The sequence below is a fragment of the Pseudomonas brassicacearum genome, from assembly GCF_003732175.1.
Classification (GTDB): Bacteria; Pseudomonadota; Gammaproteobacteria; order Pseudomonadales; family Pseudomonadaceae; genus Aquipseudomonas; species Aquipseudomonas brassicacearum_G.
Genome location: NZ_MOBI01000004.1, coordinates 168,015 through 225,685, shown reverse-complemented (window position 1 = coordinate 225,685; position 57,671 = coordinate 168,015). Strand labels below are relative to the sequence as shown.

50 protein-coding genes (2 of these 50 cut by a window edge) are annotated in these 57,671 nt (G+C 59.8%); 38 read left to right on the top strand and 12 right to left on the bottom strand.

What is annotated here, in order from left to right; translation table 11 throughout:
- The 36 genes from tssM (BK658_RS03925) to BK658_RS03740 form a co-directional block, all read left to right on the top strand.
- Positions 1-2,258: the 3' portion of a type VI secretion system membrane subunit TssM gene (gene tssM / locus BK658_RS03925; RefSeq protein WP_123581140.1), read on the top strand. 1,243 nt of this gene lie to the left of the window's left edge; only the last 2,258 of its 3,501 coding nucleotides appear in the window; the start codon falls outside the window, past its left edge; its stop codon occupies positions 2,256-2,258.
- On the top strand, positions 2,255-2,905 hold the full coding sequence (gene tagF / locus BK658_RS03920; RefSeq protein ID WP_123581139.1) for a type VI secretion system-associated protein TagF: 651 nt from the start codon (positions 2,255-2,257) through the stop codon (positions 2,903-2,905). The genes tssM (BK658_RS03925) and tagF overlap by 4 nt, the downstream gene beginning before the upstream one ends.
- Positions 2,906-3,637 (top strand): PP2C family protein-serine/threonine phosphatase, encoded by a 732-nt coding sequence (locus tag BK658_RS03915; RefSeq protein WP_185019771.1) that lies wholly within the window; start codon positions 2,906-2,908, stop codon positions 3,635-3,637. It begins immediately after the preceding gene.
- Positions 3,634-6,642 carry a serine/threonine-protein kinase gene (locus tag BK658_RS03910; protein WP_123581137.1) on the top strand — a complete coding sequence of 1,003 codons (3,009 nt, stop codon included), beginning with the start codon at positions 3,634-3,636 and terminating at the stop codon, positions 6,640-6,642. Before BK658_RS03915 ends, BK658_RS03910 begins: the two co-directional genes overlap by 4 nt.
- Positions 6,642-7,358 (top strand): ABC transporter ATP-binding protein, encoded by a 717-nt coding sequence (locus BK658_RS03905; RefSeq protein WP_123581136.1) that lies wholly within the window; start codon positions 6,642-6,644, stop codon positions 7,356-7,358. The genes BK658_RS03910 and BK658_RS03905 overlap by 1 nt, the downstream gene beginning before the upstream one ends.
- Positions 7,358-8,554: an ABC transporter permease gene (locus BK658_RS03900; protein WP_123581135.1), complete on the top strand. Its 1,197-nt coding sequence runs from the start codon at positions 7,358-7,360 to the stop codon at positions 8,552-8,554. The genes BK658_RS03905 and BK658_RS03900 overlap by 1 nt, the downstream gene beginning before the upstream one ends.
- Positions 8,547-10,274, top strand: a complete 1,728-nt coding sequence (locus BK658_RS03895) for a formylglycine-generating enzyme family protein (protein ID WP_123581134.1) — start codon at positions 8,547-8,549, stop codon at positions 10,272-10,274. Before BK658_RS03900 ends, BK658_RS03895 begins: the two co-directional genes overlap by 8 nt.
- An 86-nt stretch (positions 10,275-10,360) precedes the next feature.
- Positions 10,361-11,290: a type VI secretion system-associated lipoprotein TagQ gene (tagQ, locus tag BK658_RS03890; RefSeq protein WP_123581133.1), complete on the top strand. Its 930-nt coding sequence runs from the start codon at positions 10,361-10,363 to the stop codon at positions 11,288-11,290.
- 977 nt (positions 11,291-12,267) lie between these two features.
- On the top strand, positions 12,268-13,824 hold the full coding sequence (tssA, locus tag BK658_RS03880; protein ID WP_123581131.1) for a type VI secretion system protein TssA: 1,557 nt from the start codon (positions 12,268-12,270) through the stop codon (positions 13,822-13,824).
- Between the two features lie 32 nt (positions 13,825-13,856).
- On the top strand, positions 13,857-14,360 hold the full coding sequence (tssB, locus tag BK658_RS03875) for a type VI secretion system contractile sheath small subunit (RefSeq protein WP_123581130.1): 504 nt from the start codon (positions 13,857-13,859) through the stop codon (positions 14,358-14,360).
- 28 nt (positions 14,361-14,388) lie between these two features.
- A complete protein-coding gene (tssC, locus tag BK658_RS03870; protein ID WP_123581129.1) occupies positions 14,389-15,864 on the top strand; it encodes a type VI secretion system contractile sheath large subunit in 1,476 nt (491 codons plus the stop codon).
- A gap of 13 nt (positions 15,865-15,877) precedes the next feature.
- The gene (gene tssE / locus BK658_RS03865; RefSeq protein ID WP_054594682.1) at positions 15,878-16,285 is read left to right on the top strand and encodes a type VI secretion system baseplate subunit TssE; all 408 of its coding nucleotides are present in this window, start codon (positions 15,878-15,880) and stop codon (positions 16,283-16,285) included.
- A 10-nt stretch (positions 16,286-16,295) separates the two neighbouring features.
- Entirely contained in the window at positions 16,296-16,820 is a 525-nt protein-coding gene (locus BK658_RS03860) for a PAAR domain-containing protein (RefSeq protein ID WP_123581128.1), read from the top strand.
- A gap of 69 nt (positions 16,821-16,889) precedes the next feature.
- Positions 16,890-17,822, top strand: a complete 933-nt coding sequence (locus tag BK658_RS03855) for a DUF6402 family protein (RefSeq protein ID WP_123581127.1) — start codon at positions 16,890-16,892, stop codon at positions 17,820-17,822.
- 2 nt (positions 17,823-17,824) lie between these two features.
- Entirely contained in the window at positions 17,825-18,250 is a 426-nt protein-coding gene (locus BK658_RS03850) for a hypothetical protein (RefSeq protein ID WP_123581126.1), read from the top strand.
- A 3-nt stretch (positions 18,251-18,253) separates the two neighbouring features.
- Positions 18,254-18,688 carry a hypothetical protein gene (locus BK658_RS03845; protein WP_148049700.1) on the top strand — a complete coding sequence of 145 codons (435 nt, stop codon included), beginning with the start codon at positions 18,254-18,256 and terminating at the stop codon, positions 18,686-18,688.
- Positions 18,689-18,711: 23 nt separating this feature from the next.
- A complete protein-coding gene (locus tag BK658_RS03840; protein ID WP_185019770.1) occupies positions 18,712-18,912 on the top strand; it encodes a hypothetical protein in 201 nt (66 codons plus the stop codon).
- A complete protein-coding gene (locus tag BK658_RS03835) occupies positions 18,909-19,331 on the top strand; it encodes a hypothetical protein (RefSeq protein WP_123581123.1) in 423 nt (140 codons plus the stop codon). The genes BK658_RS03840 and BK658_RS03835 overlap by 4 nt, the downstream gene beginning before the upstream one ends.
- Positions 19,332-19,414: 83 nt before the next feature.
- Positions 19,415-21,202 (top strand): type VI secretion system baseplate subunit TssF, encoded by a 1,788-nt coding sequence (gene tssF / locus BK658_RS03830; RefSeq protein ID WP_123581122.1) that lies wholly within the window; start codon positions 19,415-19,417, stop codon positions 21,200-21,202.
- Complete coding sequence (gene tssG, locus BK658_RS03825; protein ID WP_123581121.1) at positions 21,166-22,173, top strand: type VI secretion system baseplate subunit TssG; 1,008 nt, start codon at positions 21,166-21,168, stop codon at positions 22,171-22,173. Before tssF ends, tssG begins: the two co-directional genes overlap by 37 nt.
- Before the next feature lie 11 nt (positions 22,174-22,184).
- The gene (gene tssH, locus BK658_RS03820) at positions 22,185-24,839 is read left to right on the top strand and encodes a type VI secretion system ATPase TssH (protein ID WP_123581120.1); all 2,655 of its coding nucleotides are present in this window, start codon (positions 22,185-22,187) and stop codon (positions 24,837-24,839) included.
- A gap of 10 nt (positions 24,840-24,849) precedes the next feature.
- Positions 24,850-26,367, top strand: a complete 1,518-nt coding sequence (locus BK658_RS03815; protein ID WP_123581119.1) for a sigma-54 interaction domain-containing protein — start codon at positions 24,850-24,852, stop codon at positions 26,365-26,367.
- A gap of 339 nt (positions 26,368-26,706) precedes the next feature.
- The gene (locus BK658_RS03805; RefSeq protein ID WP_008030659.1) at positions 26,707-26,847 is read left to right on the top strand and encodes a hypothetical protein; all 141 of its coding nucleotides are present in this window, start codon (positions 26,707-26,709) and stop codon (positions 26,845-26,847) included.
- A gap of 17 nt (positions 26,848-26,864) precedes the next feature.
- A complete protein-coding gene (tagH, locus tag BK658_RS03800; RefSeq protein WP_123581117.1) occupies positions 26,865-28,064 on the top strand; it encodes a type VI secretion system-associated FHA domain protein TagH in 1,200 nt (399 codons plus the stop codon).
- Positions 28,065-28,069: 5 nt separating this feature from the next.
- Entirely contained in the window at positions 28,070-28,570 is a 501-nt protein-coding gene (tssJ, locus tag BK658_RS03795) for a type VI secretion system lipoprotein TssJ (RefSeq protein ID WP_123581116.1), read from the top strand.
- Positions 28,571-28,572: 2 nt separating this feature from the next.
- Positions 28,573-29,904 (top strand): type VI secretion system baseplate subunit TssK, encoded by a 1,332-nt coding sequence (gene tssK / locus BK658_RS03790; protein WP_123581115.1) that lies wholly within the window; start codon positions 28,573-28,575, stop codon positions 29,902-29,904.
- Positions 29,905-29,909: 5 nt separating this feature from the next.
- The gene (gene icmH / locus BK658_RS03785) at positions 29,910-30,785 is read left to right on the top strand and encodes a type IVB secretion system protein IcmH/DotU (RefSeq protein WP_123581114.1); all 876 of its coding nucleotides are present in this window, start codon (positions 29,910-29,912) and stop codon (positions 30,783-30,785) included.
- 14 nt (positions 30,786-30,799) lie between these two features.
- Positions 30,800-34,333 (top strand): type VI secretion system membrane subunit TssM, encoded by a 3,534-nt coding sequence (gene tssM / locus BK658_RS03780; RefSeq protein WP_123581113.1) that lies wholly within the window; start codon positions 30,800-30,802, stop codon positions 34,331-34,333.
- Complete coding sequence (locus BK658_RS03775) at positions 34,333-35,061, top strand: PP2C family protein-serine/threonine phosphatase (RefSeq protein WP_123581112.1); 729 nt, start codon at positions 34,333-34,335, stop codon at positions 35,059-35,061. The genes tssM (BK658_RS03780) and BK658_RS03775 overlap by 1 nt, the downstream gene beginning before the upstream one ends.
- Positions 35,058-36,080, top strand: a complete 1,023-nt coding sequence (locus BK658_RS03770) for a serine/threonine-protein kinase (protein WP_123581111.1) — start codon at positions 35,058-35,060, stop codon at positions 36,078-36,080. The genes BK658_RS03775 and BK658_RS03770 overlap by 4 nt, the downstream gene beginning before the upstream one ends.
- A gap of 21 nt (positions 36,081-36,101) precedes the next feature.
- A complete protein-coding gene (locus BK658_RS03765; protein WP_123581110.1) occupies positions 36,102-38,138 on the top strand; it encodes a type VI secretion system Vgr family protein in 2,037 nt (678 codons plus the stop codon).
- 5 nt (positions 38,139-38,143) lie between these two features.
- Positions 38,144-39,160 (top strand): tetratricopeptide repeat protein, encoded by a 1,017-nt coding sequence (locus tag BK658_RS03760; protein WP_123581162.1) that lies wholly within the window; start codon positions 38,144-38,146, stop codon positions 39,158-39,160.
- Between the two features lie 16 nt (positions 39,161-39,176).
- Positions 39,177-41,885, top strand: coding sequence for a glycoside hydrolase family 24 protein (locus tag BK658_RS03755; RefSeq protein WP_123581109.1), 2,709 nt, complete (start codon positions 39,177-39,179; stop codon positions 41,883-41,885).
- A gap of 6 nt (positions 41,886-41,891) precedes the next feature.
- The gene (locus BK658_RS03750; RefSeq protein ID WP_259740044.1) at positions 41,892-42,455 is read left to right on the top strand and encodes a hypothetical protein; all 564 of its coding nucleotides are present in this window, start codon (positions 41,892-41,894) and stop codon (positions 42,453-42,455) included.
- Between the two features lie 333 nt (positions 42,456-42,788).
- Complete coding sequence (locus BK658_RS30255) at positions 42,789-43,073, top strand: hypothetical protein (RefSeq protein ID WP_259740043.1); 285 nt, start codon at positions 42,789-42,791, stop codon at positions 43,071-43,073.
- Positions 43,074-43,127: 54 nt separating this feature from the next.
- Positions 43,128-43,499: a hypothetical protein gene (locus BK658_RS03740; RefSeq protein WP_123581108.1), complete on the top strand. Its 372-nt coding sequence runs from the start codon at positions 43,128-43,130 to the stop codon at positions 43,497-43,499.
- Between the two features lie 73 nt (positions 43,500-43,572).
- Here the strand turns inward: BK658_RS03740 and BK658_RS03735 are convergent, their stop codons facing one another.
- Positions 43,573-43,962, bottom strand: coding sequence for a DUF6124 family protein (locus BK658_RS03735; RefSeq protein ID WP_123581107.1), 390 nt, complete (start codon positions 43,960-43,962; stop codon positions 43,573-43,575).
- Positions 43,963-44,545: 583 nt separating this feature from the next.
- Here BK658_RS03735 and BK658_RS03730 point away from each other — a divergent pair.
- A complete protein-coding gene (locus BK658_RS03730) occupies positions 44,546-44,929 on the top strand; it encodes an SCP2 sterol-binding domain-containing protein (protein ID WP_123581106.1) in 384 nt (127 codons plus the stop codon).
- 189 nt (positions 44,930-45,118) lie between these two features.
- On the opposite strand, the gene BK658_RS03725 is transcribed toward BK658_RS03730, so the two are convergent.
- The 6 genes from BK658_RS03725 to exbB all read right to left on the bottom strand — a co-directional run bounded on the left by BK658_RS03725 (position 45,119) and on the right by exbB (position 52,117).
- A complete protein-coding gene (locus BK658_RS03725) occupies positions 45,119-46,519 on the bottom strand; it encodes an aminoacyl-tRNA deacylase and HDOD domain-containing protein (RefSeq protein ID WP_123581105.1) in 1,401 nt (466 codons plus the stop codon).
- A gap of 78 nt (positions 46,520-46,597) precedes the next feature.
- Positions 46,598-48,673 (bottom strand): ATP-dependent DNA helicase RecG, encoded by a 2,076-nt coding sequence (recG, locus tag BK658_RS03720; protein ID WP_123581104.1) that lies wholly within the window; start codon positions 48,671-48,673, stop codon positions 46,598-46,600.
- Positions 48,674-48,682: 9 nt separating this feature from the next.
- Positions 48,683-49,606 carry a hydrogen peroxide-inducible genes activator gene (locus BK658_RS03715; RefSeq protein WP_054594658.1) on the bottom strand — a complete coding sequence of 308 codons (924 nt, stop codon included), beginning with the start codon at positions 49,604-49,606 and terminating at the stop codon, positions 48,683-48,685.
- Between the two features lie 340 nt (positions 49,607-49,946).
- Complete coding sequence (locus BK658_RS03705; RefSeq protein ID WP_123581103.1) at positions 49,947-50,696, bottom strand: energy transducer TonB family protein; 750 nt, start codon at positions 50,694-50,696, stop codon at positions 49,947-49,949.
- Positions 50,693-51,121: a TonB system transport protein ExbD gene (gene exbD / locus BK658_RS03700; RefSeq protein WP_054594656.1), complete on the bottom strand. Its 429-nt coding sequence runs from the start codon at positions 51,119-51,121 to the stop codon at positions 50,693-50,695. Before exbD ends, BK658_RS03705 begins: the two co-directional genes overlap by 4 nt.
- 6 nt (positions 51,122-51,127) lie before the next feature.
- Positions 51,128-52,117, bottom strand: coding sequence for a tonB-system energizer ExbB (gene exbB, locus BK658_RS03695; protein WP_123581102.1), 990 nt, complete (start codon positions 52,115-52,117; stop codon positions 51,128-51,130).
- Between the two features lie 189 nt (positions 52,118-52,306).
- Here exbB and BK658_RS03690 point away from each other — a divergent pair, with 189 nt between their 5' ends.
- Positions 52,307-53,164, top strand: coding sequence for an SDR family oxidoreductase (locus BK658_RS03690; protein WP_123581101.1), 858 nt, complete (start codon positions 52,307-52,309; stop codon positions 53,162-53,164).
- A 139-nt stretch (positions 53,165-53,303) separates the two neighbouring features.
- Here BK658_RS03690 and BK658_RS03685 read toward each other — a convergent pair whose 3' ends face one another.
- From BK658_RS03685 to gmk, 5 genes are all read right to left on the bottom strand, one after another.
- Positions 53,304-54,044, bottom strand: coding sequence for a hypothetical protein (locus BK658_RS03685; protein WP_123581100.1), 741 nt, complete (start codon positions 54,042-54,044; stop codon positions 53,304-53,306).
- A gap of 55 nt (positions 54,045-54,099) precedes the next feature.
- Positions 54,100-54,480 (bottom strand): RidA family protein, encoded by a 381-nt coding sequence (locus tag BK658_RS03680; RefSeq protein ID WP_003229509.1) that lies wholly within the window; start codon positions 54,478-54,480, stop codon positions 54,100-54,102.
- 36 nt (positions 54,481-54,516) lie between these two features.
- Positions 54,517-56,622, bottom strand: a complete 2,106-nt coding sequence (spoT, locus tag BK658_RS03675; protein ID WP_019694280.1) for a bifunctional GTP diphosphokinase/guanosine-3',5'-bis pyrophosphate 3'-pyrophosphohydrolase — start codon at positions 56,620-56,622, stop codon at positions 54,517-54,519.
- A gap of 57 nt (positions 56,623-56,679) precedes the next feature.
- Entirely contained in the window at positions 56,680-56,943 is a 264-nt protein-coding gene (rpoZ, locus tag BK658_RS03670) for a DNA-directed RNA polymerase subunit omega (RefSeq protein WP_003177259.1), read from the bottom strand.
- A 168-nt stretch (positions 56,944-57,111) separates the two neighbouring features.
- Positions 57,112-57,671: the 3' portion of a guanylate kinase gene (gmk, locus tag BK658_RS03665; RefSeq protein WP_019694279.1), read on the bottom strand. It continues 61 nt past the right edge of the window; the window shows 560 of its 621 coding nt (coding positions 62-621); its start codon lies off the right edge, out of view; the stop codon is at positions 57,112-57,114.

Genomic DNA, 57,671 nt, shown 5'->3' with positions numbered 1-57,671 from the left:
GACTCTTCACCGCCGTGGCCTTTGCCGAGCGTGGGCTGGTGGGGGTGAACCCGAAAGTCGAACGTCGGCGCAAGTGGATCGCCCAGGGCGTGCTGGCCTCGACCGTGGCCTTGGTGCTGGTGGTCGGGACCTTGTGGTGGGTCAGCTACCGCGCCAATCAGGCGTATATCGCGCAAGTCGATCAGAAAGTTGTGCCCCTGGGCCAAGCCGTGCAGAACCTCAGCCCGGCACAGCGGGACGTGCTCGCGGTGTTGCCCTTGCTCAACGCAGTGAAGCACTTGGCCGATGATGCGCCGAACTGGGCCGAAGGCCTGGGCCTGTATCAGGGCGACATGCTTGAAGCCGAATCGGCCAGCGTCTATCGCAAGCTGTTGATCGCAGTCTTCGCGCCACGCTTGCTCACGCGCATCGAAGAGCAACTGCATGGCGGCGGCAATTCGGACTTCCTTTATGAAGGCTTGAAGGCCTACCTGATGCTCGCCGACAGCGAGCATTACGATGCCGACTTCATCAAAGCGTGGATCGCCCTGGACTGGGACCGCAATCTGCCGCGTGACTTGCCGTCCGAGCAGCGTATGGCCCTGGCGGAGCACTTGCAGGCCCTGTTCGAGCGCCATCCGCCCACTGCACGTCTGGACCCGCGCCTGATCGACGACCTGCGTCGGCAGTTGCAACAACTGCCGGTGGCCCAGCGTGTCTACGACCGGGTCAAGCGGCAGAAACTGCCGGACGGCATCCCGGACTTTCGTCTCAACGAAGCGGCCGGGCGCGATGCTGCGCTGGTGTTCAGCCGCAAGAGCGGCAAGCCGCTGGGCGACCCCTTGAGTGGCTTCTTCACCGCCAAGGGTTATCGCCAAGGGTTTTTGCTCACCAGCCTGAACCAGACCGGCACCCTGGCTGAGGAGCAGTGGGTGCTCGATCACGACCAGGCAGAGCAGCAGAACGTCGCCAGCCTGGCCGCCGACGTGCGTCGCCTGTATTTCCAGGATTATCAGCGCCAGTGGGACGCCTTGCTGGCTGATATCGACTTCGTGCCGATCACCAGCGTGGCCCAGGCCGCCGATGTGCTGCGGGTGATTTCCGGGCCGACCTCGCCGTTGAAAAAATTGCTGGTGGCGGTGGCGAAGGAAACCGACCTGCAACAGGAAGAACGCCTGCTGGCTGCCAAGGGCGCGCCGGTGGAGGGCGGGGTCGACAAGCTCAAGGAGCGCCTGGGCACTTTGCTCGGCCAGGAGCAGGCGACGCAAAACACACCTGAGGCCAGTGACGATCCCATCACCGCGCATTTTGCCGAACTCAACGGCATCGTTAGCAAGAACGAAGGCGAGCCGGCGGCCATCGATGGCCTGTTGGCCGACATGAACGCCCTGTATGTGCAGGTCAGCGCCATGGTCGGCGCCAGCGGCGACGCCTTGCTCGGCGAAGCCAAGAACCAGGCCGCGGCTGCCGCGACACGGGTCAGTCTCAACGCCGAGCGTCAACCAGCGTTGGTGCAGGGCCTGGTCAAGTCGGTGGTCAACTCCACCACCAACAGTATGATGGGTGGGGTACGCAATCAACTGAACGCGGCCTGGACCAGCGAAGTGGTGAACATCTATCGCCAGTCCCTGGCCGGGCGTTATCCGATGTCGCCAGGCAGTGCGCGAGACGCGACTCTCGACGACTTCGGCCAGTTCTTCGGCGTAGGCGGGGTGATGGACAACTACTTCCGCAAGTACCTGCAGCCGTATGTGGATACCTCGACCCAGGCCTGGCGCTGGCAACCGGGCGCCGCGCAGAAGCTCGGTATCGCCCCGGGCGTGCTGCAAACCTTCCAGCGGGCAGCGGCCATCCGGGATGCGTTTTTCCGTTCCGGAGGCACCCAGCCGATGGTGCGCTTCGAACTCAAGCCCGTAGCAATGGACGCTTCCATCACCCAGTTTTTGCTCGACCTCGATGGCCAGCAATTGAGCTACGACCACGGCCCGAGCCGTCCGACCGCTATGCAATGGCCCAACGCTGGCAGCATCGGCGTGGTGCGGATCTCGATCATGCCGCCCTCGGCCAGTGGTCGGTCCGGCATCACCCTGGATGGCCCCTGGGCCTGGTTCCGTCTGTTGGAGCAATCAGACCTGACCGCCGGCAACTCGCCGGATCGCTTCAACCTGCGGCTGCGGGTCGACGGCGCCAGCGCCTCTTACGAGCTGCGGGCCAACAGCGCCTTCAACCCGTTCAAGAGCCGTGTGCTCAGTGGTTTCAGCCTGCCGGAGCGGTTATGAGCACTCCGGGTTTCTATGGAAAGTTGGCCAGTCGCGGGGACTTTGTCAGCCGTGGCTTGCCGCAGAGTTTTATCGGCCCCTGGGATTCATGGCTGGCGGCGGGTTTGCTCGCCAGCCAGAGCCTCGGCGACCGTTGGCTGAATGCCTATCTGGTCAGTCCGCTGTGGCGCTTTATGGTCGCGCCCGGTGTGTGTGGGCCACAGGCCGCCGTGGGGGTGGTGATGCCGAGCGTCGATCGGGTTGGCCGATATTTTCCGCTGACCGTCGCGGTGCTGCTGGAACACGACGCCGATCCGGCATCGGTGGTCGGCGGTTCGGATGTCTGGTTTGAACAGGTCGAGCAATTGATGTTGAGCACCTTGAGCGTGGAGGCGAGCTTCGAAGCCTTCGGTGCAGGGCTGGAGACGCTGGGTAGCCCGGCGTACCTGCGGCGCACCCGGAGCAGCCGTTTTGCCGGTCTGCACCGCTTTGATGTCACCGATCCGCAGGCGCGGATGACCGCCCTCGCCGAGCAGGCCTGCGAAGGGGCCAGTATGTGGTGGGGCCAGGGTTCGGAGCGTATCGCGCCCGGTTTATTGCGGTGCCAGGGCCTGCCGGCCGCCGCTGATTTTGCGCAATTTTTGCTTGGCCAAGAAGGTGTTGTGTAGATGTGTTCAAGCGTTGGAAGGACCCTCAAATCTGCAAGCAAAAGCCATGTCGGTATGGTCCGTCAGGTTAACGAAGACGCTTGCCTGGACCTGCCGCAAAAAGGCCTGTGGGTGGTCGCCGATGGCATGGGCGGGCACGCGGCGGGCGACTACGTCAGTAGCCTGATTATCGACAGTCTGCGTAGCGTGGCCGCGGGTCGCTCGCTGGATGAATACGTCGCAGCATTGAAAATCGACCTGCAGCGGGTCAACGCCGCCGTGCGTGAAGAAACGGCCAATCGCGGCGTGACCATGATGGGCAGCACGGTGGTGGTGCTGGCGGCGCGTGACTTGCGCGGGGTGTGCCTGTGGGCGGGTGACAGCCGCTTGTATCGCCTGCGTGATGGCCGGCTCAAACGCATCTCGCGGGACCACAGTTACGTCCAGGATCTGCAGGACAGCGGCCTGCTCAGCGAAGCCGAAGCCCGGGTGCATCCACGGGCCAATATTATCACCCGCGCCATCGGGGTCGATGCGGGGCTGGAGCTGGCGATGGTCGAGCTGCTGTTGAAGCCCGGCGACAGTTACCTGTTGTGCAGCGACGGGCTGAACAAAACGGTTGAAGATCATGAGATCCGCGAGGTGCTGAGCCACGACGAGCCTGGGGAAATCGCCAGCAGCCTGGTGTCCCTGGGCCTGATGCGCGGCGCTCCGGACAACATCACGGTCATCGTCGTGAAGGTGCCTTCATGAACGTCACTGCGAACATGCTGATCCCGGGTTATGACATCGACAGTGAGATCGGCGAAGGCGCCATGGCCAGAGTTTATCTGGCGACCCAGCGCTCGCTGGAGCGCAAGGTGGCATTGAAGGTCATGGCCACCGCGCTGGCGGCCGACCCGAGTTTTTGCGAGCGTTTCCTGCGCGAAGGCAAAACCCTGGCGCGCCTGTCTCACCCGCATACGGTCACCATCCATGACATCGGCAATGTCGGCGAGCTGTATTACATGGCCATGGAGTACCTGCCCAACGGTACGCTCAAGGAACGCATCGCCGCCGGCCTGACGCCGGAGCAGGGCCTGATCTACATCCGCCAGATCGCCTCGGCCCTGGGTTATGCCCATGGGCTGGGGCTGGTTCATCGCGATGTCAAACCGGCGAACATTCTGTTCCGCGCCGACGGCACGGCGGTGCTCTCGGACTTCGGCATCGCCAAGTCCCTGGACGACCGCACCCAATTCACCCAGGCCGGTTTCGCCGTCGGCACGCCCAGCTACATGAGCCCGGAACAGGCGCGCGGCCAGGACATTGACGGCCGGGCCGACCTTTATGCCCTGGGCGTGGTGCTCTACGAAATCCTCGTCGGCAAACTGCCGTACACCGGCAACGATGCGCTCTCCACGGCCTTGGCACATTTGACCGAACCCTTGCCGGAGCTGCCGGTGCACCACGGTCGTTATCAAGAGGTGCTGCGCAAGCTGCTGGCCAAGGATCCGGCCGAGCGTTTCCCGGATGCAAAGGCGTTGTTGCAGGCGCTGGATAATCTGCCCCGGGAATCGGTTGAAGCAACCACAATCCGGCCGTTGCCGATTCCGGTGTCCATCGACATTCCGACCAGCCCCGCGCAGCCACAACCTCAAGCCAAGCCTGTTGCGCCGACGGTGAAGTCGACGCCGCAACCCCCGGCCTCGGAGCAGCGCAAGGGGCCGGTGTTCGCGCTTGCCGCTGTTGCGGTAGCCGTGGTACTGGCGTTGGGCGGCGCGGGTTATTGGTGGCTGTCCGGTGGCGTCGAAGCGGACGCCAGGACGCCGGTTGTTTCAGTGCCACCGGCCAACACGACACCGGCAGTGGTTGCACCAGAGCCACCCGTAAAGACCCCTGTGGTGACACAAGTCGATGACGGTCAGCGTCCGCTTTTGATGGCCGGCAAAAAAACGTTGTTCCAGCGAGTGCTCAGCAAGCCGGGCGCCAAACTCGCCGGTGAACCGGGGGCCACACCTGGCAAGGCCTTGCCAGCGTTTTCCGTGCTTTACGTCTATCAGCGCAAAGAGGTTGCCGGCAGCCCGTGGCTGCGCGTTGGCACCGCCACCGACGGGCGCAGTGATGGCTGGTTGTCGGCCGAGCAAGTCAGCGACTGGAAGCAAAGCCTGGTGCTCAAATTCACCGAGCGTTCTGGCCGTGCGCCGGTGATGTTCCTGCGTCAGCCCGGTGAAGTAGAGCAGTTGCTGGCCGATCCGCAGGCTGCAAAAAACCTGTTGCTCAAGGCCCAGCAGAATCGCGAAGACAATCAGCAAGTGCTGGCCCTGGAACCGGCTGCCAGCGCGGTGCCGCAGAACCAGTTCTACCTGTTGCCGATCTTCGATTCGCGCGAGAGCTTCGATGAAAACGGCCAGCCCGTTCAGTTGCTGAACGTGGCGTCCATCGACCCCGGCAATGCACCGAAGACTACTGCCGGCAACACCCTGATCAGTGCCGCCAATGCCGACGCGTTTCGCACCGCCGTGGTGTTGGTCGTCGACACCACCGTGTCCATGCAGCCCTACATCGATCAGGTCCGCGACGTGGTACACCAACTGCAAACCCACATCGCCGAGCGCGGCGAGCTGGACAGCGTCAGCTTTGGCCTGGTGGGGTTTCGCAACAGCATCAAGAAAACACCGGGTCTGGAATACGTCGCTAAAACCTTGATCACCCTGGAACAGGGTCGCGACCCACAGCGCTTCATGGACTTGGCGCGGCAGGTCAAGGCGACCACAGTATCGAGCCATTCGTTCAACGAAGATGCGTTTGCCGGTGTGATGGAAGCGGTCGAGGGCATGGATTGGTCCGGTTATGGTGGGCGCTTGATTCTGTTGGTCACCGATGCTGGCGCCCTGCGCAAGAACGACCCGTATGCCTCCACACAAATGAACGAGGCCGAAGTGCGTCAGGCTGCGCTAGGCAAGCAGATCAAAATCTACGCCTTGCACTTGCTCAGCGACGCTGGCAAGAAAACCCACGCTGGTGCGCAAAACCAATATCGCACCCTGACCGCCGACGCCAACCCGCAGATCGGCGACCTGTACATTCCGGTACCGGGCGCCGATGTGCGCAAGTTGGGTGAGCGGGTGGACGAGATCGGTTCGGTGTTTGCCGACCTGGTGCATCAGGTGCGCACCAACAAGCCGCAAACCGTGCCGCTGCTGAGCGCCGCGCCGAGCCTGACCGACAAATCGGCAGCCGTCGGCTACGCGATGCACATGGACTTCCTGGGGCGTAAAGCCGCCAGCCAGGCGCCACAACTGGTCAGCGCCTGGACCGCCGACCACGACCTGACCAACTCGGCACTGCCGGCGTTCCAGGTGTGCGTGATGCTGACCAAATTGCAGCTCAACGACTTGCAGCAATCGCTGAAACTGATCGTCGATGCCGCCCGCAAGACCCAGACCTCGCCGAAGAATTTCTTCCAGGAAATCGCCAGTGCCAGTGCCTACATGAGCCGCGATCCTTCGGCCTTGCGCAAGGGCGGCAACCTGGCCGATGGCGGGGTTCTGGGTGAGTACCTGGAAGGGCTGCCCTACCGCAGCAAGTCGTTGAGCATGACCCAGGACTTGTGGCTTTCCCTGAGCGTGGCCGAGCAGGAAGACTTTATCGACGAGCTGGATTCGAAAATCCGCCTCTACGAAACCTTCCATAACGACTTGGCCAACTGGGTGCGTTTCGGCGATGCCGAGCCGGGTGATGCTTTGTACCGCGTTCCGTTGTCGACGCTGCCGTGATGCTGAACATGAGCGCGGTGCACAAGAGCCGGGGCGCCGGCAGCCAGCGCTACAGCCTGGTGATTCCACGGCTGCAACTGCGTGCCGGTGAACAACTGGCGGTGGTCGGTCCCAGCGGTTGCGGCAAAAGCACGTTGTTGGATTTGCTGGCGCTGGTGCTGGCTCCGGATCAGGCCGGGCAGTTTGATTTTGCGCCCGACCAAACCAGGACAGACATTAGCGGGCTGTGGCGCGCAGATGCGCAAAGCGCCTTGGCGGACCTGCGCAGCCGGCACTTGGGCTACGTGCTGCAAACCGGTGGCCTGCTGGATTTTCTAGACGTGCGCGGCAACATTGACCTGTCGCGCAAACTGCTCGGCTTGAAAGACGACGGCAGCGTGGACCGCCTGGCCGGGGCACTCGATATCGCTGATCAACTGGGTAAAAGACCGGGCGATTTATCCGTCGGCCAACGGCAACGGGTGAGTTGCGCCCGCGCCCTGGCCCATGAGCCGCGTCTGCTGCTGGCCGATGAACCGACCGCCGCCCTCGATCCGCTCAACGCGGAACGTGTGATGCAGTTACTGGTGACCCAGGCTCGTGAACACAGCGTGTGCTGCGTCGTTGCCACCCACGACGAGGCACTGGCCCGCGCTAGCGGTTTGCAGGTGCGACGCATCAGTTGTCATCGCGACGTCGATGGCGGTGTCACCGCCACCCTCGGGGAGGCTTGCTGATGCGTGGCGCGCTGATGGCTTCCCTGGCTTGGCAGGATTACCGCAACAATGCGTGGCTGTCGGCCTGTTCGGTACTGGCGCTGGTGGCGGTGGTCGCGCCGCTGCTGGTGCTGTTCGGCTTGAAATTCGGCCTGGTCAGCAGTTTGACCGAGCGCCTGGAAAACGACCCGGCCACCCGGGAAATCATTCCCTTGGGTGGCGGCCGATTCAGTGCCGCGTTTATCGAACAGTTGAGCCGGCGCAGTGACGTGGCGTTCGCCTTGCCACGCACCCGGCAGATTGCCGCGACGGCGGATCTGACCGCTGACGTTTCGACGGTGACCGTCGAAATGATCCCCACCGCCGCCAACGATCCCTTGCTTGGCAGTCTGCCGATGCCTCAAGGGCTGGATCAGGTGCTGCTGAGCCAGACCGCCGCCGAAAAACTCGGGGTCAAGGCTGGTGATTGGCTGCAGGCCAGTTTCGGTCGGCAGGTGGCCGGGCGTGGCGAGGCGCAGCGCACTCGTGTCCAGGTGCTGCACGTGCTACCGCTGGAAGCCTTCGCCCGGGAAGGGTTGTTCGCGCCATTGACGTTACTGGAAGCGGCTGAAGATTACCGGGACGGCCGCGCCGTGCCTGTGTTTGGTTGGCCAGGTGTTGCGGTGGGCGTGACGGAGCAGCGGGTGTATCCGGCGTTTCGCCTGTACGCCCGCAGCCTCAATGATGTCGAGCCGCTGCGCCAGTACTTCGCTGCGCAGAACCTGCTGGTCTCGACCCAGGCCCAGGCCATCGCCCAGGTGCAATCGCTGAGCCGCAACCTGTCGATCGTGTTCTGGATCATCGCCGGATTGGCCTTGGCGGGAGCGTTCGCGGCGATTTTTGCCGGGGCGCTGGCGGCGGTCGAGCGTAAGCGTCGAGAGTTGTCGGTGTTGCGTCTGCTGGGATTTTCCACGGCGGCGTTGCTGTTGTTTGTGGTGATACAGGCACTGTACAGCGCCGGCTTTGCCGCCCTGTTGAGCGCCGGGCTGTATGGCCTGGCGCAATCGGGCCTGAACCATTTATTTGTGCAGATGCCGGGTGAGTACGCCAGCCATCTGCTGGCGCGTCACTACGCGTTGGCCCTGGCGGCAGTGTTCGGCGTCAGCGCCGTGGCGGCGGTCTGTGGTGGCTGGCGAGTGGCGCGTATCCAGGCGTGTGAAGGAATCCGAGATGTATAAGTTACTGGGCGCCGCCATGGCGCTGAGCCTGGCCGGCACGGTCTGGGCTGATGACGGCACCGACAAACTGGACAACCCCAAGCCGTTGCCCGATGACGTCAGCCTGCCGCTGCCGTGCGAAGGGCAGATGGTGTTCCGTTACGTCTACATCCTGGCCCAGGGCAGTCTGGACGATCGCGAGATCAGCCTCGGCTACCCGTTCAGCGAAGGCGAGGCCGGTTATCAGCAGTCGTTCATATCCGGCTATCGCCGGGACTTCATCAATGGCCAGTTCACCCTTAAAGATCTGCCCAAGGACTGGAGCAAGAGCATCACCCCATTGATGCCCAAGACCGACGCCAACACTCCGCTCAAACCGATGTTCTATTTCATCGGCAAATACGAAGTCACCGCCCGCCAATACGCGCAGGTCATGGCCCAGGCACAATCGTTGGCTAGCGGCGAGCCGGCGCCGGCCTGCGAAGCCCTGCAAGCGGAGCTTCCCCAAGGCATGGCCGGGCGTTTGCCCAAGGTGAAGCTGTCGCGATTCGAGGCTGAACGCTTCTCGGCGGTGTACAGCGCCTGGCTGATGAAATACCACAAAGACCTGCTGCCGGTGAGCGGTCGCGGCACCTCGGCAGAGGAGGGCGGGCTGGGTTTTGTGCGCTTGCCGACCGAGGTCGAATGGGAGTTCGCTGCCCGGGGCGGGCAAGCCGTCAGCCGTCAGGATCTGGAAGGGCGCCTGTTTCCCCGCCGTCTGCAGGGCAGCGAAAGCGACGGGCCACTGGCGGACTGGGCAGTCTTCAATCAGGTCGCCGGCGGCACCGGCCAGGCTGCGCGGCTGATGCCGATCGGTACCAAACTGCCCAACCCCATCGGTCTGTTCGACGTAATCGGCAACGCCGCCGAGATGGTCCAGGAGTCCTTCCAGCTCGTGCATGCCGGACGCCGCCAGGGCACCTATGGCGGCTTCGTGGTCAAGGGCGGCAATTATCTGGAAGGCGAGGGCACCTTGTTCACCGGGATGCGTCGCGAGTATCCGCTGTTCGCCGCCGACGGCACCGAGCAAAACAACGAAACCACCGGCTTCCGGGTCGCGATTGGCGCGTTGTCGGCGCCCCGTTCGCGCTACAAGGAACTGTTTGCCCAATGGCAGAAAGAAGGTCGGCTGGCTTCGCTGACCGATGCCATCGACGACGCCCAGGACCCGACCAAACGCCTGGACAGCATCATTGCCGCCAGCGTCGATCCACGTCTGCAAGCCGAGTTGGGGTTGGTCAACGAAGAGCTCAAGCGCAACGTCTCGCTCATCGCCCAACAGCGCGAGGAGGCGGCCGGCAACCTGATCCAGTCGGCGGCCCTGGTGGCCGAGACCATCAACAACTACAACATTCGCCTGACCAATCTGCACAAGAGTCGTCAGCAGGCCGTGGACGCCAAGGACGAGGCCAGCGCCAAGCTGTTCGCCATGGCTATCGACAACGGCCGCAGCGCGCTGGATGGCGCGCTGGCGATCTACATCGACAACCTGGCGACTGGCACGCGCTACACCGATGCCGTGATCCAGGCACAGTTTCAACGCATCAAGGAAGAGTTGGAGCGCAAGCCGGTACTGGGCAAAAGCCTGGTGGCGCGCGCGACGTTATTCGTTCGCCATGTCGGTGATTATCGTCAGCAACGACGAGCCGACCCGGCGGCGATATTGAAGGAATTGCTCGCATCGAACGATCAGCGGTCTTGATCGTTTGTTGTACAGCGAGCTTTGGAAGGGACTCAGACGGCGGTGGGCTGTGCTGAGCGGGTCAAACCTTAAAAGAGAACATCACTATGCTTTCCTCTCGTAAACCTTTTGCCTCAGTTTCCAAGCGTCATTTGCTGCTGATTGCCGTCGGCTTCAGCACTGTACTGACTGGATGCGCCACGTCACCGACTTCCAAGGTTGCCTCGAGCACCAAGGTCGAGTACTACCCCAACTGCTACGAGCCGGTGCAGCATCTGCGCGCCACCGATTCGAACATGACCAAGTCGGTGGTTACCGGCGCGGCTGTCGGCGCTGTCGGCGGTGCACTATTGGGCGCCCTGACCGATTCCCAGAACCGTGGCCGCAATGCCGCCATCGGTGCAGCGGGCGGCGCCCTGGCGGGCGGCGCGGTCGGTTACTACAACGAGCGCCAGAAGCAGATCGCCGATGACAACCAGCGCATCGCGTCCTACGCCTCCGACGTCAATAAACGCGCCGCCGACATCGACCGCAGCACCGCGTACGCCAAGGCGTCCCAGCAGTGCTACCAGAGCGCGTTCACCAAACTGGTCGCTGACCGCAAAGCCAAAACCGTCAACGACATCGAGGGCCGCAAGCGCCTGGCAGAAATTGTTTCTGGCCTCAAAGAGTCCAACGACCTGATCGTCGCGGTGAACGGTAAAGCCAGCGAAGACCTGAACAACTACACCCAGGCCTACGAAAAAGACCTGCAGCAAGTCGGCGTGCAGCGCACCGACGTGGTCACCGTGGCGACCGCCGAAACCACGCCGGCCGTGACCCCGACCAAGAGCAAAAAAGCGGTGAAACCGGCGAAAAAACCGGTACTGCCAACCGTGCCGCAAGAAGCGGTCACCACCGAGAGAACCCTGCAGACCGCACAAGCCAAACAGGCCGAAAGCAAGCAAGTCGCCAGCGCAGGCACCACTCAGGTCAACAGCATGTGCAAGAACCCGGACCTGGGCGACTGGGCACCGGTACCTTGCCCGAACGTTTGATTGAGTTTTTGTAGGGCTTTGAGCATCCCCACGTGTTGCGTGGGGATGATCTGTACTTGGCGCCATGCGCCGCCATCTCCTGCGCTTGCAAGTGATTCAGCGCTCGCTTCCTCTGGTAACTGCACGTCATCCGCCATTCTGCTTCCATAACGTCGGCCAGGTTCCGCGGCGTATCGGCTGAACAAATGTTCCGCCTTGAAATCAGGGTATTCGCTGTCCAGTTCAACCCCTGGATCGAATACAAAATGCTGATGGCTTCAATTCCTTCAAAGGCTCGCCCTTTAAAATCGTGTGAATAAACGGGATCAAAGTTCGAAGCCTTGGCCGGCGAACATGTGCTTATCCTCAGCAAAAGGATTGGTGTCGGAAGGGGGGCTGACGCGTGGACCGAAGTTTGATTATTTCAGTTTTTTTTGCGGCGGCGATGTGCGAAGGACTTTCGACATTTTTTGTTCAGGGGTGAGGTAATGAAGTTTTGGGCCGAGCCAAGTACACATCCGGGGATTGGTGATATATGAAGGTGCCATCATTTTGATGGCATTTTTAATATGCTTTTTTTCAGTCATCGCTTTGTTCATGGATGGCTGTAACTTTCAGAAAGCTCCTACATTTTTCATTTTCTATTTTTGTCATGCTGGCGTCAGCGTCAGGATATGAATTCCTCAGTGATGATAAACAGGGTTGATGAACCGCTCTGGCTCAATGGTTTATGGGGATTCTGGTCGAGGGTGGAAAGGTCAAGTCTGGTGTCAGGGAATCCCCTGTCACATATAGGGTGATTGCCTACACGCTACGTGGAACACTTCGTCTTGTTGTTTAATTGGATGCTTGCTAGTGGCCATCATCGTGAGTAGGATGCGCACCACTTGAAAGGGCACGGTACTCAATTGGATGAGTCTTACGTGATGCTCTTGATACAGTCCAGCGCGCCGAAACTCCGGAAAGCGTACAGACCGTAATACTATTAAAGGCCATGGATGTCCTACTCAAGCAAACTTTCCGCTCATTACCTTGAACTCGCAAAAGCCTCTGTTTCCAAAGAGAATTTTGCGGGCGAGGACGTTCGTTTTTCGAGCGAATATGAGGCATTGGAAAGCGAGTTGGGCAAAGCCCAATCCATGCATGAAAGCGGTCAGATCGACTGGCTGAAAATCCGCGAAAACAGTGAAGCGCTGCTGCGAACCCAATCCAAGGATTTGCGCGTTGGCGCGTGGCTGACCTGGGCGCTGTATCAGCGCGAATCCTTCCAGGGCCTGCTGGCCGGTCTCGGCCTGCTGCACCATCTATGTGAAAACCACTGGGCCGAGATTCACCCGAACAAGGCCCGCACCCGTTCCGCCGCCATCAGTTGGCTGGTGCCGCGTCTCGAGCAGGTGCTGAACGAAAACGTCGCGATCAAAGAGCAACTGCCGCTGTTCCGCCGATTGGTCGAGCACCTGGAAGGTCTCGATGCCGCTTGCACCGAGCACCTGGGCGACGACGCGCCGCTGCTGCTGCCGATCTCCCGCCGCCTGAAAAACATGGTTCAGCGTGCTGCCGACAACCAGCCGGAGCCCGGCGCTGTCGGTGCGGTGGTGGCTCAGGTCAAGCAGGCCGCGACCCAGTTGTTCACCCCCGGCGCGCCGATCGACAACGAAAAAGAAGCCCATAAGGCCCTGCGCGCGCAGCAGGAAAATGCGCGTCCGCTGTGCGCCTGGTGGTTGAAACAGAAAGCCACCGACCTGCGCGCCCTGCGCCTGAATCGCACGTTGCTGTGGCTGCCGATCGACGCCGTGCCCGAGCGCAACGCCGAGCAAATCACCGCATTGCGCGGGCTGCCGGCCGACAAGCTGAAAATCTATCAGGACCGTTTTGACCAGGGGCAATTCGCTGATCTGCTGGTGGAACTGGAGGCGAGCCTGGCCAAGGCGCCGTTCTGGTTCGATGGCCAGCGGTTGGTCTGGGAATGTTTGCAAGGGCTGAACGCCGAGCTGGCCATGCGCGAAGTGGAAATCCACTTCGCGTTGTTGATTCAGCGCCTGCCAGGCATCGTCGAATTGCGTTACCACGATGGCGCGCCGTTCGCTGATCCGGCCACTCGCGCCTGGATCAGCGCCCACGTGATGCCCCATCTGCAAACTGCCAGCGCGCCGCGCAAGGTCGAAGTCAGCAGCAGCCAACCGGCCTGGGAACTGGCGCTCGAAGACGTCTTGCCGGTGCTGCGCAAGGACGGCCTCAAAGCCGCGGTGCAGATTCTCAAGCAAGGCCTGCAAGCTGCCCACGGCGGACGCGTGCGGTTCTTCTGGCAGTTCAGCCTGGCGCGGCTGTGCTTCCTGGCCAAGAAATACGAACTGGCCAAGACCCAGCTCGAAACCCTCGATTCAGAATTACAGAACTCAGGCTTGCACGCCTGGGAGCCTGATCTTGCGCTGGAAGTGCTGCACCTCCTGCATAGCTGCTGTGAGTTGTTGCCGCAGAACCACGCAGTGCGAGAACGCAAGGAAGAGATTTATCGCAGGCTGTGCCACCTCGATCTCGAAGTGGTACTCGAATAGGCCCCAGGGCCACAACCGCAAGGAGAAAAGCCATGGCCAAAGAAGGCTCGGTAGCCCCCAAGGAACGCATCAACGTCACCTTCAAACCCGCCACCGGCGGTGCTCAGGAAGAGATTGAACTGCCGCTGAAACTACTGGCAATCGGTGACTACACCCACCGCGCGGACGAGCGCAAAGTTGAAGATCGCAAGCCGATCAGCATCGACAAGATGACCTTCGACGAAGTCCTCGCCAAGCAAGAACTGCAGCTGACGCTGAGCGTGCCGAACCGTCTTCAGGAAGAGGGCGAGACCGAAGAACTGGCCGTGAAACTGCGCGTCAATTCGATGAAGGACTTCAACCCGGCCAGCCTGGTCGAGCAAGTGCCTGAGCTGAAAAAACTGATGGAACTGCGTGACGCACTGGTGGCCCTCAAAGGCCCACTGGGTAACGCACCTGCCTTCCGCAAAGCCATCGAAGGCGTTCTCGCCGACGACGAATCGCGCGGTCGCGTACTGGGTGAGCTGGGCCTGAACGCCGCAGCCCAGGACGCCTGAGTCCCCATCAGCCAAGGAAGCCAACACTATGAGCACCAGTGCAGCACAGCAAAAAGCTAGCGAGAACGGCGAATACAGCATTCTCGACAGCATCATCGCCGAAACCCGTCTGACCCCGGACGACGAAGCCTACGACATCGCCAAGCGCGGTGTGTCGGCGTTCATCGAAGAACTGCTCAAGCCGCAGAACAACGGTGAGCCGGTCAAGAAAGCCATGGTTGACCGCATGATCGCCGAGATCGATGCCAAGCTCAGCCGTCAGATGGACGAAATCCTCCACCACCCGGACTTCCAGTCGCTGGAATCGGCGTGGCGTGGTCTGCAGTTGCTGGTCGACCGCACCAACTTCCGCGAAAACATCAAGATCGAAATCCTCAACGTCTCCAAGCAAGACCTGCTGGACGACTTCGAAGACTCGCCGGAAGTGATGCAGGCTGGCCTGTACAAGCACATCTACACCGCTGAATACGGCCAGTTCGGTGGCCAGCCAGTAGGCGCGATCATCGCCAACTACTTCATGTCGCCAAGCTCGCCAGACGTGAAACTGATGCAGTACGTGTCGAGCGTTGCATGCATGTCCCACGCGCCGTTCATCGCCGCTGCCGGCCCGAAATTCTTCGGCCTGGAAAGCTTCACCGGCCTGCCGGACCTGAAGGATCTGAAAGATCACTTCGAAGGCCCGCAATTCGCCAAATGGCAGAGCTTCCGTCAGTCCGAAGACTCGCGTTACATCGGCCTGACCGTTCCGCGTTTCCTGCTGCGCAACCCGTACGATCCGGAAGAAAACCCGGTGAAATCGTTTGTGTACAAAGAAACCGTCGCCAACAGCCACGAGCACTACCTGTGGGGCAACACCGCCTACGCGTTCGGCACCAAGCTGACCGACAGCTTCGCCAAATTCCGCTGGTGCCCGAACATCATCGGCCCACAAAGCGGTGGCGCGGTTGAAGACCTGCCGTTGCACCACTTCGAAAGCATGGGCGAAATCGAAACCAAGATTCCGACCGAAGTACTGGTGTCCGACCGTCGTGAATACGAACTAGCCGAGGAAGGTTTCATCTCCCTGACCATGCGCAAAGGCAGCGACAACGCCGCGTTCTTCTCCGCAAGCTCGGTGCAAAAGCCGAAGTTCTTTGGCATCAGTGCTGAAGGCAAGGCTGCAGAGCTGAACTACAAGCTCGGCACCCAACTGCCGTACATGATGATCGTCAACCGCCTGGCTCACTACTTGAAAGTGCTGCAGCGCGAGCAACTCGGTTCGTGGAAAGAACGTACCGACCTCGAGCTGGAACTCAACAAGTGGATCCGCCAGTACGTTGCCGACCAGGAAAACCCGAGCGCCGAAGTTCGTGGTCGTCGTCCGCTGCGTGCCGCCCAGATCGTCGTCAGCGATGTTGAAGGCGAGCCAGGCTGGTACCGCGTCAGCCTGAACGTGCGCCCGCACTTCAAGTACATGGGTGCCGATTTCACCCTGTCGCTGGTTGGCAAGCTGGACAAAGAGTAAGCGGAGCTAACTCATGACTGGATACGGCAGCCTTTTCGAACGCCTGGGTGGCGACGCGGACAAACGCGTCGGCTGGAGCCGCGAGGTTTCCGCCATGGCGTCGGTGGCTGCCCATCTGGCCAAGATGCTCAGCACCCGTGCGGGCAGCGTGCAAACGCTGTCCGATTACGGGCTACCCGATCTCAACGACATGCGCCTGAGCCTGCATGACTCCCTGAGTCAGGCCCGCCTGGCCATCGAACGCTTCATCGAAGCCTACGAGCCACGCCTCACCAACGTGCGTGTCGTTTCCCTGCCGCGAGACAACGATCAACTCAGGCTGACCTTCAGCATCGAAGGCCTGCTGGAAGTTGAAGGTTTCAAGCGTCAGGTCAGTTTTGCCGCGCGCCTGGATGGCAGCGGTCAAGTCAAGGTCAATTAAGGAGACGACGATGTCCGGTAAACCCGCAGCCCGAGTCGGTGACCCAACCGCTTGCCCGCTCCCCGGCCACAGCACCAACCCGATCGCCGCCGGTTCCGGCGACGTATTCTTCGACAGCCTCGTGGCCGCCCGCGAAGGCGATGCCTCCGCGTGTGGTGGTGCGATGGTCGGCGGGTTGGCGAGTACCGTTTTGATCAACGGCAAACCGGCGGCGACCGTGGACTCTGTTGGTACTCATGGCAACAAGGTTACGGCTGGGTCTTCGACGGTGATTATCGGGAACTCGCATACGCCGGCACCGTTTATTCCGCCATTGCCGGTGGAGATTCAGTGGCCGTTTAACGAGCATTTTGTGATCAATTGTCAGGACACCGGGAAGCCTTTGGCTGGCGTGGAGTACACGCTGAAAACCGCCTCAGGAAAGATCGTCAATGGCGTCACAGACAAGGATGGAAAGACTCAGCGCGTCTTCTCCGTAACAGCGGAAGCCGTTGAGTTGGTGATTGAGCAACAAACGAAGGTCGCGATTGCGTAAGCACCGCATTGATGCCCAGGTAGTCGGCATGCCTAAGGTATGTCGGAATTATTTTCCAAGGATGTTGAGATGACGAACACTGCAGTGACTGCAAACATGACTCCGGCGAGTAACAAGGCTGGCCAGTGTGCGATTGCTAAGCGCAAATTCGGTATCTCAGACATCCCGGCAGCTATGGACAAGATGAAATGGCCGACATCTGCCGCACTGATGCGTCGATGGTTCAATGGCAACCCTTGGCCTACCCCGGACGGTGGCATGGATGAGGTTACCAAGAATCATGGTAAGGAAATTCCCCAAGAGTACGTCGACGACTCGATAGTCAAGATGAGCTGGCTGTTAACTTTTGAGCGCGTAAAAAAAGACTATGACTATTTAAAGTCAATGTGGAATAGCCCAAATGGGCAGAAGCAGATACGCGCAGCGGTACTTAAGAAGTTCAAAGATCAGCCCGATGGTAAGTATCCAGTGGCATTTGGTAGTGCGCGCGAAGCTGAGAATTTTGGCTACAGTAATACTGTGTCGGTCACGATGGGGCAGTGGAGGATTGACGTACTCGACGATTTAAGAGGGGCGCTCGCTAACTTTAATTTAAGAGCTATATCAGAAGGTGACGTTATTGTTGTCTCAAAAAAAATTGAGTTTCAGGTTAAGAGGCTTGGTTTTTATGTTGAAGATAGCTATGACTTTGGGGATGGCTCTGATTTCATTAGTCGGCCGCTCGGCTTCTGGAACTTTGATGGCACCGTAATTCCACCTGAAGCCGTTGCGCGCAATATGAGTATCAATTCCAACCAAACAGCAATGATGGAAACGGGAGCGTTGAACCCAGCTGACGTGGCAGAGGTGTTCAAGGAGTTGGAGGGAACTCGTTTCTATTTGATTCAAAATAGTGATTTTGTGGAGTATCGGCAATGCCATGGCAAGGGTGGAGACTTCCGGGTGCTGTCTGATATTAAGTACGAGACCATTGCGCCAACCACTATTGTGATATCGAGCTGATCATGCGTTTAAAAATGATTTGCTTTGCTATTTTTGTATTTTTACTTTCAGCTGGGGTAGCTCCCTACATTTTCGTAGATGGGCTCTCCCAGCGTTCACCTGACGTAGTCAAGATAAGTGCCACGCGCCAGTATGTCGTAGAGAGGGTTCCGCTTCGGCTGTTTCCCTTCGATGAAAATTTGGCGTTTCTGCGGGTGACCGATTTGAATGAGCCAAGGAAAATATACCGAAGCCCGTTGTTTGAAATTGAAGAAGCAGATATGAGAAAAACCTTCGATTCGGGCCGGATCGGAACATCTTTTCTCGAGTTTAGTATAGAAAGGAAGTCTTTTATTTTTCACTCTGAATACCTGAGGGATTACTGGCTAAATCGCTTCGTCGCTAACGCTCCGTATAGTGTTGAATCGATTGTTGAGAGTGGTAAATAAGTTATGTTTGTAAATGGTGATGTTTTTGCAAAGCACAAGAGTGCAATGTTTCGCGGCGCCATGGTGCTGGTTGTTCTGGTTGCTCTGCTAGTTGTTGTTGTTAATAAGATTTGCAACTTTCCAGCGAATGTTACAAGTATCGACACTTCCGGGCGCTACATTTTACAGAATGTACCGGTTGGTGGGATTTTGGGCTTGGGGGGGATGGCGTACCTTAGGGTTATTGATAGAGAACGCCCAGAAAAAGCGTATCGGACGCCGCTCTATTCGACCCAGTTGCTGGATATGCGCTTATTTGAAGACGATAAGTCTGTCGGTGTCTATTGGTTGTACTTCAACAAAAAAGAAGAAACTTTTGATATTGCTATGCCTCAGTGGGAATGGCATTGGTTAGACATTTTTATCAGTAACACGCCCTACGTCCACATGGAAGACTGACGAACATGCTTGTGAGCGGTGAAATGGAAGGCTACCTGGCCGTTGTAGTCGACAGCAATTTGTTTGGCGCTCTGGCATTGCTGTGTCTTGTGCTGATTCTGACCGGACTTCGTCGTGGATTCCGAGAGTCTCTGCTGCATCGCGCGCTGACGTTTGTGGTGCTGATGACCATTGTTGTGATGGAACTCGCCGGTTCTTATTACGCGAATGTGAATCCGGCATGAGCAAATACGTCCGCCTGTACCTATGCCTGTTTTTCCACGCCATGGGCTGTGTTGCCTACGCGTTCCTGAATGACGCGGTAGTAAGCGCCTATAAGGCTTTTAATGGTGGCTTCACCACGCGTGGTGTTGCTATCGGAATGGCGAGCTACGCGCTTTTTTATATTTTTCTGGCCGTCAATCTGATGATCGCATTGATGCCAAATCTCGTGGCCAAGCTCCTGCTGCTGAGCGTGATGGTCGGTTTCATCCTGTTTTGGATGCTGCCTGAAAATCCGCTAAGAGCGCTGTTTTATGGCGTGGCTCAGGGTTGTGTCACGTTGCTGGCGATTTTGGCGACGGAAGTCATTGAGTTGCGTTGGATACAGAGGGCTTTCATTCGCCGCGTCGGGCAGAGCCCATCCACAGGTGACTGCCAGTGATCAGTTGCGGTGGCGTAGGTCCGACAGTTGCGTTCTACAGGACGGTTTTTTCATGAGATTCAACACCAGGAAGGTAACCCTCCGTGTCCTTTAACCACTACTACCAAAGCGAACTCACCGCACTTCGCCAGTTGGGTCGTCGATTCGCCGAGCGTAGCCCGGCGTTGGCACCTTTCCTCGGCCAGGCCGGGCGTGACCCAGACGTGGAGCGGTTGCTGGAGGGTTTTGCGTTCCTCACTGGCCGCCTGCGCCAGAAGCTCGATGACGAGTTGCCGGAGCTCAGCCATTCGCTGATGCACCTGCTGTGGCCGAACTACATGCGGCCGTTGCCGGCGTTCAGTATTTTGCAGTTCGACCCGTTGAAGCGTTCCGGGCCGGCGTTGCAGGTGGAGCGTGATACGCCGATCGAGAGCGTGCCGATTGATGACGTGCGTTGCCGGTTTCGCACCTGCTACCCGACGGAAGTCCTGCCGCTGGACCTGACCGCGCTGACGTACTCGGTGAAGGGCGACGGTTCGCTGTTGAGCCTGCGCCTGGAGATGAGTTGCGACGGGCATATCGGTGAGCTGGACCTGAGTCGTTTGCGCCTGCACCTGGCTGGCGAACGTTACATCAGCCAGATGCTTTACCTCAGTCTGCTGCGCAATCTGGAAGGCATCGAACTGATTCCGCTGGACGCGGCCGGCAAGCCGCTCAATGGCGCTAACGGCACGCCGATGGCGTTCAAGATGCCCGGCGACCGTGTGCAGCCGGTGGGTTTTGCCGAAGAAGAAGCGTTGATCCCGTATCCGCTGAACACCTTCCGTGGCTATCGCTACCTGCAGGAATACTTCGCCTTCCAGGACAAGTTCCTGTTCGTCGATTTGAACGGTCTGGATCTGCTCAAGTCTCTGCCCGAAGACACCCTCAAGCAGATGCGCGGTCTGGAGCTGCGCTTCGACATTCGCAAGAGCGGCATCCAGCGTCTGCGCCCGACCCTGGACAACGTGAAGCTCTACTGCACGCCCATCGTCAACCTGTTCAAGCACGATGCCTTGCCGATTCGCCTCGATGGCAAACGGGACGAATACCTGCTGCTGCCGGCCGAGTACGACCTGGAAAACTGCGGGGTGTTTTCGGTTGAAGGTGTCACGGGCTGGAAGCCCGGCGGTCTGGGGTATCAGGAATACGTGCCGTTCGAATCGTTCGAGCACGACCCGAGTTTCGACGTGCCGCAAAGCCGTCCGCATTACAGCATTCGCCAGCGTACCTCGTTGCTGCACGACGGCCTCGACACCTACCTGAGCTTTGGTATTCGCCACACCGAAGCCCATGAAACCCTGTCGATCGAGCTGATCTGCACCAACCAGAACCTGCCGCGCCGGCTCAAGCTCGGCGACATCTGCATGGCCTGCGAAGAGACCCCGGAGTTCCTCAGTTTCCGCAATATCACCCCGGCCACCTCAAGCTTCGCGCCGCCGCTGAGCCACGACTTTCTGTGGAAGCTGATCAGCAACATGTCGCTCAACTACCTGTCGCTGGCCAATGTCGACGCGCTCAAGGTGATTCTCGAAACCTACGACTTGCCGCGCTACTACGACCAGCACTCGGAGAAGGTCAGCAAACGCCTGCTGGGCGGACTCAAGTCGATCAAGCATCAGCACGTCGACCGGTTGCACCGAGGATTGCCGCTGCGTGGGTTGCGCACCGAGCTGACCATCGACCCGGAAGGCTATATCGGCGAAGGCGACCTGTTCGTCTTCGCTTCGGTTCTTAACGAGTTTTTCGCGCTTTACGCCAGTCTCAATTCGTACCACGAGCTGCGGGTAAAAAGCACACAGGGAGAGGTGTACCAATGGACACCACGTATGGGCCTTCAGCCCCTGCTTTAAGCGGGCTGACCCGAGGAATACGCGAGTACTCGCTGTTTCAGGCCGTGCTGCTGGTCGTCGATCGGCTGCGCGAGGCCCACCCGTACCTGAGCGAAGAGGACCTCTACGACCAGCTGGAATTCCAGGCCAACCCGAGCCTGGGTTTCCCTGGCAGCGATGTCGATCGCGTGGAGTTTTTCCGCGAGCACGGGCAACTGCGCGCGCGCCTGCGTTTCAACCTGATCGGCCTGGTCGGTTCCGGTTCGCCGTTGCCGGCGTTCTACGGTGAACAAGCGCTGGGCGACAGCGAAGACGGCAACCCGACACGGCATTTCCTCGACCTGTTCCACCATCGCCTGCAACGGCTGATGCTGCCGATCTGGCGCAAGTACCGCTACCGCGCCAGCTTCCAGAGCGGCGCCCTGGACCCGTTTTCCTCGCAGCTGTTTGCGCTGATCGGCCTGGGTGGCGAAGACATTCGCAAGGCTCAGGAACTGAACTGGAAACGCCTGCTGCCGTACCTCGGCCTGTTGAGTTTGCGGGCGCACTCGGCAGCGTTGATCGAAGCGGTGCTGCGTTACTACTTCAAGCACGCCGAACTGACCATCGAGCAGTGCATCGAGCGCCGCGTCGAAATCCTCGATGAACAGCGCAACCGCCTGGGCCGCGCCAACAGCGCGCTCGGTGAAGACCTGGTGCTGGGCGAGAGCGTGCGCGACCGCAGCGGCAAGTTCCGGATTCACATCCGCGAGCTCGACTGGCAACGCTTTCACGAATTCCTGCCGATCGGTTTCGGCTACCAGCCGCTGTGCGCGCTGGTGCGGTTCACCCTGCGTGACCCGCTCGATTACGACATTCGCCTGGTTTTGCGCCAGGAAGAAATCCGCGAACTGCGCATCGGTGAGCAGAACGCCTGTCGCCTGGGGTGGACCAGTTGGCTGGGCCGCGAACGCGCGGACGGCGTGGTGACCCTGGGTAGCAAAATTCATTAAGGACGTGACCAATGATCAACGTAGACCTGCAACAACTTATCCAGGCGCTGGACGCCGAAACCCGTCGTGACCTGGAAAGTTCGGCCGAACGCTGTGTGGCCCGTGGCGGCAGCAAGATCCTCGTCGAAGACCTGTTGCTGGGCCTGCTGGAGCGCCCGCAAGGCCTGCTCGCACGCGCGCTGCAAGACGCCGAAGTCGACGCTGGCGAACTCAGCGCCGCGCTGCAATCGCGGGTCGAGCACAGCGCCTCGCGCAACCCGGTGTTCGCCCCGGAACTGGTGCAGTGGCTGCAAGATGCGTTGCTGGTGGCCAACCTCGAACTGGGTCAGAGCCAGGTCGAACAGGCCGCGTTGATCCTCGCCTTGCTGCGCAATCCGATGCGCTATGCCGGCAGCCGTTACCAGCCGCTGCTGGCGAAACTGAACATTGATCGCCTGAAGGATTTTGCCCTGTCGCAGAAGGAACAACCGGCGACTGGTAAACCAGCCGTGCCGGGTGAATCCCTGCTGCAACGTTTTACCCACAACCTGACCCAGCAAGCCCGCGACGGCAAGCTCGACCCGGTGCTGTGCCGTGATGGCGCGATTCGGCAGATGGTCGACATCCTTGCGCGCCGCCGCAAGAACAACCCGATTGTGGTCGGTGAAGCCGGCGTCGGTAAAACCGCGATCGTCGAAGGCCTGGCCTCGCGCATTGCGGCCGGTGAAGTACCGCAAGTGCTCAAGGGCGTTGAACTGCTGTCGCTGGACATGGGCCTGCTGCAAGCTGGCGCCAGCGTCAAAGGTGAGTTCGAACGTCGCCTCAAAGGCGTGATCGACGAAGTCAAAGCCTCGCCGAAACCGATCATTCTGTTCATCGACGAAGCCCACACCCTGATCGGTGCGGGCGGCAATGCCGGTGGTTCGGATGCGGCCAACCTGCTCAAACCGGCCTTGGCCCGTGGCGAGTTGCGCACCATCGCCGCCACCACCTGGGCCGAGTACAAAAAATACTTCGAGAAAGACCCGGCCCTGGCCCGTCGTTTCCAGCCGGTGCAGTTGCACGAACCGACCGTCAGCGAAGCGGTGACCATCCTCCGCGGTCTGGCTCAGGTGTATGAGAAGAGCCACGGTATCTACCTGCGCGATGACGCGGTGGTCGCGGCGGCGGAATTGTCGGCGCGTTACCTGGCCGGTCGGCAGCTGCCGGACAAAGCCGTCGACGTACTCGACACCGCGTGCGCCCGCGTGCGCATCAGCCTCGCCGCCGCCCCGGAAAGCCTCGAGCGTTTGCGTGGCGAACTGGCCGAAGGCGGGCGTCAACGTCAGGCCCTGCGCCGCGACGCCGAAGCCGGTTTGCTGATCGACCACGAAGCGCTCGACGCTCTGGAAGATCGCCTGGACGCCGCCGAAGACGAAATGGTCGCCCTGGAAACGCTCTGGACCGAGCAAAAAGAACTGGCCGAGCGTTTGCTGGAGCTGCGTCAGCAACTGGCCAAGGCCCGTGAAGCCGCTGCCGTCGAGCCGACCGTCACGGTTGAAGAGGACGCCGAAGGCACGGTGATCGAAACCCTCGAGGCGAGCGTGGACCAAGCGCAAAGCGTCGAATCCCTGGAAGCTGCGCTGAACGAAACCCACCGCGCCCTGACCGATGCTCAGGTCAAAGAGCGCCTGGTGAGTTTCGAGGTGTGCCCGCGTCTGGTGGCTGAAGTGATCAGCGCCTGGACCGGCGTGCCGTTGGCGCAACTGGCCCGTGAGCACAACGCCAAGGTCGCGAGCTTCGCCACCGACCTGCGCACCCGGATTCGCGGTCAGGAACAAGCCGTCCATGCACTGGACCGCTCGATGCGCGCCACCGCGGCCGGCCTGAACAAACCCGATGCGCCGGTGGGCGTGTTCCTGCTGGTCGGCCCGAGCGGCGTCGGCAAGACCGAAACCGCGCTGGCGCTGGCCGACTTGCTGTACGGCGGTGATCGTTTCATCACCACCATCAACATGTCCGAGTTCCAGGAGAAGCACACCGTCTCGCGCCTGATCGGTGCACCACCGGGCTATGTCGGTTACGGCGAAGGCGGCATGCTCACCGAAGCCGTGCGGCAGAAGCCGTACTCCGTGGTACTGCTCGACGAAGTCGAAAAGGCCGACCCGGACGTGCTCAACCTGTTCTACCAAATCTTCGACAAAGGTGTGGCCAACGATGGGGAAGGGCGTGAAATCGACTTCCGCAACACGCTGATCCTGATGACCTCGAACCTGGGCAGCGACCGCATCAGCGAACTCTGCGAAAACGGTGCGCGGCCAACCGCCGAAGTCCTTGAAGAAACCATTCGCCCGGTGCTCAGCAAGCATTTCAAACCAGCGTTGCTGGCGCGGATGCGCGTAGTCCCGTACTACCCGGTCGGCGGCCCGGTGCTGCGCGAGCTGATCGAAATCAAACTAGGCCGTCTGGGCGAACGCCTGAACCGTCGTCAGCTGGATTTCACTTACTGCCAGAACCTCGTCGATCACCTGGCCGAGCGTTGCACCCAAAGCGACAGCGGCGCGCGCCTGATCGACCACTTGCTCGACCTGCACGTGCTGCCGTTGGTAGCGGATCGTCTGCTCGACGCGATGGCCACTGGTGAAAGCCTCAAGCGCGTTCACGCAACGCTCGACGGTGACTCCAGCGTGACCTGCGAGTTCGCCTGAGGTGAGTGTGATGTTCACTCGAGTGCCGCAGCCGCTGGTCTATGCCGAAGCCTTGCTGGCGAAGTTCGCCAGCTTGTCGTGTGCGGCTGACGGCGCGGCGCTGCTGGGTGACTTCGTGCGCGCGGTCGCCGAGCTCAGTGGTTGTGAGTTGAGTCAGCTGTACCTGCTCGATGCTACCCACACCAGCCTCGGGCTGAACGCCGAGTGTTTGCAGGGCATCCTGCAGCCACGGGAAACCGAGAGCCTGCCGGCCGACTACAACGGTGAGCAACTGCTGCAATTCTCGCTGTGCCAGAACCGCGTGCTCAGCCTCACCGGGCTCAGTGGCAGCCTGCACGAGACCAGTTTCCTGCCGGAGCAGGCCGTGCCGTGGCAGTCATTGCTGTGCGTGCCGCTGGTCAACCCGCAAAAATCGGTGGTCGGCCTGCTGCTGTGCGCCAGCTGCGAACAGGTCGAATTGCAGGGCTTTGCCGATTCGCTCGGGCAACTGGGTTCGTTCGTGCTCGGGCAATTGCACCTGCTGCAACGCCTGCGCCGGCCGGTGGGCGATGTGTCGCCGATGCCCAGCAGCGTTCCGAGTGCCAGCGGTTATGGCTTGATCGGCAAAAGCTCGGCGATGCGCCAGACCTACCAACTGATCAGCAAGGTGCTGCACAGCCCGTACACCGTGCTGCTGCGCGGCGAAACCGGCACCGGCAAGGAAGTGGTGGCGCGGGCCATCCACGATTGCGGGCCGCGCCGTTCCCAGGCGTTCATCGTGCAGAACTGTGCGGCGTTCCCCGAGAACCTGCTGGAAAGCGAACTGTTCGGCTACCGCAAAGGCGCCTTCACCGGCGCCGACCGTGACCGCGCCGGGCTGTTCGATGCGGCCAACGGCGGGACCTTGTTGCTGGACGAAATCGGCGACATGCCGCTGTCCCTGCAAGCCAAGCTATTGCGGGTCTTGCAGGAAGGCGAAATTCGTCCGCTGGGCTCCAACGACACCCACAAGATCGACGTGCGCATCATCGCCGCGACTCACCGCGACCTGGCGGTGCTGGTCAGCGAAGGCAAGTTCCGCGAAGACCTGTACTACCGCCTCGCGCAGTTCCCGATTGAGCTGCCGGCCTTGCGTCAGCGCGAAGGCGACATCCTCGACCTGGCCCGGCACTTTGCCGACAAGGCTTGCGCCTTTCTGCAACGCGATGCGGTGCGTTGGTCCGACGCGGCGCTCGATCATCTGTCGAGTTATGCCTTTCCCGGCAACGTTCGTGAGCTCAAAGGCCTGGTCGAGCGCGCCGTGTTGCTCTGCGAAGGCGGCGAGTTGCTGGCCGAACATTTCTCGCTGCGCATCGAGGCCGCGCCGCAGGAATGCAGCCTGAACCTGCGTGAACGCCTGGAGCAGGTGGAGCGCAGTCTGTTGCTCGATTGCCTGCGTAAAAACGACGGCAACCAGACCCTCGCAGCCCGCGAACTCGGCCTGCCACGGCGCACGCTGCTGTACCGCCTCGGGCGGCTGAACATCAACTTGGGTGATTTCGATGGTTAACCCTCAAACCTGGCACTCAAAAATTGTGGCTGGGGTGCTCACTGTGGCTAAGAGGCTTCCTGTGGCAATGGAGCTTTCTGTGGCGAGGGGGCTTGTCGGAACGCCGCATCGCCCCGTTCGGCTGCGCAGCAGTCGCAATCCAGTCAACGCGGTATGCCGGAATAAACGCGGCAGCCGGTTTTGGGGCCGCTTCGCGACCCAACGGGGGCAAGCCCCCTCGCCACAGGTGATCGGCTCGAGGCCTCAGGCCAGAGCCCTGACACCCACCCCTTTTGCTTCTGTCAGCGCCGTCCTCAAGGGTCGGCGCTTTGTGCATTGTTTAGCCCTGGAGACCCTCTGATGTCTGTTCGTCACTGGCAAGCCGTCCTGTTGACCCTCGTCGTTCTATGCGGCCTCGGGGGCTGTAGCGGCAATTACAAATTCAACGACAACACCTATCGCCCTCTGGGTGATCCGCAGGCGGTCAATCGCGGCAAGTGACCGCAAGGAGCGACATCATGGAACTGGTTTTCGAAATGCTGAACACCAAGCAGTTCGTGCCCACGGATTTGTGCCAAAAGACCTTCAAGCAGGCTGGTGGCGTGATCGGACGGGGCGAGGATTGCGACTGGATCATTCCGGACCGCAAGCGTCACCTGTCCAACCATCACGCCTTGATCAGCTACCGCGACGGCACGTTTTTCCTGACCGATACCAGCAGCAACGGTATTCAGGCCAGCGAGAGCGGCGCGCGTCTGCGCAAGGGTGAAGCGCAGCGCATCGAACACGGCAGCGTCTACGTGCTGGGGGATTTTGAAATCCGTGCGCGGCTGGTACGCGACCCGGCCACCTTCGATACCGAAGTCGGCCGTCCGCAAGCCGCCGGCAGCATCATTCCGGACGATGCGTTTCTCGACCTTGATCCGCTCATGGCGCTCGATCAACAGGAACGGGTCTACTCGGAAATCGACGAATTGAGCGCCCTCAATGCGCCGCGTCAGGAGCCGCGCCAGCGTGCCGACTACGCGCGCATCGACATGGAAAGCCTGCTGGTGCCGGAACTGGTGGCCGCGCCTGTCGCGCCAGAACCTGCGCCGGCACCCAAAGCGGTCGAGCGTCAAAGCGAAGGCTTCTGGGAGCATTTCGGTGATGCGCTGGGCGTCGACCTCAAAGGCCTCGATCACGACAGCCGCGAAGCCCTGGCGATCAACGCCGCGCGTTTGCTCAAGCAAAGCGTTGGCGGTTTGCAGCAAAGCCTGCGCACCCGCTCGGAGCTGAAAAACGAACTGCGTCTGGCGCAGACCACGGTTCAAGGCAGCGGCAAAAACCCGCTGAAATTTGCCGTCGATGCCAGCGAAGCGCTGGGCATTCTGTTGCAGGGCGACAAGCCCGGCCAGTTGCCGGCCGGGCAGGCGATCTCGCGGGCGTTCCGTGATTTGCAAGCGCACCAGGTGGCCTTGCTCACCGCCAGCCGTGCGGCGGTACGCGGCACCCTCGAACACTTCTCGCCACAGCAACTGACTCTGCGTTTCGAGCGCGACGGCAACAAGCCGCTGCTCGCCACCTCGGGCAGCCGCTGGAGAGCCTACGGCCGTTATCACCAGGCGCTGCGTCAGGACGATGACTGGAGCGAACGCCTGCTGGCGCGTGACTTCGCCCAGGCCTACGAAGAACAGATTCGCCTGATTTCCACCTTACACACCGACCACCAAGGATGATCCGCATGTCTCGCTGCAAGGCCGTAATAATCAACATGCTGACAGCGTTCACCGCCCTGGTGCTGCTGGCCGGCTGCTCGTCGATTTCGCCGTATTCCACCGTCACCAAGCTCAACCTCAAGCTGACCGCCAGCGATCAGGTCAACCCGGACCTGAATGGCCGACCATCGCCGATTGTCGTGCGGTTGATTGAGCTCAAACACCCAGTGGCCTTCGAAAACGCTGACTTCTTCAGCCTGTACGAGCGCGCCAAGGAATCCTTGTCGCCAGACCTGGTGGCCAGCGAGGAGCTGGAATTGCGCCCAGGTGAAACCGTCGAATTCAAGCTTAGCGTCGAAAGCGGCAGCCGCTACGTCGGCGTGCTCGCGGCGTATCGCGACCTGCGTGAAACCCAATGGCGCTACGTGGTTCCAGTCACCCCGGCCGATCTGACCGTGGCCGAGCTGACCCTTGATCAGACCGGCATCCATGACAAAAACCAAAAGCTCGCCAAGGCGGATGACTGAACATGAACGTGCATAAAGTCATTTGGCAGGAAGGCATGTTGCTGCGCCCGCAGCACTTCCAGCACAACGATCGCTACTACGACAACCAGATGAAAACCCGCACCCAGCTGCTGGGCAGTTACACCTGGGGCTTTCTGGGGCTCGAGATCGACTTGCAGTTCCTCAACATGGGCAAACTGGTAATCAGCCAGGCCTCGGGGATTCTCCCGGACGGCAGCCTGTTCGAACTCGGTGGCAACACCGAACCGCTGGCCCTCGACGTTCCGCCGAACACCGGCAACACGCCGATCTACCTGGCCTTGCCGCTGGTGACCGGTAACCACATCGAGTCCCGTCGTCCGGAGCAATCCGACGTGCTGGCGCGTTACACCGCGTACGAAGCGGAAGTCGCCGACTCCAATGCCGGCGACGATTCCAGCAGCCAGGTCAGCTGTGCGCGCCCGGACTTCCGCTTGTTGCTCGGCGAGCAGCAGAGTGACCAGGCTTACGTGAAGCTGAAGATCTGCGAAGTCCTCGACACCACGCCCGACGGCGTGATCAGCCTCGACCCGGATTTCGTCCCGACCTTCATTCACGCGCATGCGTCCGGCTACCTGCTGTCGTGCCTCAAAGAAGTCATCAGCATGCTCGGCCACCGTGGCGACACGATTGCCGACCGGATTCGCTCCAACGGCAAGGTCGGCGGCGCGGAAGTCGGCGACTTCATGATGTTGCAACTGATCAACCGCACCGAACTGGTCCTGCGCCATTACCTGGGCCTGGAACAGGTTCACCCGGAAGAGTTGTACCGCACGCTGCTGACGATGCTCGGCGATCTGTCGACCTTTGCCAGCGACAGCAAGCGCCCGCGTCTGGACAGCCGCTATCAGCACAGCGACCAGGGCGCGAGCTTTCGCAAACTGATGGAAGCGATTCGTCAGGTGCTGTCGATGGTGCTTGAACAGCATGCCATCGAACTGGTGCTGCAAGCCCGTCAATACGGGATCACCGTGTCGCCGCTGCACGACCATAAACTGCTGGGCACGGCGTCGTTCGTGCTGGCGGCCAGTGCCAACTGCGACTCCGAAGAGCTGCGGCATCGCCTGCCGGCGCACCTCAAGGTCGGTCCGGTGGAGCGCATCCGCCAGCTGGTCAACCTGCACCTGCCGGGCATCAAGGTCAAACCCTTGCCGGTGGCACCGCGGCAGATCCCGTTCCACTCGAACAAAACCTATTTCATCCTCGAACTCAGTTCCGAAGACCTGGCACAACTGGAGCGCTCCGGCGGCTTCGCGTTCCACGTGTCCGGCGAATTCGCCGAGCTTGAACTGAAATTCTGGGCCATCAGGAACTGACCGATATGATCAAGGAAATGGATCACAACCAGGACGACAAAACTGTCCTGCTCGATCGCCAGGGCCATGGCCCGGCACAGAGCCCTTTGACCGATTTCGCGGCACCCCCGCGTTTCGAGCAACTGGAAGAACGGATGATCTACGCCGCGCGCCTGCGTCCGGCGGAAGCATTCAACATCAGCCTCAATTCGCTGGTGGCCGCGTCGTCCGACCTGCTGTCGGAAGTGGTGCGGCTCAAGCACAGCGACACCCGCGAAGACATGCACGCGCTCAACGAGCGGCTGACGGCTGGGCTGAAACTCTTTGAAGTCCGTGCGCTGCACAACGGCGCCGAGAGCAGCCAGGTGATGGCTGCGCGTTACGTGCTCTGCACCGTGGTCGACGAGGCGGTGGTCACCACCCCGTGGGGCAACGAAAGCGAGTGGTCGCAGATGAGCCTGCTCAGCAGCTTCCACAACGAGACCTTTGGCGGCGAGAAATTCTTCCAGCTGCTCGATCGTCTGTCGAAGAACCCGGTCAAACACCTGCCGATGCTGGAACTGATGTACCTGTGCCTGTCGCTCGGTTTCGAGGGCAAGTACCGGGTGCAGGCGCGTGGCATGCTTGAACTCGACGGCATTCGCGATGCGCTCTATCGGCAGATTCGCCAGCTGCGCGGCGACGTGCCGCGTGAACTGTCGCCACACTGGGAAGGCCTCAACGACAAGCGTCGCAGCCTGGTGCGTATCGTGCCGTGGTGGATGGTGGCGCTGTTTACGCTGGTGTGCCTGGTGGTGATGTATTCGGGTTTTGCCTGGGTGCTCGGCGAGCAGCGCGACACTGTTCTGCAACCTTATCAGCCGCTTGATCCAGCCGCAGTTCAGCCGCTGTCGAAGCCGTAAAACAGGGACGTGTGATGAAAAAGTTTTTCAAGAAAGTCGGCGCGTTCTTGCGCAAGACCTGGGTCTGGACCCTGCTGCTGGTGCTGTTCGTCGCGCTGCTGGTGTGGTTCGTCGGACCGCTGCTGGCTGTCAACGATTACAAATTCTGGGAAGGCTCGACCTCGCGCCTGCTGACCATCAGCGTGCTGTTCCTGATCTGGGGCCTGACCATGGTCTTCGTCAGCTGGCGCGCCGGTGTGCGCAAAAAAGCCGTCGAAGAAACCGAAGACGGCCAGGACCGTATTCGCCGCGAAGAGCTGATCGACGAGGAACAAAAGGAGCTGCGTGCGCGTTTCAAAGACGCACTGCGCACCTTGAAAACCTCCAGCCTGTATCGCGGCCGCAGCGAACGCTGGCGCAACGATCTGCCGTGGTACCTGCTGATCGGTCCACAGGGCAGCGGCAAAACCAGCCTGCTGGACTTCTCGGGTCTTGAGTTTCCGATCAACAAGATCGACCGCAAACTCACCCGCGACACCATCGGCACCCGCCATTGCGACTGGTACTTTGCCGACCACGGCGTCCTGATCGACACCGCCGGGCGTTACCTGACCCAGCCGGACGTGGATGTCGACGGCAGCGCCTGGACCACCTTGCTCGACTTGCTGCGCAAGCGTCGTCGCAACCGTCCGTTGAACGGCGTGCTGGTGACCATTCCAGTTGAATTGCTGCTCAGTGGCACCGAGCAAGACCTCGACACCCTGGCGCGTCAGGTGCGTGCGCGCCTGCAAGACGTGCATCAAAAACTGCACGTCGACCTGCCGATCTATCTGGTGCTGAGCAAGGCCGACCAGTTGTTGGGCTTCGACGAGTTCTTCGATCAGCTGACCCGCGAAGAAAGCGATCAGGTGCTCGGCACCAGCTTCCGCAAAGAGCAAAGTGGCACCGACGTGACCGTGCTGCGCGCAGAGTTCGAAGAGCTGCTGCGTCGCCTCAACAGCCAAGTGATCATGCGCATGCACCAGGAGCGCGACACCCAGCGCCGTGGTCGCATTCTCGACTTCCCGCATCAACTGGGGCAGATCGGCGAGCGTCTGTGCCTGTTTGTCGACATGGCGTTCACCGGCAACCGCTACCAGCGTGTCAGCCAGTTGCGCGGTTTCTACCTGACCAGCGCGCCGCACCTGAAACAACAGATGGACCAGAGCACCGCCGGCATCGGCGCCAGCCTGGGCATCGACAGCGGCGTGTTGCCGACCTTGCGCAGCGGTCGTTCGCGGTTCATCCACCACGTGCTCAGCCGGGTGATTTTCCCCGAGGCCGATCTGGCCGGTCTGGACAAGCGCGAGCGCAGCCGTATCCATTGGGGTCAGCGTGCGTTGTACATGGGTGCATTGGCGGCGCTGGGGCTGTTCGGTTTGCTCTGGGCTACCGGTTTCTCCGCCAACTACGAACGCCTGGAACACCTGCGTTCGCTGGCGCAAACCTGGACCCAGCAGCGCTCGGCGCTGACCGCTCGCGATGATGCGATGGGCGTGCTTAAAACTCTCGATACTAGCTATGAGGCGACCAAGGTCTTCCCGCCTAAAGGCGATGTGTCGATGTTCGAGCGCGGTGGTCTGTATCAGGGGCAAGAGAGCAACCCGGTGGTCAAGAGCGCGTATCAGCGTGAACTTGAAACCCAGTTGCTGCCACGCGTTGCGCAACTGCTTGAAGGGCAGATTCGCAGCAACATGGGCGACCGCGATCGCCTGCTCAACAGCCTGCGTGCCTACCTGATGCTGAACATGAAGGACCGTCGCGATCCGGCGTGGCTGAAAGATTGGGTAGCTCAGGACTGGTCCGTGCGTTACGCCGGCAACACCGCGGTGCAGAACGGTCTGAACGGGCACTTCGAACGCCTGCTCAAGCAGCCGTTTATCTACCCGCTCAACGATGCATTGGTTGCCCAGGCGCGTCAGGTTCTGCGCAGCGAATCCCTGGCCACCGTGGTCTACCGGATGCTGCGCGAGCAGGCCCGCAACCTGCCGGAATACCGCTTCAGCCAACACCTCGGTCCGCAGGGCGCGCTGTTCGTCGGCACCGACTACGCGATCCCGGGGTTCTACACCCAACAGGGTTATCAGCAGTACTTCTCGGTCCAGGGCTCGGCACTGGTCACCGATATCCTGCGTGACAACTGGGTGCTGGGCGAAGGTTCGGGCATGAGCGGCATGGACTTGCGCCGCCTGATGGTCGAACTGGAGCAGCTGTATTTCCGCGACTACGCCAACTTCTGGAGCGAAGCGGTCGGCCAGGTGGCATTGCAGCCGATCAACAGCGCCGGTGAAGGCGCCGAACAATTGGCCGGGCTGACGTCCGCCAATTCGCCGATCCTGCAGATGCTGGTGGAAGTGCGCGAGAACACCCGCTTCCCGGCCGCCGTCGACAACACTGAAGATGCGACGGATGCGGCTGAAAAACTGCTCGCCAAGAAGGGCGGCGCGCTGGGCAAGGTCGCCGCAGCCGCGGCAGGCAAGGCGGGCGATGCATTGGCCACCAAGAACCTGCCGGACACCGCGAAGAAGTCCCTGCAACGGCGCTTCGAACCGCTGCACCGTTTGCTCGATGACAACAACGGCCCGGCTGCCGACCTGACCCCGGCGCTGCAAGCGCTGAACGACCTGCAACTGCAACTGTCCAGCCTGGCGCGTGCCAGTGCCCCGGATCAGGCCGCGTTCGAAATGGCCAAGACCCGCATGAGCGGCCAGCGCGATGCGCTGAGCAACTTGCGCAACGCCTCGGGTCGCCTGCCGCGCCCGATCAGCGTGTGGTTCAACGTACTGGCCGAAGACACCTGGCGTCTGGTGCTCAACGATTCTTACCAGTACCTCAACCAGCGCTACCAGAGCGAGCTGTACAGCTTCTATGGCAAGGCGATCAACAAGCGTTACCCGTTCAACGCCCACAGCACCAGCGACGTTGCGATCAGCGACTTCCGCGAGTTCTTCAAGACGCAGGGCATCGCCGATCGCTTCTTCGACACCTACATGCGTCCGTTCGTCAGCGGCGATCCGGGCAACTACCGCCTGCGCAGCATTGACGGTCACAGCCTGCCGATGTCCAAGGTCTACCTCGACCAGATGGCTGCGGCACAAGTGATCCGCCAAAGCTTCTTTGCCGAAAACCCGGCCGAGCCGCAAGTGCAGTTCAAACTGGAGCCGTACACCCTCGACCCGGCTGTCAGCCGTTCCGAGTTCCGCTTTGGCGACAAGACCATGGAATACCGCCATGGCCCAATCGTGCCGGTGGCCTTCAAATGGCCAACCGACGCGGAAGACGGTCGCACCAGCCTGGTCCTCGAAAAAATGGCCGGCCGGCCGATCGGCATCGAGAAAAACACCGGTCCATGGTCGCTGTTCCGTCTGTTCGATTTGATGCAGACCGAATACCTGACCGGTCGCGACGTGCTGGTGCTCAAGGCTGATGTGGGTGGCCTGCGCGCCAACTACCTGCTGATGAGCCAGCGCACGCCGAACCCGTTCGACATGGGCGTGTTGCGCACCTTCCGTATGCCGGTGCAGCTCTGATGCTGGTTGCCAGCCCCTGGCGTAGCGCGGCGCGTACCGATCCGGGCAAGGTTCGGGCGCGCAACGAAGATGCTTTCCTCGACAGCCCGGAGCATGGCCTGTGGGTGGTCGCGGACGGTATGGGCGGTCATCAGGGTGGCGACATCGCCAGCCAGTTGATCGTCGCCAGCCTGGCGGAATTGCCCGTCGAAGACAGCTTCGACGAGCGGCTCAAAGGCGTGCGCCAGTGCTTGCACTGGCTCAACCGCCGCTTGGGCCAGGAATTGACCGTCACTGCCGGGCGCCATGACAGCATCATGGGCAGCACGGTGGTGGCGTTGTTGGTGGACGGTAATCGCGCGGCCTGCATCTGGGCCGGCGACAGCCGTTGTTACCTGTGGCGTGGGCAGCGCTTGTATCAGCTGTCCAAGGACCATTCGCTGATGCAACAACTGATCGACGAACAACAGATGAGCGTCGAGCAAGCCCGGGCTCATCCGGCCGCCAGCGCCTTGACCCGTGCGGTCGGGGCCAGCGAGCAATTGACCCTGGACGTGCTCGAACTCGAGGTTTATCCCGGTGACGCGTTTCTGCTGTGCAGCGACGGTTTGTACCAAGGCTTGAGCAGCGACGCGCTGGGCAACGCCTTGAGCCTGACCGCGCCGCATGTGGCGCTGGAACGCTTGTTCGACGGCGCGTTGCGCGGTTCGGCGCGGGACAACCTGACTGCCGTGGTGATCCGCCAATGAGTGAGCTCAAACCTGTGCTCGACGAACTACTGGTCAGCGACATCGATGCCGCCAACCTGACCTACTTTGCCTTCGCCAAATCCCATGCGGTGCCGCGTGCCGTGGCACCGACCCGGGCCAGCGTTGGCGCGTTGCCGGACGTGCTGGCGGGGCGTTACCGCATCGAGCGTTTGCTCGGTGCCGGTGGCATGGGCGCGGTGTATCGCGCACGGGACCTGCTGCACGAACAGTTCGGTGACCCCGACCCGTATATAGCGCTGAAAATCCTCAGCGAAGAATTTGCCGAATCGCCGGACGCCAGCGCCTTGCTCTACAGCGAGTTCGCCCTGACCCGGCGCCTGCGCCACTTGAACGTAGTGCGTTTGCACACCTTTGAAGTGGACACCGAGTGCCAGCGCGCCTTCATCACCATGGAACTGATGCGCGGGCTGACGCTGGACAAACTGCTTTGCGAACGGCCTCTGGGCCTGCCGTGGCGAGAATTGCGTGACATCGCGCTGCCGCTGCTCGACGCGTTGGCGTATGCCCACGGTCGCGGCGTGCTGCACGGTGATTTGAAACCGAGCAACGTGATGCTCAGCGAGGAGGGCGTGCGCTTGTTCGACTTCGGCCTCGGCCAGGCCGAGGAGGGCGTATTGCCCGGCCTGCCGCATTTGAGCCGCAGCCGTTTCAACGCCTGGACCCCGGGCTACGCCGCGCCGGAACTGCTGGAAGGTGCACCGCTGACCGCCAGCGCCGACCTCTTCGCAGTGGCCTGCGTGATCTATGAATTGGCGGGCGGCAAACACCCGTTCCGCCGCTTGCCGTCGACCGAGGCCCGCGACGGCGACCTCGAACGCGAGCTGCATGCACCGAGAAATCTACCGAAACACTGCTGGCCGGCGCTGCGAACGGCGCTGGCTTTCGATGCGGCGCACCGCACCGTGACTGCCGCCCAGCTGCATGACACATTGGCGCGTGCCGCCATGGGCGCCACTTCGTCCTGGCTGCAACGTCTGCGCAGCAGGCGCAACGGATGACTACCGAACAGGGAGCAAGCAATGTTCAACCCTTCTAACGAAACCCATTTCAGCCTGACCGTGGCTGACTTCCAGGGTGACCTGCAAGTACTGTCGTTCACTGGCACCGAAGGCATCAGCCAGACCTTTCGTTTCGACCTGGAACTGGTCAGCGAAAACCCCGATCTGGACCTCGAAACGCTGCTGCATAAGCAGGCATTCCTCGCGTTCGATCCCAAAGGCAGTGGCATTCACGGCCAAATTTATCGCGTTGCCCAAGGCGATGCCGGCAAGCGCCTGACCCGCTACAAAGTGTCGCTGGTGCCGCAACTCGAATACCTGCGCCACCGCACCAACCAGCGCATCTACCAGCAGATGTCGGCACCGAAAATCATCGCGCTGATCCTCGAAGAACACGGCATCAAGGGCAACGCCTACAGCTTCCAGCTGAGCCAGCCGTGCCCGGATCGCGACTACTGCGTGCAGTACGACGAAACCGACCTGCATTTCGTCCAGCGGCTGTGCGAGGAGGAGGGCATTCACTACCACTTCCAGCACGACACCAAGGGCCACACACTGGTGTTCGGCGATGACCAGACCGTGTTCCCGAAACTCGGCCAGCCCACCGCCTACGTGCAGGGCAGCGGCATGGTCGCCGACGAGCCGGTGATCAAGGGCTTCACCCTGCGTCTGGAAACCCGCACCAACCGCACCACGCGCCGCGACTACGATTTTGAAAAGCCGCGCCTGCAACTGGAGTCGGCCTACAAACCCGACGGTAAAAGTGACGAGCCGGACCTGGAAGACTACGACTACCCGGGCCGTTTCACCGAGCGCGCCCGCGGCAAGTTCCTCAGCCAGCGGGCGCTGGAACGCCACCGCGCCGACTACCGGCAAGCCGAAGGCCATGGCGACCAGACCACCCTGGTCAGCGGCCACTTCCTGGAGATCTCCGACCACCCGCGCACCGAGTGGAACGACCTCTGGCTGCTGACCGAAGTCATCCACGAAGGCAAGCAGCCGCAAGTCCTCGAAGAGTCGGTGACCAGCGACACCACCGCCAACAAGGACGACTTCCACCAGGGCTACCGCAACCGCTTCCTCGCCACCCCATGGGACGTGTTCTACCGCCCGGCGTTGCTACACCCCAAACCCTGCGTGCTCGGCAGCCAGACCGCCCAAGTCACCGGCCCCAAAGGTGAAGAAATCCACTGCGACCAATACGGCCGCGTCAAAGTGCAATTCCACTGGGACCGCGAAGGCCTGGCCGACGACAAAACCAGCTGCTGGCTGCGCGTCTCCAGCAGCTGGGCCGGCGACCGCTACGGCGCCATCGCCATCCCGCGCATCGGCATGGAAGTGCTCGTCACCTTCCTCGAAGGCGACCCCGACCAACCGCTGGTGACCGGCTGCCTGTACCACAAGGAAAACCAGGTGCCGTACGCCTTGCCGGCAAACAAAACCCGCAGCGTCTTCAAAACTCTCAGCTCCCCCGGTGGTGGCGGCTTCAACGAACTGCGCATCGAAGACAAAAAAGGCGCCGAACAAATCTTCATCCACGCCCAGCGCGACTGGGATGAAAACATCGAACACGACCAAAAAATCCGCGTCGGCAACGAACGCCACGACACCGTCGAAAAAAACACCTACACCGAACTCAAAGCCGAAGAACACCGCACCACCATTGCCGACCGCAAAGTCGAAACGCGGATGGACGACCACCTGACCATCGGCCAGAACCAACACATCAAACTCGGCACCGCCCAACTCACCAGCGTCGGAAGAGAAATCCACATCAAGGCCGGCGCCAAAATCGTCATCGAGGCGGACTCGGAACTGACGATCAAGGGCGGCGGCAGCTTCATCAAGCTGGATGCGGGTGGGGTGACGGTGGTTGGGCCTGTTGTGAAGATTAATGCTGGTGGCTCGGCGGGGAGCGGGACGGGGATCGGGATTAAACCGCCGGTGCTGCCGGGGGCGGCGGATAAGGATAAGGCGGGGAGTTTGATGGATCAGGCGTTGGGGAATGCGCCGCCTGAGAAGGTTAAACCGAAGGCTTTTTTTGTGTTTTCTGAGTGATGGACATGAATGTTTTTTTGAAGAAAAGAATCTTTTTCGTAGCGTTAATCGGCTCATCCGTACTGAGCCTGTTTCACGGCAGCGCTTATGCGGATGAATGCCCATCTGAGGACTTCGCCCAGTTCCTGCCAGCGTTCTCAGCGAACGCAGAAACTCAGCAGCGCCTGACTACAATGACAGTTAAATCGCTGGTCTTGAAGCCTGTGGGAGCGCGCGGTGATTTCGAGCCGCAGACGACAGGAGTCAATAATTCCACGTTGGCATTTCCACTGATGGCGCCCGTAGCCTCAGACAAGACCGAGGGTGTCGAAGTCGAAGAGGTCGACGCCAGTCACATCAACGTTGTGGATAAACGTGGAGGTAACAGCAACATCAAAATCTTCAACTTTTCTCGCCAGGCATGCTGGGTGTTGGAGGGAGTTGAGGATTGGTCGGTCAGCGAGAAAGACCTTGTTGTGGCGAGTACTCAGACCATGAGTACTGCGGAGAATTTTTGCTATCAGCGTGCAGAAGCATTCGGCGGATTGGGGGGGCTGGAGCAATACCGGCTGACTGGAGAGTTTTTTGAAGCGTCGTTGGAAAACTATGTGTGTGCGGCAGCTTCCGGTGATCCACAGGCAAGTTTGAATGCTGCGAGCTTGAGCCTTTCCGGCATGGCTCCGCGTTTGGAGACGGAGAAGGTCGAGATGCTGTTTAGGGCAGCAGCAACCACCCTCGCCGATGGTGCAGCCTCACTTTCAACGTTTTACTGTTACGGGAATAATCCTGTGCCTGAAGGTTCTTGCCAACATCCTGAACTAGCGGAAAAGGAGCTCATTCGCGCCGCATCAATGGGCTCTGCCGATGCCCTGAACTACTTGGGCTACTCATTTGAAGATGGGGTGCTTGTTACTAAAGACATGTCGAGAGCACTGGCGTGTTATCGCCTCGCGGCGGACAAGGGCAACGATACCGCTGTCAGGAACCTGAAACGATTGAACACGCAAAACGTTGACGCCACCAAAGCCAGTTATTGCTATTGAATTGCAGGAAGCAGAAATGACTGAACCACTTGATTTAAGACGCCCCTACATGAATAACGGTTACGTTTACATGATGGGAGGTGACGGTCAGAAAACGAACTCGGCGGGAAAAAAAGAGATTGATTGTTCTCATATGGTGAACCTGTTGCTCACTGGCGCGGGTTACCAGATTCCATATGAAGAAACAAAGACAATGGAAAACTCAGACTATTACACTGAGGTGATGCCCGAAGATGTTAAAGAGGGTGATATTGCTCTTTGGATCAACATACTCCCGCTCAAGGGAAGCAACAAACCTCTTTTTCATACTGGCATTGTCATGGAGTTTAACTCCAAGTCCGGGGCCGGGAAGATATTCGGTGCGCAAACTACAAATGGGCCATCTGAGGCGTATTTTGGTAATAAGCCGCCGGCGTACTACTGGCCTGTTCCAACAAAATTCTTAAGGGCGAACGAAAAATATAGAACAGGTGCAACTCCTGCTCCCGCAGCGGCTTCGACACCTGAGCCGATTAGTTCGGCGCGAATCATGAACTTTCAGTACCCCATTCGGAAGCTGGATGGGAGCCAGTATGAAAGCTCAGATGAGGTTTATCAAGTTCTTGAAAAAGAGGTGTCTGGAAACTACTTGTTGGGAGGGCATAATTTTTGGCATGGTGGTATTCATATAAGCGAACTTAGTGCGCCTCAGTGTATAGGTGACCAGCCTGTGCGCTGTATCGCTGACGGAGTTGTGGTTGCATATCGGCTGAATGAAAATTACGTAAAGTCTGAATTTGAACAGGGTGAATCCAAGACGGGCCTAAACTATTCGAGTTCATTTTGCTTGGTGAGACATGACTATAAGGCGGCAGGAAAGCCTAACGAAAAAGGTGATGTGATATCAGAGAATGTAATGACGTTTTTTAGTCTTTACATGCACTTGTTGCCTTTTGCAAACTATCCTTCGGAGGCAAAAGTTGAAAGGCTAAGGCCGGTATATTGGCAGGGTAAAGTTAGGGCTAAGGTCGCTGCGAAAGGTCTACAGCTACGTAATCCTCCTGAGTCTAAAGTCAATGGTGCGAAAGCAGGGGATGCAATCAGTGTCAATATGGTTTTATGCACCTCCAGTGTTATTGAGTTTGATAGCGAAAAAGTTCTAAATTTGTATGTAAAGAACAAGCTTCTGAAGATGGCCGAGTGTACGTTTGTTCCGAGTACCTCGTCGGTTCCTACAGGCTTGAAAAAAGGTGGCGCAATTCCACCCACCTTCTGGGCTTGCGTGGAAAATGTCGAACCCAATCATTTTGTTGATTGGGAGCCTGTTACACCCACAAATTTTGATAATGTGGTGCTTACGAACATACCAATTAAAGCGGGAGATCCGATCGGCTACCTTGGTTTGAATGAAGTGCTTGCCGGGCCCGCCGGCGGAAAGTCAAGTAAGCATCAGGTTCATCTGGAAGTTTTCAGTAGCGATGACATTGCAGGTCTTATAAAAAATCCGAAGGGGTTGGTGAGTGGGAATCAGCATCTTGTACTGGATGTCGGTACTGATCTATATAAAAAGTCTGAGGTAGAAGGCAAGGTGTCTTTTTCTCCAAAACAATCACCTCTTACAGAAAAAATCATTGTTCCTGTAAGCAAGGCGAAAGTTTCAAAAGATTCAAGTGGGAAAGAGTGGTTTGGATTATCGATTAAAAGCGAGTCGCTTGCATTGGATGGCTTCTTGAAAAAGGAAGGTGCCACTATCCTTTGTCAACATGATTGGGAAAAGCTCGGGTTCAATGTTGTTAAGGAAAATAACGAAAGCTCTGATGGGTTCTTAGATGTCGACGCGATGCCAGAGTTTTTTAAGAAGCTCTATTCTGAACTAGACAGCAAAGGAAATGGCGATGGTAACCTCACTGTAGAAGAGTTACAGGCGGCACTTCGAGATCCAGATCTACGTAGTCGCTGGACTAAACTTGTCGCCTATCACCCTACGGAATGGCAGGCAAAAACATCTGAGCCGAAGTGGGCTCGACTGAAGGAGCTTCTTGTAGAGACTCCCGCAGTACTGAAGCACGAGCAAGAAAGGATAGATAAACTTGTCTTCTGGGACGAAATGGCAGGGGCTATGCAGGTCGCATTGCCAAATTCTATTTACCACTTCCACCCAATAGCATTTATCGATAACTTGAAGAAAATCCATGTTCTAACTCTTGAGGAGGCCCGAATTCGTGCTTTCTTGAGAATGCTGAAGATTGGCGAAGGGACCACTGGCTTAGAAGGGTATGAGCATCTTTTTGGGGGAGAATCTTTTATTAAAGACTATGGGAAAACGTTTGTAGATCACCCACGTCTTCCGATGAACAAAACGGTGAAAAAAACTGGCAAGGTGATTAGTTCAACCGCCGCTGGTGCATATCAGGTTATGCAGTATGTGTGGGATGATGATTATGTTGTTAAGCTAAGACAGAAATATGGTATTACGGATTTTACACCTGCAATGCAAGATAGATATTGCGTTTTGGTTCTGAAATATCGTAGAGAAGCGCTGCCTGAAATTATGCGTGGAGATATTAAGGCCGCCATTAAAAAATGCAATAGGGAATGGGCGAGTTTACCAGGTTCTCCTTATGATCAGCCTACTGTAAAGCTGGAGGATGTGGTTGCTGAATATAATAATATGGTAAGCCAGGAGTTAGCTGGTGAAAGTGATTTGCCTATGAAAATAGGTTTTATTGCCGATCTGATGGAGTGAATTGTAATGCTTGTACTTAGAAAAAATATTGCTTGTTTGACCCTGTTTTTTTGCTTGCCGGCAATGGCTGCTTCCTCTTCCGATACAGCTTCCTACACAAAGACCGATGTTTTGGATTGTGAGGGCACCAAAATCGAATTGGTGTCGAATTGTCAGAGAGATACGGTAGATGTTTCGCAAGATCATGCCGGTCTCCCGGTATGTACCGATCAGATAATTAAAATAAATGGCAAAGAAAATCGTCGTAAAATTGAAAAACTGTCTCAGCTTACGACCTCAGGGAAGAATGTGAAAGTTCTATCGAACGTGGTTGTTTCGATGGCCTGTATTAAAGGTAGTAAAGGGAACTTGGTTTTTATCGGTGGTTATGGTGGCTGTGGTATATGTCCAGAGTGGCGCGGTTACTATTCGATGGATGGCAAGTTGGTTAATTATGTTTATAGTGATTCATTTCGTTCTTTTGGGTCTCTTGGTTCTCGTGAGGATCTAATTAATAAGTATGGTGTAAAAAAACGAGACTTAGTGGATGGAAGTTATCTTGAGCAAAAAGTTATATACGCTAATCCTTAGTGTTTGCGTGAAATCATAAAGGGATGGATTTATTTAAACGGCCGCTTCCATTAGTGGGATGCTGTAATCAGTAGATAAATCCGTCACTTTTTTCTTTTTTGATATTTAGGGGAGGGTCAGAGTGAAAGGACTCTCAGCGTTATTTGGCAGCTTCCTCGCCATCTCAACATCACAGTGTTTCGCCGCCGACCTGAAGTTCGAGGACTTCAAGGTTGCCGAGGTGTTTTCCGGGCAGAACCATGCGTTGTTGCCGGTTGAAAACAGCAGCCCGCTTTGGGATGAGTACCGGGCGCAGGCCATTACACGCAAGGTCAACTTGCCGGGCACTACATCGTGCACACCATGGATTGTGGTGGTGGGACTGTCTGCGGTGAGGTGCTGGATGCTCGCACAGGCGCGGTGGTCGCGATCCTGCCGAATGCCTACTACATGGCTGGAGAAAAGGGCGGCTATTTCCATATGACCTTCAAGCCCGACAGCAACCTGATTAAGGTTTCTGGGGTTACCGCTGACACCGAAGTGGATTTTAGCGGTGAACCGCTACCCAGCGGTGATCGAGTCCGCTATTACGAGTTTACGAACAACGACTTTCGTTTGTTGAAGGTCGAGGATTCCTGATCGTTGGCGACTTAGGATTTCAAGGGGTTCGGACGTTGAACAAGGATGATATGGATGGGCCGCTTTATCAGGTTTTTCATGGCGACGGTGGCTGGGATTCTCTTGTGTGTGCCCGTAGCGTCTGCGGCTGACGGCGGTTGTTACGGCTATCTCACCGAGATGGTTCGCAGCAGTGATTTCCCGTTTCGCTATGTGACTAAGGACAGGGTCAATCTGCTGATCGATGAAGATGACGGTGAGATGGTTCGGGCTCAGTTGTTCTACGACACCGATGGCACGGGGACCATTGGTTGGGTCGAGTACAACGTGACCACGCACGTACTGCGCAATACCTCGGCGGAGCTTGAGGAGCCGGTGGCGTTGACCTTTGATGCTGCGTTTGCGAAAGGTTATGCGCAGTGTGTGGCTAAGGGCGCTGGTGCGTAGCGTTTGTTGACGTGATTTCGTGGCATCAGGAAAAGGGGACAAATTGTCCCCTTTTCCAATTCAGGTTTCAGCCCTACGTTTTAACCCGATACTCCACCGGATTCGGCGGATCGAGGTTGTCCATGGCGCGGTCGATCAGCAGTTGGGCGCCTTCGGCCATGCGGTAGATGGCGAGGGCGACGTTGCGGCGGGAGCCTTCGATTTCGAAGGCCAGGTCGCCGGCGATGGCTTTGATGGAGGCGATGTCTTCGGAGGCGTTGGCCAGGAGGCTGTCGGTGTCGACGTCTGGGGCGACGATGAAGAGTTGGCCTTTGCGGGCGTCGGCCAGGTGGATTTTGGGTGGGGGCGTGCCCAGGTGGTGGTCGAGGGCGCGTTCGGCGGCTTCGTGGAGTTTTTTCGAATCGAGGGATTCGTAGGGGGAAGTTGCTGGGTCTTCTGGTGGATTTGGTGTTGGTTTGATCATTGGATTAGTACCGATATTAGGAGCTAACACCATTTCGCTCGCACTTCGAATGAGGTGGCAGCTGTGTATAGGTGTGCAAGACCGGAATCGGCAAACCGGCAGACCCGAAGGCCTCCCACACACAGCCGCCATAACAATTCGCGAGCATAAGAAAACACTCGATGAATAGCCATAACCGATTGTGTGCCGATACCGGACTTGCACGTCCGTGTCACCGTTTTTTGGTGACAGGGTGAGACTAGCCCTGACTCGCAGGCCCGGATAGTTACCGAACACCGCTACAACTTGAAGGAAATGTCCGAGGATGGGGGGCTGTGGAGATCGTTCCCACGCTCCGGCGTGGGAATGCATCCTGTGACGCTCTGCGTCACTTCACGAAGCGGACGCGGAGCGTCCATGGCGGCATTCCTTTGCTGCGCGTGGGAACGATCAGTGGGGGGATGTGGTGGGCTTTGAGAAGTGTGACTTGGTGGTCATCGTGCTTAAAAAGCGCTTCATCTTCTGCTAACGCTGCGCAACGGTGGCGTTCTGGTGTTAAGCCGCTACACTGCGCCAGCGTTCATTTTTCTTTTGGGGCTTGAGCATGAAATTTCGTTTTCTTCTCTGGGTGATGGGCTTGCTGATGCGCAAGGCCAGTCGGACCAATCCGGCGTTTCAGCAGCAGTTGGGTGATAAAGAGTTGGTGTTCCAGTTGCAGACGCTGGACGGCAAGGTGGCGCGGCACTTTGTGGTGAAGGATCAGCGCATTAGCAGCAAGGCTGGGGTGTATGCCGAGCCGGCGTTTGCGATTGCCTTTAAAGATGCGGCTTATGGCTTTGCGACGATGCAGGCGAAGAACAAGCAGTTGGCGTTCATGACCGGGATTCAGGACAAGTCGATTCAGATCAAGGGCAACCCGGCGCTGGTGATGTGGTTCCAGGGGTTGACCAAGTATTTGAAGCCTAGGAAGGCTAAGCCTAAGGCGTGAGGTTGGCGGTGTTGGGTCGGGTGCTGTGACGCGGAGCGTCACGGGATGCATTCCCACGCAGAGCGTGGGAACGATCAGGGGCTGAGCGGCGTACGGTCGGTAGACCGAGGTGGATTCATCGCGAGCAAGCTCGCTCCCACAGGAATCACCTCAATCCTGTGGGAGCGTGGCTTGCCCGCGATGCTCTTATTAAGGCTGGGTGAACTGCGAGGCGAGTTCGCGCAGCAGGACTTCGGCTTCGAGGACTTTACTGACGACGTCGTTGGCCTTGTCGCGGGTCAGGCCGAGGCGGTCGAGCAGGACGTCGGGGATTTCTTCGTCGGGGCCGGAGCCGATGCCACGGCTGCGCAGCAGGCGCACGGCCAGGCAGACGAGGTTCGGGTATTCGGCGTAGTCGCCGTCGTAGCTCGGGTCGTGCTGGAAGCGCAGCGCGGTGGACAGTTCATCCGGCATGTCCCAGTAGCGCATCAGCCACGCGCCGATCTGTTCGCGGCTGATGCCCAGCAGGTGTTGCTCGACAAAGCTGTGGCACAGGTGCGGGTTGACCTCCAGGTGGCGGCAGATCAGCGAGAAGTGCGGCGGGAAGACGTGGGCCAGCAGCAAGTAGCCAAAGTTGTGCAGCAGGCCGGCGAGGTAGGTCAGGCCGGCTTCCGGGCGCTGGGCGCGCGGCATGGCGCGGGTCAGGCCTTCGATGACGGCGGCGGTGTAGATCGATTGGTGCCAGTACGGCGTGGTGTGTTGCGGGTGGTCCTTGGGCAGGCTCAGGGTTTTACCCAGGGCCAGGCCCAGCGCCAGGTTGATCACCAGATCGAAACCCAGCACGCGGACGATCGCGTCTTCTACTGAACGAATCTTGCCCGGCGACGCGTAGTACGGCGACGCCGCCCAGCTCACCACTTGCGCGGCCAGCGCCGGGTCGGTTTCGACGACGCCGGTGATGTCGTCGATGGTGGCGTTGGGGTCGACCCGCAGCTTGATGATTTTTTGTGCCGTTTCAGCCAGCGGCGGAATCTCGATGGTCGCTTCCAGGCGTTGCTGAATGCGGCGCGCGGTGAAGGCCTGCACCGCTTGGGTGATTTCCTCGCGGTCATCGTCGGGGCGGTCGAGGTTCGGGCGAATGCTGCTCAGGGCTTCGCCGAAGTTCGCGGCGCTGGCCTTGGTCAGCATGCTCTTGAAGTCTTCGCTGGTGATTTCCAGCAGCACGCCTGTCTCACCGGAGTTGATCAGCAACAGTGGTTCGCGCAGCAGGCTTTCTTCGTACAGGCACGGCGAGCTGGTGAGCGCCGGCAGGCCGGGCAAAAAGCTCAGGTTGTGTTTGCCGAGCATGCGCTCCAGGCGTTCGGTCGGCACGGCCGTGAGCCGGCGGCCGGTGAGTTCGGCGAGACGGTTGAGGTCCAGCAACTGGCTCTGCGGAAACAGCACCATGAGCGCGCCGACAGCGTCGTCGAGTAACACCGCTTGTACTTTGCGAGCGGGGTTGAGGCCCGGGCGATCGAGCACTTCGGTGTAGCGGATGCCCAGCTTGCCGAGCAGCATCCGGATAACAGACGGGGCGTGCGGGGCTTCGGGTGCGAAGGCAACTTCGGTCATGGTGTGTGTCCGTTTTCAAACAATTGCAGGAGTATAACCAGCTTGTTTAAAACCATCGCCCAGAAACTGAGACACTGCTCACACTTGGCCGTATTGCTGCCCATGGCGTAGCCAGCGGTCGAGCAACGGGCTGACGTGATGCGGCCAACGCTCCAGCAATGCCTGGGCCGCGTCGCGCACGGCCGGCAGCAGGTCGGCGTCGCGCATCAGGTCGGCGACCTTGAATTGCAGCAGGCCGGTCTGGCGGGTGCCGAGCATTTCGCCGGGGCCGCGCAGTTCGAGGTCTTTCTCGGCGATCACAAAACCGTCGTTGGTTTCACGCATGATACCGAGGCGTTGTCGGCCGATCTGCGACAGCGGCGGATGGTAGAGCAGCACGCAGTGACTGGCGGCGCTGCCCCGGCCGACTCGACCGCGTAACTGGTGCAGTTGCGCCAGGCCGAGGCGTTCCGGGTTTTCGATGATCATCAGGCTGGCGTTGGGCACGTCGACACCGACTTCGATCACCGTGGTCGCCACCAGCAACTGCAACGCGCCGGCCTTGAACTGGGCCATGACGGCGGCTTTCTCGGCGGGTTTCATGCGCCCGTGAATCAGGCCGACCTTCAGCTCGCCGAGGGCGGCGGTGAGGTCTTCATAGGTGGTTTCGGCGGCCTGGCAGGTGAGCTCTTCCGACTCTTCGATCAGCGTGCACACCCAATACGCCTGCCGCCCTTCGGCGCACGCGGCGCGCACTCGTTCGATGACTTCAACCCGGCGCGTGTCGGTGACCAGCACGGTGTTGACCGGGGTTCGACCGGGCGGCAGTTCGTCGAGAATCGAGGTGTCGAGGTCGGCGTAGGCGCTCATCGCCAACGTGCGCGGAATCGGCGTGGCGGTCATGATCAACTGGTGCGGGCACATCCGCCCGCCAACGCCTTTCTGCCGCAGCGCCAGCCGTTGCTGCACACCGAAGCGGTGTTGTTCGTCGATGATCACCAGCGCGAGGTTCTTGAACTGCACTTCATCCTGGAACAAGGCGTGGGTGCCGACCACCATCGGCGTGCCGCTGGCGATTTGCTCCAGTGCGGCGACGCGGTTCTTACCCTTGAGCTTGCCGGCCAGCCAGGCGACTTCCAGGCCCAGCGGTTCGAGCCAGCGCTTGAAGGTGATGAAGTGCTGTTCGGCGAGGATCTCGGTGGGCGCCATCAGCGCGACTTGATAACCGGCTTCCAGCGCTTGCAAGGCGGCGAGGGCGGCGACCACGGTTTTACCGGCGCCGACGTCGCCCTGAATCAGCCGCAGCATCGGCTCGTGCTGGCTCATGTCGTAGGCGATTTCATTGCCCACCCGTTGCTGCGCGCCGGTCGGCGGGAAGCCGAGGTTGGCCAGGTATTGGGCCGGCAGCCGGATGGCTTTGGGCATGGCCGGCGCCCGCAGCGCGCGCATGCTTTCACGCAGCCGTTGTTGCGACAGCTGATGGGTCAGCAGTTCTTCAAAGGCCAGACGGTGTTGCGCCCAGTGATGACCGAGGGCGAGTTCGTCGACATCCGCGTCCGCTGGCGGGTGATGCAGGTAGCGGATCGCATCGGCCAGCGGCGCCAGTTGGTAGTCCCGCGCCAGTTCTTGCGGCAGCCAGTCAGGCAGGCTGCTGGGGCCGAGCAAGGTCAGGGTTTGCATGCACAGTTGGCGCAGACGCTGTTGGGTCAGGCCTTCGGTGAGCGGGTAGACCGGCGTCAGGGTTTCATCCACCGGCGGCGGTTCGTCGCCGGTGATGGCACGGTATTCCGGGTGGTAGATTTCCAGCCCTGACGCGCCGGGCCGGGCCTCGCCGTAGCAACGCACGCGGGTGCCGCGTTTCAGGCCTTCCTTTTGCGCATTGCTGAAATGGTAGAAGCGCAGACTGAGCCCGCCGGTACCGTCCTGCAGGCGCACGACCAGGCTGCGGCGCCGGCCCATGACCACGTCGGCGCCGCTGACGGTGCCTTCGATCACCGCGTCCTGACCCGGCCGTAAGTGGCCGATTGGCACCACTCGGGTGCGATCCTGATAACGCAGCGGCAGGTGGAACAGTACGTCCTGAAGGTTTTCCAGGCCGACCTTGGCGAGTTTTTCGGCCATGGCTTCGCCGACACCCTTGAGTGCCGTGACCGACACCTGCGACAGCTCAGCCATTGCTACTGCTTACCCCGCAACCGCTGGCGGCTTGGCCACCGAGCACAGGCGGATCGAGTCGGCGAGGATTTCAATCGCTTTCGGCCGCGGGAAGCTGGCGCGCCAGGCGATGGCCACGGTGCGGAACGGTACTGGCGGCGACAGTGGGCGCACTTCGAGCACGCCGGGCGAGTAGTGGTGACTGTCGACGGCCGAGAGCGGCAGGATCGAGATGCCCAGGCCGGAGGCGACCATGTGCCGAATGGTTTCCAGCGAGCTGGATTCGACTGTGGTGTGCTTGGCGCCGTCGTTGCCTTTGGCCAGGGTCGGGCAGGCTTCGAGCACCTGATCGCGGAAGCAGTGGCCTTCGCCGAGCAGCAGCAGGCTCTTGTCGTTGAGCAGGCTGGCGTCGATGGATTCTTTTTCGGTCCACGGGTGCTGGGCCGGCATCAGGACGTAGAACGGCTCGTCGTAGAGTTGCAGGGTCAGCACGTCGGCTTCATTGAATGGCAGGGCGATGATGATCGCGTCCAGTTCGCCATTGCGCAGTTTGTCGCGCAGTACGTGGGTGAAGTTTTCTTCGATGTACAACGGCATCTGCGGGGCGACCCGGTGCAGTTGTGGAATCAAATGCGGGAACAGGTACGGGCCGACGGTGTAGATCGCGCCGACTTTCAGCGGGGCGGTCAGCTGGTTTTTGCCGGCCTGGGCCAGTTCGCGAATACCTTGGGCCTGTTCGAGGACTTTCTGGGCCTGGGCGACGATGCCTTCGCCCACCGGGGTCAGGCGCACCGCGCTTTTGCTGCGCTCGAAAATCAGCACACCGAGTTCGTCTTCAAGTTTTTTCACGCCCACCGACAGCGTCGGCTGGCTGACGTGGCAACGCTCGGCCGCGTGACCGAAATGCTGCTCTTGGGCGAGGGTAACGATGTAGCGTAATTCTGTGAGGGTCATAGCGGGCGTCCATGAAGATGCGGCCAAGCATACCGGCTGCAATCGATAGACGCACGTTATCAGACAGAGGGCGGAGAGCGACACTGGGCAATGCATGTTTGGCGCTGGCAGGTATGCAAAAGGCACCTTTCGGTGCCTTTCTGGTGAATCATAGGGCCCGCTAATTTATGAAACTGGCGAGCTCCGCTTTTGTGGCGAGGGGGCTTGCCCCCGTTGGGCCGCGAAGCGACCCAAAAACCTGCAACGGTATTTAATCAGGCATACCTCGTTGGCTGTTTTTACGACTGCTGCGCAGCCGAACGGGGGCAAGCCCCCTCGCCACAGGGTTCTGCAGGTGCCTTTAGCGTCGGCGTTTTTCCAGGGAATAAACGAACGGTGCGACGATTTCGATCGAGCCGTTGCTCAGCATGTCGGCTGGTGGCTTGGGCAGTGGCTGGGCGCGGCGGATCATTTCCAGGGTGGCCCGGTCCAGATCGGCATTGCCGGAACGACCGACCAGCTCGTAAGACAGCACGTTGCCTTCAGCGTCGACCACGAAGCGCAGACGGTTCAAGCCTTCCTTGCCACGCGACTGGGCGGCTGGCGGGTACTTCTTGTACTTGGCCAGGTGCGCCAGCAGTGTGCCTTGCCAGCTTTCCTTGGCCGCAGACTGCGCCGGCGTTGGGCCTGGGGCAGGTTGCGCGGATTTCTCCGTCGGGGTGTTGGTCGATGGCGCGTCGCTGGGTTTTTCCTCGGCCGGTTTTTCTTTCGGCGGCTCGGGCTTTTTCTCCACCGGCTTGGGCGGTTGAGGCTTGGGCTTGGGTTTGACCGGCTTGGGCACCGAGATCGTCGGTTTTGGCGCTTCCGCCAGTTTCGGCAGCGGCAGCTCTTCGACCGGGGCCGGTGGTTGCGGTGGCGTCACGACCTTGGGTGGTGCCGGTGGCGGTGGTGCCGGAAGCGGCGCCAACTCGACCATCATCGCCATCGGCGGCAGCTCGACCGGCGGCGAGGACTTCCAGTTGAGCGCGAGCAGAATCGCGACCGCATGGACGCCCAGCACCACGGCCAGGCTAGCGCCGTAACGCGTCAGCTTTTGGCGCGTCGTGATCATTTCTTGGCTGCCGTCTCAAGTCCGACCAAGCCGACTTTCAGGTAGCCGGCGGCCCGCAGGGCGTCCATCACGTGCATCAGGTCGCCGTAGTCCACGCCTTTATCGGCCTGGAAGAAGATGGTCGTGTCCTTCTTGCCGTGGGTTCGCGCATCGAGGGTCGCGCCAAGGGTTTCGGCGTTGACTTCGTCTTCGCCCAGGTACAAGCGCTGGTCGGCCTTGACGCTGAGGAACACCGGTTTCTCCGGCCGCGGCGCCGGCTTGGCGGTCGAGGCGGGGAGGTCAACCTTGATGTCCACGGTGGCCAGCGGCGCGGCGACCATGAAGATGATCAGCAGCACCAGCATCACGTCGATGAACGGGGTGACGTTGATTTCGTGGTTCTCGGCGAGATCGTCGTCTGCGCCTTCCTTTAAATGCAGGCCCATGGCGGATTACCCTACTTTGACCATGTGCGGTTGCGAAGGAATGCGCTCGGGCGGCAGGTGGTCGAGGTCGCGGCTGACCAGCAGCAGGACCTGCGCCGAAGCATCGGAAACCTGGGCTTTGTAGCCGGCGATGGAGCGGGCGAAGACGTTGTAGATGACCACCGCAGGAATCGCGGCCACCAGGCCCAGCGCGGTAGCCAGCAGGGCTTCGGCGATACCGGGGGCGACGACGGCGAGGTTGGTGGTCTGGGTTTTGGCGATGCCGATGAAGCTGTTCATGATGCCCCACACGGTGCCGAACAGACCCACGAACGGTGCGGTGGAACCGATGGTGGCCAGCACGCCGGTGCCGCTGCTCATGTTGCGACCGCAGGCGGCCACCAGACGCTCGAGGCGGAAGCTGACGCGTTCCTTGATGCCTTCTTTTTCACGGCTGTTGGCCGACAGGCGCATTTCTTCGAGGGCGTCGTGGACCAGCAGGTTGGCGAGGGTGCCTTCCTTGGCCGCACTGGCGCTGGCTTCTTTAAGGGTGGTGGCTTTTTTCAGGCTGGCGATTTCACCGCGCAGACGACGCTTGGCGCCCAGCAACTCAAGGCCCTTGGCGATCCAGATAGTCCAGGTGATGATCGAGGCGATGGCCAGGCCGATCATCACGATTTTTACGATGATGTCGGCGTTCTGGTACATGCCCCATGGCGACAGGTCATGGGCCATGCCCAGGGAATTGTCGGCTTCGAGGGCTTCAGGTGCATCAGCGGCAGCATCTTCGGAGGCCAGTGCCGGGGCGGCGGCGACAGGCGTCACGACCGGGGTGGCGTGATCCGCGTGATCAGCAGCGACTGGCGCGGATGCTGTTGCCGCTGGTGCGGTCGGCTCGACGGCGAAGGCAGCGGTCGGGGCCAGCAGCAGGCTGAACAGCAGCGCGGCGACCGCGCTCAGGGCGCGAGTGGGACGAGCAAGCGTGGTTGGCGAAGCGGAGAGTGAATTACGTGTCATGCTGGCCGGACCTGAGAGAAGAAGAGGGTTGAATGTCCTTCCAGGCCTCGTGGGCCGAGAACAAAAGTGGCGGGCATTATTGCAAGTAATTCTTGTTAACAAAAGTAATAGAGTCTCTTTTTTTCTTTGATTGCTAGCCGCGCGCCCAATGCCAAGGCTAGCCTGTACCTTTCTGATGGGAGAATTTTGATGTCCGCGCCTTCTGTTTTAATCGCCGGTTGTGGCGATGTCGGCGGCCGTCTGGCCACTCAACTGTTGGCCTCGGGGTGGGAGGTTCATGGCTTGCGGCGTGACATCTCGCGCTTGCCCGAGGGCGTTATTGGCGTTGCCGGCGACTTGTTCAATGAAGACTGCCCGGCGACCTGGCCCGTCGGTGCGGTGGATTACCTGGTGTATTGCGCGGCCGCCACCGATCACGATGAAGCCGGTTACCGCGCCGCTTATGTCCAGGGTTTGCAGCATGTGCTGGGTTGGCTGGACGACTACGGCCAGGCGCCCAAGCACCTGCTGTTCGTTTCCAGCAGTAGCGTTTATGGGCAGCAGAATGGTGAATGGGTCGATGAAACTTCGCCGACTCAAGCGGACGGCTATTCCGGGCGAGTGATGCTGGAAGCTGAGCAGGTTGCTTTGAACAGCGGCATCCCTGCCAGTCTTGTGCGCTTGACCGGGATTTACGGTCCGGGCCGCGAGCGGCTACTGACGCAGGTGCGCGGGGGGTATCGCGTGGCCATCGACCCGCCGCTGTATGCCAATCGTATTCATGCCGACGACGCCGCAGGCTTGCTGGCCTTCTTGCTCAAGGCGGATGACCAGGGTGCCGCACTGGATGAGTGCTATATCGGTGTCGACGACGCGCCCGCGCCGTTGTCGGATGTGGTGGGCTGGTTGCGCGAGTACCTTGGGGTGACCGAATGGGCCGACGATGCCAGCGTGCGCCGTACCGGCAGCAAGCGTTGCAGCAATGCTCGCGCCAAGGCGCTGGGTTGGACACCGCGCTATCCGAGCTTTCGCGAAGGGTATGCGGCGATTCTTGAAGACCGCAGCTGACAGTCAAACACCACAAACAACTGTGGGAGCGAGCCTGCTCGCGAAGGGGCCTTAACATTCAACATCATCATTGAATGTTACGCCGTCATCGCGAGCAAGCTCGCTCCCACATTGGTTCTTTGGTGACCCTAGAGCAGGATCACTGTTTTTCCAGTGTCCATTGGCGATTGCCAGGGGCGAACGAAGGTACTTCGTCCGTCTGGGCGCCGTTGACTGCCTGGAAGATTTCCATCTGTTTGCCGTTGCGGGTGAAGATCCACGGGTTGCCTTGGCCGCTCAGTTGCAGCCAGACCGTGTCGTGGCCGCCGCTCATGGAGGCGCAGTCGCCCGCCAGGCACAGCGCGTAACGGTCAGCGCCGGGCAGGCCCTGAACGGCGCCATCGGCCTGGAACTGCACGGTGCTGCCTTCGCCAGGACCGTTGACGATCTTCCAGCTGCCGCCCAGGTACGCTGAGTACAGCGCGCGCTCGAAGCTGGCGCCAATCGGCGCGCCTTCGGGAGCGATGTCTTTGGCGCGGTCAAACAGTTGCTCGGGCTCGTTGTCGTTGGCCACTTGGTGCAACTGTTTGCCGTCGCGCTTCAATTCGGTGGCAGCGCTGCCATAAAACTCGACTTTCCAGGCATCGGATTTCCCGCCGAGCATTTTGCCTTCGACGTTCTCGAAACCGTTTGTGTACCGCGCCTGGCCGGCCTTGGTGTTGACGTCCCACTCCAGGTTCGGGCCATAGGCTTGCAGCGCTTCGCGCAGCGGGCCGCCCTTGGCCGCCGCATCGATTGCCGACTGGTTGATCCAGGTGCCACTGATGTCGCGGTCGGCAGGGTTACTGGCACAGCCACCGAGAAACACCGCGAGCAACGAGAGAGCTAGCGCTTTGCGCATGAGGAGATCCTTACAGAACGAAGTCGGCGCAGCCTGGGAGGCTGCGCCGTGCGTATTACTCGATGACCAGGATGGCGTCCATTTCAACCTGCGAACCCTTTGGCAGGGCGGCCACGCCGATGGCGGCGCGCGCAGGGTAAGGCTGGTCGAAGTATTTGCCCATGATCTCGTTGACCTTGGCGAAGTGGCTCAGGTCGGTGAGGAAGATGTTCAGTTTGACGATGTCCTTGAACGAACCGCCAGCGGCTTCAGCCACGGCTTTCAGGTTCTCGAACACCTGGACGGTCTGGGCTTCGAAGCCTTCGACCAGTTCCATGGTTTTTGGATCGAGCGGGATCTGGCCGGACATGTAGACGGTGTTGCCAGCCTTGATCGCCTGGGAGTAAGTACCGATGGCGGCCGGGGCCTTGTCGCTGGTGATAACAGTCTTGGTCATGTATGACTCCTTGTAATGGGGTGCTGGATGGACGAGCTAGGCACGCATGCGGGTGATGCGAATCACCCCGGTCAGGGCGCGCAGTTTCTTGATCACGCGGGCCAGGTGTACACGGTCGTGTACGCTGACCACCAGTTGGACCACGCTGATACGACCGTCGCGTTCGTCCATGCTGATTTTTTCGATGTTGCCGTCCGCAGCGTTGACGCTGCTGGCCAGCAAGGCAATCAGGCCGCGCTGGTGTTCCAGCTCGACGCGCAGTTCGACGTTGAATTCACCGGTGACATCCTTGGCCCAAGAGAGCTGGATGCATTTTTCCGGGTTATGGCGGATTTCGCTGATGTTGCGGCAGTTGTCCAGGTGCACGACCATGCCTTTGCCGGCAGACAGGTGGCCGACAATCGGGTCGCCCGGGATCGGCGTGCAGCACTTGGCGTAACTGAGCACCAGGCCTTCGGTGCCGCGAATCGCCAGCGGACCTTCCGGGCTTGGCAGCTGTTCGCCTTCGCCAAGCAGGCGGCGGGCGACGACGTAGGCCATGCGATTGCCCAGGCCGATGTCTTCGAGCAGGTCTTCGATCAGTTCGAGGCGGTATTCGTTGAGCATCGCCTTGATGCGCTCGGCCGGGACTTTTTCCAGCGAGCTGTCGAAGCCGTTGAGTACCTTGTTCAGCAGGCGTTCGCCGAGGCTGATGGACTCGGAGCGGCGCTGCAGTTTCAGCGCGTGACGAATATGTGTGCGGGCCTTGCCGGTGACCACGAAGTTGAGCCAGGCCGGGTTCGGCCGTGCGCCCGGAGCGCTGACGATCTCGACCGTCGAGCCGCTTTGCAGTGGTTCGGACAGCGGCGCCAGGCGACGGTTGATCCGGCAGGCGATGCAGCTGTTGCCAACGTCGGTGTGCACCGCGTAAGCGAAGTCGACCGCCGTGGAGCCTTTTGGCAGCTCCATGATCCGGCCTTTTGGCGTGAACACGTAGACCTCGTCCGGGAACAGGTCGATCTTCACGCTTTCAATGAATTCCAGCGAGTTGCCGGCGCGTTGCTGCATTTCCAGCACGCCCTTGACCCACTGGCGGGCGCGGGCGTGAGTGCCTTTTGGCTGCTCGTCGCCGCTGGATTTGTACAGCCAATGGGCGGCGATGCCGTTGTTGGCCATCTCTTCCATTTCACGGGTGCGGATCTGGATTTCGATCGGTACGCCGTGCATGCCGAAGAGCGTGGTGTGCAGCGACTGATAGCCGTTGGCCTTGGGAATCGCGATGTAATCCTTGAAGCGACCCGGCAACGGTTTGTACAAATTATGCACAGCACCGAGCACGCGGTAGCAGGTATCGACCTTGTCGACGATGATCCGGAACGCGTAGACGTCCATGATCTCGTTGAAGGCCCGGCGCTTGCCGCGCATTTTCGTGTAGATGCCGTAGAGGTGTTTCTGGCGACCGCTGACCTCGCCCTGAATGCCGTCGATGGCCAGGCAGTGGCTGAGGGATTCTTCGATCTTGTTGACGATTTCCTTGCGATTGCCCCGGGCGCGTTTGACCGCCTGGTAGATCCGCGCGGAACGCATCGGGTGCATCGCCTTGAAGCCCAGGTCTTCGAATTCTACGCGGATCGCGTGCATACCTAGCCGGTTGGCGATGGGCGCGTAGATTTCCAGGGTTTCCTTGGCGATCCGCCGGCGTTTTTCACCGGACAGGACTTCCAGCGTGCGCATGTTGTGCAGGCGGTCGGCCAGTTTGACCAGGATCACGCGAATATCGCGCGCCATGGCCATGGCCATTTTCTGGAAGTTTTCGGCTTGGGCTTCGGCTTTGGTCTCGAAGTTCATCTGGGTCAGTTTGCTGACCCCGTCGACCAGTTCGGCCACGGTTTCGCCAAACTGCGCAGAGAGCGCTTCCTTGGCAATACCGGTGTCTTCGATCACGTCATGCAGCATCGCGGCCATCAAACTCTGATGGTCCATGTGCATGTCGGCAAGAATATTCGCGACCGCTAGCGGGTGCGTGACGTACGCCTCGCCGCTGCGGCGGCGCTGGCCGTCGTGGGCTTGTTCGGCGTAGAAGTACGCTCGGCGGACCAGGTTGACCTGGTCAGTGCCGAGGTAGGTCGATAAGCGTTCGGCGAGGGCGTCTATGCTCGGCATGATGACTCCTGCCGTTCGCTGTGACCCCGCGCCGTACTACGTCGACCAGGCATGGGCTTAGACGGCCTCGTTGGACTCGTCCTCGAACGCTGCGAACAGCGGTTCGTCTTCGACGATTTCAGCATTGGCGATGAACTCGTAGCTCATCAGGCCTTCAGCGATTTCACGCAGGGCCACAACGGTAGGTTTGTCGTTTTCCCACTGGACCAGAGGCTCTTTGCCGCCGGTGGCCAGTTGACGGGCACGCTTGGTAGAGAGCATGACCAGCTCAAAGCGGTTTTCCACGTGTTCTAGGCAGTCTTCAACGGTTACGCGGGCCATGGTATTCCTCGGAGCGAATGCAATATGCGCGCTGCCCGGTTGGGCGAGCGGACTCAACAGTTTAAAAAATCACCAGCGATTAGGGAAGCGCTGATTTTTTAACCAAGCCCTTCAACGCGCTGCAAGTGCCAATGTAAAGCCCTTGCAGCGGTTTTGGGAAGAGCTGATTCAGCCCAGCAATTCGGCAAGTAATTTACCGAAACGCTGTTGCTGACGCTTCTGATGCAATTGATTAGCGCGGAAAATCGCTTTCAGGTCTTCCAGCGCCTGGTTGAAATCATCGTTGATGATCAGGTAGTCGTAGTCGACGTAGTGGCTCATCTCGCTGACCGCTTCGCGCATCCGGCCTTCAATGATCTCGTGGCTGTCCTGGCCACGGCCGTGCAGGCGTTGGCGCAAGGCCTCCTGGGAGGGCGGCAGAATGAAGATCGAGCGCGCATGCGGCATCAACTTGCGCACCTGCTCGGCGCCTTGCCAGTCGATTTCCAGGATCAGGTCGTGGCCTTCATCCAGGGTCTGCTGCAGGTGGCTTTGCGAAGTGCCATAGAGGTTGCCGAACACTTCGGCGCGCTCCAGGAAGTCGCCGTGCTCGATCATCTTCACGAACTGGGTGCGGTCGACAAAGTGGTAGTTCACCCCGTCCACTTCGCCCTGGCGCATGGCGCGGGTGGTGTGCGAGATCGAAAGACGGATCTGTGGAAGATCGTTGATCAGGTCCTTGACCAGGC

What these genes read in the sequence shown, in the direction of transcription:
- BK658_RS03775 (WP_123581112.1), top strand. Translation starts at nt 34,333, where the DNA reads ATGCTGGTTGCCAGCCCCTGGCGTAGCGCGGCGCGTACCGATCCGGGC.
- BK658_RS03765 (WP_123581110.1), top strand. Translation starts at nt 36,102, where the DNA reads ATGTTCAACCCTTCTAACGAAACCCATTTCAGCCTGACCGTGGCTGAC.
- BK658_RS03755 (WP_123581109.1), top strand. Translation starts at nt 39,177, where the DNA reads ATGACTGAACCACTTGATTTAAGACGCCCCTACATGAATAACGGTTAC.
- BK658_RS03760 (WP_123581162.1), top strand. Translation starts at nt 38,144, where the DNA reads ATGAATGTTTTTTTGAAGAAAAGAATCTTTTTCGTAGCGTTAATCGGC.
- rpoZ (WP_003177259.1), bottom strand. Translation starts at nt 56,943, where the DNA reads ATGGCCCGCGTAACCGTTGAAGACTGCCTAGAACACGTGGAAAACCGC.
- BK658_RS03740 (WP_123581108.1), top strand. Translation starts at nt 43,128, where the DNA reads ATGGGCCGCTTTATCAGGTTTTTCATGGCGACGGTGGCTGGGATTCTC.
- BK658_RS03715 (WP_054594658.1), bottom strand. Translation starts at nt 49,606, where the DNA reads ATGACCCTCACAGAATTACGCTACATCGTTACCCTCGCCCAAGAGCAG.
- BK658_RS03815 (WP_123581119.1), top strand. Translation starts at nt 24,850, where the DNA reads ATGTTCACTCGAGTGCCGCAGCCGCTGGTCTATGCCGAAGCCTTGCTG.
- tssJ (WP_123581116.1), top strand. Translation starts at nt 28,070, where the DNA reads ATGTCTCGCTGCAAGGCCGTAATAATCAACATGCTGACAGCGTTCACC.
- tssM (WP_123581113.1), top strand. Translation starts at nt 30,800, where the DNA reads ATGAAAAAGTTTTTCAAGAAAGTCGGCGCGTTCTTGCGCAAGACCTGG.
- tagH (WP_123581117.1), top strand. Translation starts at nt 26,865, where the DNA reads ATGGAACTGGTTTTCGAAATGCTGAACACCAAGCAGTTCGTGCCCACG.
- tssK (WP_123581115.1), top strand. Translation starts at nt 28,573, where the DNA reads ATGAACGTGCATAAAGTCATTTGGCAGGAAGGCATGTTGCTGCGCCCG.
- BK658_RS03860 (WP_123581128.1), top strand. Translation starts at nt 16,296, where the DNA reads ATGTCCGGTAAACCCGCAGCCCGAGTCGGTGACCCAACCGCTTGCCCG.
- tssG (WP_123581121.1), top strand. Translation starts at nt 21,166, where the DNA reads ATGGACACCACGTATGGGCCTTCAGCCCCTGCTTTAAGCGGGCTGACC.
- BK658_RS03805 (WP_008030659.1), top strand. Translation starts at nt 26,707, where the DNA reads ATGTCTGTTCGTCACTGGCAAGCCGTCCTGTTGACCCTCGTCGTTCTA.
- BK658_RS03750 (WP_259740044.1), top strand. Translation starts at nt 41,892, where the DNA reads ATGCTTGTACTTAGAAAAAATATTGCTTGTTTGACCCTGTTTTTTTGC.
- BK658_RS03725 (WP_123581105.1), bottom strand. Translation starts at nt 46,519, where the DNA reads ATGACCGAAGTTGCCTTCGCACCCGAAGCCCCGCACGCCCCGTCTGTT.
- BK658_RS03730 (WP_123581106.1), top strand. Translation starts at nt 44,546, where the DNA reads ATGAAATTTCGTTTTCTTCTCTGGGTGATGGGCTTGCTGATGCGCAAG.
- tssA (WP_123581131.1), top strand. Translation starts at nt 12,268, where the DNA reads ATGTCCTACTCAAGCAAACTTTCCGCTCATTACCTTGAACTCGCAAAA.
- BK658_RS03840 (WP_185019770.1), top strand. Translation starts at nt 18,712, where the DNA reads ATGGAAGGCTACCTGGCCGTTGTAGTCGACAGCAATTTGTTTGGCGCT.
- BK658_RS03835 (WP_123581123.1), top strand. Translation starts at nt 18,909, where the DNA reads ATGAGCAAATACGTCCGCCTGTACCTATGCCTGTTTTTCCACGCCATG.
- BK658_RS03905 (WP_123581136.1), top strand. Translation starts at nt 6,642, where the DNA reads ATGCTGAACATGAGCGCGGTGCACAAGAGCCGGGGCGCCGGCAGCCAG.
- BK658_RS03690 (WP_123581101.1), top strand. Translation starts at nt 52,307, where the DNA reads ATGTCCGCGCCTTCTGTTTTAATCGCCGGTTGTGGCGATGTCGGCGGC.
- tssH (WP_123581120.1), top strand. Translation starts at nt 22,185, where the DNA reads ATGATCAACGTAGACCTGCAACAACTTATCCAGGCGCTGGACGCCGAA.
- BK658_RS03855 (WP_123581127.1), top strand. Translation starts at nt 16,890, where the DNA reads ATGACGAACACTGCAGTGACTGCAAACATGACTCCGGCGAGTAACAAG.
- BK658_RS03705 (WP_123581103.1), bottom strand. Translation starts at nt 50,696, where the DNA reads ATGATCACGACGCGCCAAAAGCTGACGCGTTACGGCGCTAGCCTGGCC.
- tssE (WP_054594682.1), top strand. Translation starts at nt 15,878, where the DNA reads ATGACTGGATACGGCAGCCTTTTCGAACGCCTGGGTGGCGACGCGGAC.
- BK658_RS03680 (WP_003229509.1), bottom strand. Translation starts at nt 54,480, where the DNA reads ATGACCAAGACTGTTATCACCAGCGACAAGGCCCCGGCCGCCATCGGT.
- icmH (WP_123581114.1), top strand. Translation starts at nt 29,910, where the DNA reads ATGATCAAGGAAATGGATCACAACCAGGACGACAAAACTGTCCTGCTC.
- BK658_RS03770 (WP_123581111.1), top strand. Translation starts at nt 35,058, where the DNA reads ATGAGTGAGCTCAAACCTGTGCTCGACGAACTACTGGTCAGCGACATC.
- BK658_RS03735 (WP_123581107.1), bottom strand. Translation starts at nt 43,962, where the DNA reads ATGATCAAACCAACACCAAATCCACCAGAAGACCCAGCAACTTCCCCC.
- BK658_RS03910 (WP_123581137.1), top strand. Translation starts at nt 3,634, where the DNA reads ATGAACGTCACTGCGAACATGCTGATCCCGGGTTATGACATCGACAGT.
- tssC (WP_123581129.1), top strand. Translation starts at nt 14,389, where the DNA reads ATGAGCACCAGTGCAGCACAGCAAAAAGCTAGCGAGAACGGCGAATAC.
- tagQ (WP_123581133.1), top strand. Translation starts at nt 10,361, where the DNA reads ATGCTTTCCTCTCGTAAACCTTTTGCCTCAGTTTCCAAGCGTCATTTG.
- tssB (WP_123581130.1), top strand. Translation starts at nt 13,857, where the DNA reads ATGGCCAAAGAAGGCTCGGTAGCCCCCAAGGAACGCATCAACGTCACC.
- BK658_RS03685 (WP_123581100.1), bottom strand. Translation starts at nt 54,044, where the DNA reads ATGCGCAAAGCGCTAGCTCTCTCGTTGCTCGCGGTGTTTCTCGGTGGC.
- tagF (WP_123581139.1), top strand. Translation starts at nt 2,255, where the DNA reads ATGAGCACTCCGGGTTTCTATGGAAAGTTGGCCAGTCGCGGGGACTTT.
- exbD (WP_054594656.1), bottom strand. Translation starts at nt 51,121, where the DNA reads ATGGGCCTGCATTTAAAGGAAGGCGCAGACGACGATCTCGCCGAGAAC.
- BK658_RS03845 (WP_148049700.1), top strand. Translation starts at nt 18,254, where the DNA reads ATGTTTGTAAATGGTGATGTTTTTGCAAAGCACAAGAGTGCAATGTTT.
- BK658_RS03900 (WP_123581135.1), top strand. Translation starts at nt 7,358, where the DNA reads ATGCGTGGCGCGCTGATGGCTTCCCTGGCTTGGCAGGATTACCGCAAC.
- spoT (WP_019694280.1), bottom strand. Translation starts at nt 56,622, where the DNA reads ATGCCGAGCATAGACGCCCTCGCCGAACGCTTATCGACCTACCTCGGC.
- exbB (WP_123581102.1), bottom strand. Translation starts at nt 52,117, where the DNA reads ATGACACGTAATTCACTCTCCGCTTCGCCAACCACGCTTGCTCGTCCC.
- BK658_RS03850 (WP_123581126.1), top strand. Translation starts at nt 17,825, where the DNA reads ATGCGTTTAAAAATGATTTGCTTTGCTATTTTTGTATTTTTACTTTCA.
- BK658_RS03915 (WP_185019771.1), top strand. Translation starts at nt 2,906, where the DNA reads ATGTGTTCAAGCGTTGGAAGGACCCTCAAATCTGCAAGCAAAAGCCAT.
- BK658_RS03895 (WP_123581134.1), top strand. Translation starts at nt 8,547, where the DNA reads ATGTATAAGTTACTGGGCGCCGCCATGGCGCTGAGCCTGGCCGGCACG.
- recG (WP_123581104.1), bottom strand. Translation starts at nt 48,673, where the DNA reads ATGGCTGAGCTGTCGCAGGTGTCGGTCACGGCACTCAAGGGTGTCGGC.